Source organism: Alphaproteobacteria bacterium (genome assembly GCA_039980135.1).
Classification (GTDB): domain Bacteria; phylum Pseudomonadota; class Alphaproteobacteria; order UBA6615; family UBA6615; genus UBA8079.
The window spans coordinates 1-43,819 of sequence record JBDXCV010000015.1; the positions used below are offsets into that span (position 1 = coordinate 1).

Annotated in this window: 32 protein-coding genes, 1 tRNA gene and 2 rRNA genes; 24 read left to right on the forward strand and 11 right to left on the reverse strand. The window is 59.8% G+C overall.

Annotation, left to right across the window (positions count from 1 at the left end; genetic code table 11):
* The 3 genes from ABJ363_17855 to ABJ363_17865 all read left to right on the forward strand — a co-directional run.
* Positions 1 to 1,009: ribosomal RNA gene (locus ABJ363_17855) — 23S ribosomal RNA — on the forward strand; the annotation flags it as partial.
* Between the two features lie 191 nt (positions 1,010 to 1,200).
* A 5S ribosomal RNA gene (gene rrf / locus ABJ363_17860) occupies positions 1,201 to 1,315 on the forward strand.
* A 108-nt stretch (positions 1,316 to 1,423) separates the two neighbouring features.
* A tRNA-Met gene (locus ABJ363_17865) sits at positions 1,424 to 1,500 on the forward strand.
* Between the two features lie 142 nt (positions 1,501 to 1,642).
* Here ABJ363_17865 and ABJ363_17870 read toward each other — a convergent pair.
* Complete coding sequence (locus tag ABJ363_17870; protein ID MEP4380854.1) at positions 1,643 to 4,516, reverse strand: CHAT domain-containing protein; 2,874 nt, start codon at positions 4,514 to 4,516, stop codon at positions 1,643 to 1,645.
* Between the two features lie 697 nt (positions 4,517 to 5,213).
* Between ABJ363_17870 and gltB the strand changes: the two genes are divergently transcribed.
* The 6 genes from gltB (at position 5,214) to ABJ363_17900 (ending at position 14,509) form a co-directional block, all read left to right on the forward strand.
* Positions 5,214 to 9,845 (forward strand): glutamate synthase large subunit, encoded by a 4,632-nt coding sequence (gltB, locus tag ABJ363_17875; GenBank protein MEP4380855.1) that lies wholly within the window; start codon positions 5,214 to 5,216, stop codon positions 9,843 to 9,845.
* Positions 9,845 to 11,266, forward strand: coding sequence for a glutamate synthase subunit beta (locus ABJ363_17880; GenBank protein MEP4380856.1), 1,422 nt, complete (start codon positions 9,845 to 9,847; stop codon positions 11,264 to 11,266). The genes gltB and ABJ363_17880 overlap by 1 nt, the downstream gene beginning before the upstream one ends.
* Before the next feature lie 30 nt (positions 11,267 to 11,296).
* The gene (locus ABJ363_17885; GenBank protein ID MEP4380857.1) at positions 11,297 to 11,947 is read left to right on the forward strand and encodes a 2OG-Fe(II) oxygenase family protein; all 651 of its coding nucleotides are present in this window, start codon (positions 11,297 to 11,299) and stop codon (positions 11,945 to 11,947) included.
* 200 nt (positions 11,948 to 12,147) lie between these two features.
* Complete coding sequence (locus ABJ363_17890) at positions 12,148 to 12,444, forward strand: TraR/DksA family transcriptional regulator (GenBank protein ID MEP4380858.1); 297 nt, start codon at positions 12,148 to 12,150, stop codon at positions 12,442 to 12,444.
* A complete protein-coding gene (locus ABJ363_17895) occupies positions 12,441 to 13,145 on the forward strand; it encodes a hypothetical protein (protein ID MEP4380859.1) in 705 nt (234 codons plus the stop codon). Before ABJ363_17890 ends, ABJ363_17895 begins: the two co-directional genes overlap by 4 nt.
* A 65-nt stretch (positions 13,146 to 13,210) precedes the next feature.
* The gene (locus tag ABJ363_17900) at positions 13,211 to 14,509 is read left to right on the forward strand and encodes an APC family permease (protein MEP4380860.1); all 1,299 of its coding nucleotides are present in this window, start codon (positions 13,211 to 13,213) and stop codon (positions 14,507 to 14,509) included.
* Here ABJ363_17900 and ABJ363_17905 read toward each other — a convergent pair.
* On the reverse strand, positions 14,503 to 15,900 hold the full coding sequence (locus ABJ363_17905; protein MEP4380861.1) for a glutamate decarboxylase: 1,398 nt from the start codon (positions 15,898 to 15,900) through the stop codon (positions 14,503 to 14,505). The genes ABJ363_17900 and ABJ363_17905 overlap by 7 nt on opposite strands.
* Positions 15,901 to 15,951: 51 nt before the next feature.
* Positions 15,952 to 17,109 (reverse strand): alpha-hydroxy acid oxidase, encoded by a 1,158-nt coding sequence (locus ABJ363_17910; GenBank protein MEP4380862.1) that lies wholly within the window; start codon positions 17,107 to 17,109, stop codon positions 15,952 to 15,954.
* Positions 17,110 to 17,455: 346 nt separating this feature from the next.
* Here ABJ363_17910 and ABJ363_17915 point away from each other — a divergent pair, with 346 nt between their 5' ends.
* From ABJ363_17915 to ABJ363_17925, 3 genes are all read left to right on the forward strand, one after another.
* Positions 17,456 to 19,141 carry a GMC family oxidoreductase N-terminal domain-containing protein gene (locus ABJ363_17915; protein ID MEP4380863.1) on the forward strand — a complete coding sequence of 562 codons (1,686 nt, stop codon included), beginning with the start codon at positions 17,456 to 17,458 and terminating at the stop codon, positions 19,139 to 19,141.
* A 67-nt stretch (positions 19,142 to 19,208) separates the two neighbouring features.
* Entirely contained in the window at positions 19,209 to 19,754 is a 546-nt protein-coding gene (locus ABJ363_17920; protein ID MEP4380864.1) for a cupin domain-containing protein, read from the forward strand.
* Between the two features lie 20 nt (positions 19,755 to 19,774).
* The gene (locus ABJ363_17925; GenBank protein ID MEP4380865.1) at positions 19,775 to 20,629 is read left to right on the forward strand and encodes an alpha/beta hydrolase; all 855 of its coding nucleotides are present in this window, start codon (positions 19,775 to 19,777) and stop codon (positions 20,627 to 20,629) included.
* 24 nt (positions 20,630 to 20,653) lie between these two features.
* On the opposite strand, the gene ABJ363_17930 is transcribed toward ABJ363_17925, so the two are convergent.
* Together ABJ363_17930 and ABJ363_17935 are read right to left on the reverse strand one after the other, a co-directional pair.
* Complete coding sequence (locus ABJ363_17930; protein MEP4380866.1) at positions 20,654 to 23,386, reverse strand: ATP-binding protein; 2,733 nt, start codon at positions 23,384 to 23,386, stop codon at positions 20,654 to 20,656.
* 49 nt (positions 23,387 to 23,435) lie between these two features.
* The gene (locus tag ABJ363_17935; GenBank protein MEP4380867.1) at positions 23,436 to 23,891 is read right to left on the reverse strand and encodes a response regulator; all 456 of its coding nucleotides are present in this window, start codon (positions 23,889 to 23,891) and stop codon (positions 23,436 to 23,438) included.
* Between the two features lie 439 nt (positions 23,892 to 24,330).
* On the opposite strand from ABJ363_17935, the gene ABJ363_17940 reads away from it, so the two are divergent.
* The 3 genes from ABJ363_17940 (at position 24,331) to ABJ363_17950 (ending at position 28,384) form a co-directional block, all read left to right on the forward strand.
* Entirely contained in the window at positions 24,331 to 25,377 is a 1,047-nt protein-coding gene (locus ABJ363_17940; protein ID MEP4380868.1) for a TAXI family TRAP transporter solute-binding subunit, read from the forward strand.
* 96 nt (positions 25,378 to 25,473) lie between these two features.
* Positions 25,474 to 27,417, forward strand: coding sequence for a TRAP transporter fused permease subunit (locus tag ABJ363_17945; protein MEP4380869.1), 1,944 nt, complete (start codon positions 25,474 to 25,476; stop codon positions 27,415 to 27,417).
* A gap of 43 nt (positions 27,418 to 27,460) precedes the next feature.
* A complete protein-coding gene (locus ABJ363_17950; protein ID MEP4380870.1) occupies positions 27,461 to 28,384 on the forward strand; it encodes a TRAP transporter substrate-binding protein in 924 nt (307 codons plus the stop codon).
* 21 nt (positions 28,385 to 28,405) lie between these two features.
* On the opposite strand, the gene ABJ363_17955 is transcribed toward ABJ363_17950, so the two are convergent.
* Positions 28,406 to 31,138: an ATP-binding protein gene (locus ABJ363_17955; protein MEP4380871.1), complete on the reverse strand. Its 2,733-nt coding sequence runs from the start codon at positions 31,136 to 31,138 to the stop codon at positions 28,406 to 28,408.
* Between the two features lie 35 nt (positions 31,139 to 31,173).
* Positions 31,174 to 31,674 carry a response regulator gene (locus tag ABJ363_17960; protein MEP4380872.1) on the reverse strand — a complete coding sequence of 167 codons (501 nt, stop codon included), beginning with the start codon at positions 31,672 to 31,674 and terminating at the stop codon, positions 31,174 to 31,176.
* Between the two features lie 401 nt (positions 31,675 to 32,075).
* Here ABJ363_17960 and ABJ363_17965 point away from each other — a divergent pair, with 401 nt between their 5' ends.
* Positions 32,076 to 33,041: a fumarylacetoacetate hydrolase family protein gene (locus ABJ363_17965; GenBank protein ID MEP4380873.1), complete on the forward strand. Its 966-nt coding sequence runs from the start codon at positions 32,076 to 32,078 to the stop codon at positions 33,039 to 33,041.
* Between the two features lie 10 nt (positions 33,042 to 33,051).
* The gene (locus ABJ363_17970; protein MEP4380874.1) at positions 33,052 to 33,381 is read left to right on the forward strand and encodes a YciI family protein; all 330 of its coding nucleotides are present in this window, start codon (positions 33,052 to 33,054) and stop codon (positions 33,379 to 33,381) included.
* On the opposite strand, the gene ABJ363_17975 is transcribed toward ABJ363_17970, so the two are convergent.
* The gene (locus ABJ363_17975) at positions 33,368 to 34,219 is read right to left on the reverse strand and encodes a CoA ester lyase (protein MEP4380875.1); all 852 of its coding nucleotides are present in this window, start codon (positions 34,217 to 34,219) and stop codon (positions 33,368 to 33,370) included. The two genes, ABJ363_17970 and ABJ363_17975, sit on opposite strands and share 14 nt — an antisense overlap.
* Before the next feature lie 30 nt (positions 34,220 to 34,249).
* The gene (locus tag ABJ363_17980) at positions 34,250 to 35,455 is read right to left on the reverse strand and encodes a CoA transferase (GenBank protein ID MEP4380876.1); all 1,206 of its coding nucleotides are present in this window, start codon (positions 35,453 to 35,455) and stop codon (positions 34,250 to 34,252) included.
* 134 nt (positions 35,456 to 35,589) lie between these two features.
* On the opposite strand from ABJ363_17980, the gene ABJ363_17985 reads away from it, so the two are divergent.
* The 3 genes from ABJ363_17985 to ppk2 all read left to right on the forward strand — a co-directional run bounded on the left by ABJ363_17985 (position 35,590) and on the right by ppk2 (position 38,032).
* Positions 35,590 to 36,444 (forward strand): bile acid:sodium symporter family protein, encoded by an 855-nt coding sequence (locus ABJ363_17985; protein ID MEP4380877.1) that lies wholly within the window; start codon positions 35,590 to 35,592, stop codon positions 36,442 to 36,444.
* Complete coding sequence (locus tag ABJ363_17990) at positions 36,441 to 36,887, forward strand: thioesterase family protein (protein ID MEP4380878.1); 447 nt, start codon at positions 36,441 to 36,443, stop codon at positions 36,885 to 36,887. Before ABJ363_17985 ends, ABJ363_17990 begins: the two co-directional genes overlap by 4 nt.
* Before the next feature lie 113 nt (positions 36,888 to 37,000).
* Positions 37,001 to 38,032: a polyphosphate kinase 2 gene (ppk2, locus tag ABJ363_17995; GenBank protein ID MEP4380879.1), complete on the forward strand. Its 1,032-nt coding sequence runs from the start codon at positions 37,001 to 37,003 to the stop codon at positions 38,030 to 38,032.
* Between the two features lie 4 nt (positions 38,033 to 38,036).
* On the opposite strand, the gene ABJ363_18000 is transcribed toward ppk2, so the two are convergent.
* Complete coding sequence (locus ABJ363_18000) at positions 38,037 to 38,924, reverse strand: TauD/TfdA family dioxygenase (GenBank protein ID MEP4380880.1); 888 nt, start codon at positions 38,922 to 38,924, stop codon at positions 38,037 to 38,039.
* 387 nt (positions 38,925 to 39,311) lie between these two features.
* On the opposite strand from ABJ363_18000, the gene ABJ363_18005 reads away from it, so the two are divergent.
* Complete coding sequence (locus ABJ363_18005; GenBank protein MEP4380881.1) at positions 39,312 to 40,325, forward strand: MBL fold metallo-hydrolase; 1,014 nt, start codon at positions 39,312 to 39,314, stop codon at positions 40,323 to 40,325.
* A 75-nt stretch (positions 40,326 to 40,400) separates the two neighbouring features.
* Here ABJ363_18005 and ABJ363_18010 read toward each other — a convergent pair whose 3' ends face one another.
* On the reverse strand, positions 40,401 to 41,471 hold the full coding sequence (locus ABJ363_18010; GenBank protein MEP4380882.1) for a mandelate racemase/muconate lactonizing enzyme family protein: 1,071 nt from the start codon (positions 41,469 to 41,471) through the stop codon (positions 40,401 to 40,403).
* 193 nt (positions 41,472 to 41,664) lie between these two features.
* Between ABJ363_18010 and ABJ363_18015 the strand changes: the two genes are divergently transcribed.
* Genes ABJ363_18015 through ABJ363_18025 form a run of 3 tightly spaced genes read left to right on the forward strand, consistent with a single transcriptional unit; the run spans position 41,665 to position 43,556 of the window.
* Positions 41,665 to 42,030, forward strand: coding sequence for a Rieske 2Fe-2S domain-containing protein (locus tag ABJ363_18015; GenBank protein ID MEP4380883.1), 366 nt, complete (start codon positions 41,665 to 41,667; stop codon positions 42,028 to 42,030).
* 52 nt (positions 42,031 to 42,082) lie between these two features.
* Positions 42,083 to 42,343, forward strand: coding sequence for a hypothetical protein (locus ABJ363_18020; GenBank protein MEP4380884.1), 261 nt, complete (start codon positions 42,083 to 42,085; stop codon positions 42,341 to 42,343).
* Positions 42,330 to 43,556 (forward strand): amidohydrolase family protein, encoded by a 1,227-nt coding sequence (locus tag ABJ363_18025; GenBank protein ID MEP4380885.1) that lies wholly within the window; start codon positions 42,330 to 42,332, stop codon positions 43,554 to 43,556. The genes ABJ363_18020 and ABJ363_18025 overlap by 14 nt, the downstream gene beginning before the upstream one ends.
* The last annotated feature ends 263 nt before the right edge of the window (positions 43,557 to 43,819 follow it).

A 43,819-nucleotide genomic window follows, 5' to 3' on the forward strand; every position in this document is an offset into this window, starting at 1 on the left:
TTTGAATCGAAGCCCCAGTAAACGGCGGCCGTAACTATAACGGTCCTAAGGTAGCGAAATTCCTTGTCGGGTAAGTTCCGACCTGCACGAATGGCGTAACGACTTCCCCACTGTCTCCAACATCGACTCAGCGAAATTGAATTCTCCGTGAAGATGCGGAGTAGGCGCGGTCAGACGGAAAGACCCCGTGCACCTTTACTATAGCTTCGCAGTGGTATCCGAGAATGGATGTGTAGGATAGGTGGGAGACTTTGAAGCCGTGGCGCCAGCTGCGGTGGAGTTACCCTTGAAATACCACCCTTCTGTTGTTTGATATCTAACCGAGACCCGTGAAACCGGGTTCGGGACCCTGCGTGGTGGGTAGTTTGACTGGGGCGGTCGCCTCCTAAAGAGTAACGGAGGCGCGCGATGGTGGGCTCAAGCTGGTCGGAAATCAGCTTTTGAGTGCAATGGCATAAGCCTGCCTGACTGCGAGACTGACAAGTCGAGCAGAGACGAAAGTCGGTCATAGTGATCCGGTGATCCCGTGTGGAAGGGTCATCGCTCAACGGATAAAAGGTACGCCGGGGATAACAGGCTGATACTCCCCAAGAGTTCACATCGACGGGAGTGTTTGGCACCTCGATGTCGGCTCATCACATCCTGGGGCTGGAGCAGGTCCCAAGGGTTTGGCTGTTCGCCAATTAAAGTGGTACGTGAGCTGGGTTTAGAACGTCGTGAGACAGTTCGGTCCCTATCTGCCGTGTCAGGACGAGACTTGAGAGGAGCTGCCCCTAGTACGAGAGGACCGGGGTGGACGTACCTCTGGTGTACCGGTTGTTCCGCCAGGAGCATCGCCGGGTAGCTAAGTACGGAAGGGATAACCGCTGAAAGCATCTAAGCGGGAAGCCCACCTTGATACTAGGTCTCGCATGAGAGCCGTGGAAGACCACCACGTTGATAGGCTGGATGTGGAAGCGTGGCAACACGTGAAGCTGACCAGTACTAATTGCTCGATTGGCTTGATTGTAGGCCGTTTGCAGGACCCTTCGGGGTCCTACCCTTCGGGGTAAAACGAACGGCAATAAACCGCCGCGTACAGTGGCAAGGTTCATCGACACAAATTGTTTCGATTACTCAGGTTTTCGGTTTTAACCGCACCCCACGGGTGCGTTCGTCAGGATTATTGCACCAGCCCCGGCACACCATGCGTTTGGACGACCTGGTGGCTATAGCGGGGGGGCCACACCCGATCCCATTCCGAACTCGGCCGTGAAGACCCCTAGCGCCGATGGTACTGTGTCTTAAGGCACGGGAGAGTAGGTCGTTGCCAGGTCTTCCAAACGCATGATCGCCGGCAAGCAATGCAACCTAGTTCACGATGGTTCCTTCACGCATGTTGGGAACGAGTAAGATATTGCGTGGAAACGCGAGGCGTTATCGACGCGGGGTGGAGCAGTCCGGTAGCTCGTCAGGCTCATAACCTGAAGGTCGCAGGTTCAAATCCTGCCCCCGCAACCAACGATCGACCCCGGCTTTGCCGGGGTTTTTTGGTTCTGGTGTTCTTGCCGCTACGACACTTCCCTTCACCCTGACACTTAGTGAACGATTGTATCTACACTCACGCTTTCGCTGCGTCCTGGTGGAAGCGCGTTGTCGTCGTCTATTTCGTGGACGTACCTGGTTCGGTTTCCTTCGGCAGGGCAGGAATGCGCGCCCAGCCTTCGCCGACAACGGAGAATGGCCCCCAGAAAAGCGGGTGGGCGTAATAGTCTTTCTGTGCGTCGGTGATAATGATCTGCTTGGCCCGACGTGCCGCCTCGGCACGCCCCATTTCGGGGGTCCGTGCAAGACTGGCCAGCATTTCGCGCGTGTACAGACTGGCAACGTCTGACACGACACTCCAATGGGAGACCAGGAGTGTGCGTGCACCGGCGTGAAAGAATGCGCGCGCCAGTCCGGACAGGGCGGATGCACCGGGTGTTCCGTCCGGTGCAGCGGTGTTGCAGGCCGACAGAATCACCCAATCGGCGTCGAGCTGAAGCTGGGTAATCTCGCTTGAGGTCAACAGGCCATCGTCGTCATCGCTGGCCGTGTCGGGCGGTGTCAGGACCAATGCCGGCTCGACCGACCCGTCGAGCTCGCCTGCGGTCAAGCCGTGGGTGGCAAAGGCAACGACACGAAACTCGCTGAGATCCCCGCGTTGGCGAACAGCACGCTCGGTGGCGTGCTCGCGCAACATCAGGGCAGTATTGTCGGCGCCGAGGCTCCGGGCAATCGCGGCAAGCTCCTGTGCCGTTTCCGGCAAGGAAGGAAGTTTGCGCAGGGCGTCGACATTGCCGCGCCCGTCCCGGAACAGCGCGAACGGCAGCGCACCGGCGGAACGCTGTACGGAGATGATCCATTCGCCGGCGGCGTCACGGGAAGGCGTCGGCCAAGGCTGGTCATTGCGCTGCGCGGGGTGTTCGCCAAGAATTGGATCGCCGATGCCGAGGAATGGTTGCGGTGCGCCGGACACTCCGGCAGTTTCACGCAAAACCGCGAAAGCCGAAATCGTCGGTGCGACCGAAATGGCATAGTCCAATCCCAGCCAGCGGGCCTTTCGGTATTTCTCGAAGGGCCGATCGTAAGCCACCGCCGGATCGGGAAGCTGCGAGACCAGAATTTCAAAGGGCAAGCCCGTGAGCGGTCCATCCGGCACCACGATGATATGCTTGGTCCTGGTGTCGAACAGCAGTCCCTGAGCGGGCTCGACCAGAAGTTTGTAGAGATCGTGTGCCAATTCCAAATCGTATGGCTTGACGTCGCCAACCCGTGAAATTCCTGTTGGGTCAAGGCTTCGCCGGAGGCGTCGTATCCTGTCCTCTAGCTCTGCGCGCCCGGCAGGGATATAGCGCGCGCCGATGCCACCACCATTGAACGCCCATACCAGCGAGTTTTGCTCGCCGACGACGTAAAACAGAATAACTTCGCTCGGATAGCGGTGAATGGAGGCAGCGATCCGTTCCCAGTCGATAATGGTCGGCGTGACGAGTTCCGAAAATGACGGAAACTCTTTGCCAAGTCGCGTGTCTATCGACGACAGTTCGCGATCAAGAATCTCCAGGCGGGTGGCGAGCGCGGTGCTCCTCTGCGAGGTTGCGGGCGCACCTTGCCGTCCGGCAAGCTGGGTCAGCTGATGTTCGGCTTGTATGCGTTCCTCCAAGGCGTTTTCGCGGCGGCGGATGAGTTGCGCAAGGTCTCCGCTGCCTGCGGCAACCCGCGCAGCCATCTGGCTAACCGCGGCACCGGTTTCTCCGAAACGCGCGAGTTGTGCGAGGTGGAACGCCACAACGTTTGTTGGCCATTGCGGCTGACGCTGATCGGCCTGCACATTCGCCATCAGGTCGATGGCGCGTCGGGTGATGACACGCATTTGCCGCAACCGGACTTCATGCCAGTCCCGGCGTCCCAGGGCCATTCGCGTCGCCTCTTCGCGTATCCGCTCTGCGATGTCCTGGAAAAGGTCCGGAAATCCCTCGAAGGGCGCGCCTCGTTCGACGATCAGTGCCGCTTGGTCGACGTTTACCCGAAGACGGTCGACCCGACTCTCGCCGTTTGAGAGGCGCATGAAGTGGGCGTCGGCTTGCGAGAGCGCATCGTTCGCAGTCTCGAGAGAACCGGCATGGAGTGCGGCAACGCCTCTCGCGTGCCAGAGTTGTGCGATGGACCTCCGGCTGACCTCGGCGCCATTGTCCACCTGGATCAGCGCGGCATCGGTTTCAGCAAGCGCGGCCTGGAAATTTCCCTGTTTGGTCAGGGCGATCGTGCGGTGGTATGCGAGTTGGGCGCGGGTATTGTCAGACACATGGAGGTCAATCGCTGCCGCCAGCTCGAAGTGGTTCTGCGGGTAGTCTGCGGCGAAGTCGAGCTGGCCCAACTCATGAAGTGTCTGCGTCAGAAGGACGGCGAACGTGTTTATGTCCGTGAGATCTCCCTCCAGACGCATTTTCGGAAGCAGATCTATACCTTTTCCCAGGAACAGCATCGCGTCGTGCCATTGCTCGAGATTCACGAACGCGCGCACGGTTACCATCGCATCGGACATCAAGCGATTGAAGTCGTTCGGAGTTGCCGACTGCCGGGTTTCGAATGCATTGATGGCAAGCCTTGCAGCGCGTCGGTACCGACCGAGTTCAAGAAAATTGATTGCGCGTTCCTGGCGTGCCCAGGCAAGGTGATAACCCTGCTCGACGGGATCTGCAAAGACGGTATTCACGGCGGCTTCAGCCCGCGAAAGATGGATATCCGATTCCCGATAACGCCGGGTAGCCCTGGCGAGGACACCGAGCATGATGTCGGTTGTCAGGATTTCTGTCCCGTCCGGTTCCGATTCATTGGCCAGCAAGCTGCGCACCATTGCCAAGACCTTGTACGCCCCGTCGAAGTCGAACGCCGCCACTAGCCGGTCGACGTCCGCATTCAGCGTTTCAACTGTCGGTGTTGGCTGCGCGGCAAGCGGCCCGACGGGATTCACGATCAGCAGGCAGATGAACACGGCTTTCAAGATGCCCGGGCCAAGCCGTGCGAGCGCGGATCGACGCAGTGTTCTTGCGTGCGAGATTGTCGTGACGGATCGCTTTGTCTTGTGCGTCGGCAATGGCTCTAACCACATGTGACAGTTCGTCATCAGCCTACACCCGGCAGGGAAACAAGTAGAAGCGGCTTGCGCGTGCGGCATTGTAGCTTCGGCTTTGGCAGCCAAGCTGCCAGCTTGAAAATATTGTGATTCCGAGATTTGCGACGGGCAGCATGAGTGTGTTTTCCTCGTTCTCAAACTTGTCCATGCCCGGGCCTGAACCGAAAACCAAATAAAGCATACATAAACCAATGTTTTTAATGGGATTTTGCACCTGCTCTCCAAACATCCGGAGAGTGAAAAACAGGCGAATAAAATGGGGATCAGGGGTGAGTTTCGCTTACGATTCCGGTATAAACGGCCGGTTCGAATGCCAGGCATTCGATCATCAAAACTTCGGTACTTGTGCTGCTGGACGGCCGGCGACGGCTTCGCCCCGACTGCATTGTTGACTGAAGGTGTGGAAAGAAGGGACCGGCCCGGGTGCATTGCACCATGATGCGTCGGGCCTCGCAGATCGGAAAGTAACGTGACGATGTCCAACGGAAATTCAGAATTGCGTGACCAGATCGGCCCGAAGGGCTCCGTTGCCGTGAAACCGGTGATTCACGCGGGCATGCGCAAGCGCGAGGGTTTGTATCACCCGGCGCATGAGCATGATGCGTGTGGCATTGGCATGATTTGCTCGATCCGCAACGAGCGCAGCCGAAAGATCGTCGAGGACGGTCTGAATATTCTGTGCAATCTCGAACATCGGGGCGCGGTTGGCGCGGACCCGAAGGCCGGAGACGGCGCCGGTATCCTTATCCAGCTGCCGCATGAGTTCTTCGCGGTGGAGGCCGAGCGTCTCGGTTTCGAACTGCCGCCACCGAACCATTATGGCGTGGCCCAATTGTTCATGCCGCGAGATCCCGCGCGGCAAGCCTTGATCGAGGCGGCGTATCAGATGGCCGCGGATCAAGAGGGGATGTCGGTTCTCGGCTGGCGCGATGTACCTGTTGATTCGTCCATTCTCGGCGAAACGGTCAAACCGACGGAGCCGTTGCACCGTCAGGTGTTCATCGGACGTGGCGCTGACATTGCCGATGACGATACGTTCGAGCGCAAGCTCTATGTCATGCGGAAAACGGCGTCGAGCCACATTCGAAGCAATCATCTCGAATGGGCGAACGAGTATTATCCTGCGTCCTGTTCGTCGCGCACGATCGTCTATAAGGGCCTCGTCCTCGCCGACGGCGTGGTGAAGTATTACAAGGATCTGCAGGACGAGCGCGTGATCTCCGCGCTGGCGCTGGTTCATCAGCGTTTCTCCACCAACACATTTCCGTCCTGGCCGCTGGCGCATCCTTACCGGATGATTTGTCACAACGGTGAAATCAACACCCTGCGCGGCAACAACAACTGGATGGCCGCGCGTCAGGCAACGATGTCTTCCCCGGTATTCGGCGACGACATGCAGAAGCTCTGGCCGATCTCCTATGAAGGACAGTCGGACTCGGCCTGTTTCGACAATGCCCTGGAGCTGCTCTATCAGGGAGGCTACTCCCTTCCGCACGCGATGATGATGATGATCCCTGAAGCGTGGGCCGGGAACCCGTTGATGGATGATTCGCTGCGCGCCTTCTACGAGTACAACGCGGCGCTGATGGAGCCGTGGGATGGCCCCGCGGCGATCGCGTTTACGGACGGCAAGGTGATCGGCGCCACGCTGGACCGAAACGGGTTGCGGCCGGCGCGTTATCTCGAGACGAAGGACGGGTTTGTGTTGCTCGCGTCGGAAATGGGCGTGCTCGACATCCCGGAAGAAAATATTGCGCGCAAGTGGCGCCTCCAGCCCGGCAAGATGCTGTTGATCGATCTCGAGAAGGGCAAGACCATCTCGGACGGGGATTTGAAGGCGGAACTCATCGCGAGCCACCCCTACAAGGAATGGCTGGCGAACACGCAGATCAGGGTTCGTGATCTGCCGGACGTCGGGCGTTCGCCGGCGGTCTCCCCAACACCGTTGCTTAATCGACAACAGGCGTTCGGCTATTCCGAAGAGGATCTCAAATTCCTCATGATGCCGATGGCCCATACCGGGCAGGAGGCTACCGGTGCCATGGGCACGGACACGCCGATATCGGCATTGTCGTCGAGGTCCAAGCCGCTCGCCTCCTATTTCAAGCAGCTCTTCGCCCAGGTCACGAACCCGCCGATCGATCCGATTCGCGAAGAGATTGTGATGTCGCTGGTATCGTTCATCGGACCGCGGCCCAACCTGCTCGATCTGGAAGGCACATCGACCCTGAAGCGGCTGGAAGTGCGCCAACCGATCATCTCGAACAGCGGGTTGGAGAAAATTCGTGCGATCGGGGACATCGCCGACAACCAGTTCATGACCCAGACCCTCGACATCACCTATGGCGTCGGGCGCGGTGCGGCGTATATGGAAGAGGCGATCGATAATATCTGCGCGCGTGCAGAGGAAAGTGTAGGCCAGGGTTACAACATCATTATCCTGTCAGACCGTCTCCTCGGCCCGGACCGCGTCGCGATCCCGTCACTCCTGGCCACGTCGGCGGTACATCACTACCTGATACGCAAGGGTCTGCGCACATCGGTCGGACTGGTCGTTGAGACGGGTGAGGCCCGCGAAGTGCAGCATTTCGCGACGCTGGCTGGCTTCGGCGCAGAAGCGATCAACCCCTGGCTTGCCTTTGAAACCCTCGAGGATCTTCGAGAGAAGTTCGACGAAGAACTCAACATTGAGCAGATCAACAGACGATTCACAAAGGCCATCGACAAGGGCCTGTTGAAGGTCATGTCCAAGATGGGCATTTCGACCTATCAGTCCTATTGCGGCGCACAGATTTTCGATGCGGTCGGCCTGAAGTCATCGTTCGTCGAAAAATACTTCACCGGAACCCACACGGCGGTCGAGGGTGTCGGGCTGGAGGAAATCGCTCGCGAGACGCTGGAGCGCCACGCGCACGCATTTGGGAACGACCCGGTCTACAAGGGAGCGCTCGACGTCGGTGGGGAGTATGCGTTTCGAATCCGGGGCGAGAAACATGCCTGGACGCCGGAGACTGTCGCGGATCTGCAGCACGCCGTGCGTGGCGAATTGCCGGACAAATACAGGTCCTATGCAGCCGCGATCAACGCGCAGGACGAACAGCTGATGACCCTGCGGGGGCTGTTCCGCCTGAGATCGGCCGAGGAATCCGGCCGGGCGCCCGTGCCGCTCGATGATGTCGAGCCGGCGGCCGATATCGTGAAACGTTTTGCAACCGGTGCGATGTCGTTCGGCTCGATCAGCCGCGAGGCACACACGAATCTGGCGATCGCCATGAATCGGATCGGCGGCAAGTCGAACACCGGCGAGGGCGGCGAGGAAGTGGACCGTTTCACGCCCATGGACAACGGTGATTCCATGCGCTCCGCGATCAAGCAGGTCGCGTCTGGCCGGTTCGGGGTAACGACGGAATATCTCGTCAACTCCGACATGATTCAAATCAAGATGGCCCAGGGCGCGAAGCCCGGGGAGGGGGGACAGCTGCCAGGCCACAAGGTCGATGCGGTCATCGCCAAGGTGCGTCACTCCACGGCCGGCGTCGGTCTCATTTCGCCGCCGCCACATCATGACATCTATTCGATCGAGGATTTGGCGCAGCTGATCTTCGATCTGAAGAACACCAACTCCAGCGCTGACATCAGCGTCAAGCTGGTCTCGGAGGTCGGGGTTGGGACGGTCGCTGCGGGCGTTTCGAAGGCGCGAGCGGACCATGTCACGATTTCGGGCTTCGAGGGTGGAACCGGCGCCTCGCCGCTGACGTCGATCAAGCATGCGGGCTCGCCGTGGGAGATCGGCCTGGCCGAGACCCAGCAGACCCTCGTGATGAATGATTTGCGGGGCCGCATTTCCGTGCAGGTCGATGGCGGTCTGCGGACCGGCCGCGACGTTGTCGTGGGTGCGCTTCTCGGGGCGGACGAGTTCGGATTTGCCACCGCGCCGTTGATCGCATCGGGCTGCATCATGATGCGCAAATGCCATCTGAACACCTGCCCGGTCGGGATCGCGACCCAGGACCCCGAACTCCGCAAGAAATTCACCGGGAAACCCGAGCATGTGGTGAATTTCTTCTTCTATGTTGCCGAGGAAGTCCGCGAACTCATGGCCGCGATGGGCTTCCGGACGTTCAACGAGATGATCGGCCAGACGGATATGCTCGATACGGACACCGCGGTCGAACATTGGAAGGCCAAGGGGCTGGATTTCGGTAAGCTTTTCTTCAAGCCGGTCGAGGCGGACCTTGTCGATATCCATCGCACGCGCGACCAGGACCATCCGATCAAGGACATTCTGGACCGCAAGTTCATCGACGTTGCCAGGCCGGCAATCGATGAAGGGACACCCGTCCAGGCGGCGTTCCCGATCCGGAACACGGATCGCACGGCGGGGACGATGTTGTCGGGTGAGATTGCCAGAAAATACGGTCATGCCGGGCTGCCGGAAGACACGATCTGGCTTAAGTTGAAGGGTGTGGCAGGCCAGAGCTTCGGCGCATGGGTTGCACATGGCGTGACTCTCGATCTCGAGGGTGAGGCCAACGACTATGTCGGCAAGGGCCTCTCGGGCGGCAAGCTCATCGTGCGTCCAGCACCGGAAAGCGGCATCGATCCCGATGAGAGCATGATCGTCGGTAACACCGTCCTCTATGGTGCGGTGACCGGTGAGTGCTATTTCCGCGGCATTGCCGGCGAGCGATTTGCGGTGCGCAATTCCGGTGCGATCGCCGTGGTCGAAGGCACCGGCGATCACGGCTGCGAGTATATGACAGGCGGTATCGTGGTCGTGCTGGGTGAGACCGGTCGTAATTTTGCGGCGGGCATGTCGGGTGGAATTGCGTATGTGCTCGACGAAGCCGGCGATTTCGAGGGGCGCTGCAATCTGGCGATGGTCGATCTCGAACCTGTCGAGGGTGAGGCCGAAGAGATGGAGAAACTGCATCTCTCGGACAATGAATCCCATGGACTGGTGGATGTCGGGTCCGATATGACCCGGTTTGACGCAGAGCGATTACGGCAATTGATCCAGAACCATGCGCACTACACGGCGTCCACGCGTGCGCAGCATATTCTCGACAATTGGGACGAGTATTTGCCGAAATTCGTGAAAATTATGCCGGTGGAGTATCGCCGCGCCCTGCAGGAAATGCAGGTCGAGCAGACCGGCGAAATGAACATCGGCATGCGGAGAGGCTAATGGGCAAGGTAACGGGTTTCATCGAGATCGAGCGGCACGACCGCACCTACAAGCCGGCGGCCGACCGTATTCGGAATTACGAGGAGTTCGTGATTCCGCTGGAGGAGCGTGACCTGGAACGCCAGGCGGCGCGCTGCATGGATTGCGGCATACCGTTCTGCCATAGCGGCTGCCCGGTCAATAACCAGATCCCGGACTGGAACGACCTCGTCTACAACGCGGATTGGGAAGAGGCGTCGCGCAACCTGCATTCGACGAACAATTTTCCCGAATTCACAGGCCGTATCTGCCCGGCGCCTTGTGAAGCCGCCTGCACCCTGAATATCGACGACAATCCTGTCACCATCAAAACCATCGAATGCGCGATTGTCGACAAGGCGTGGGAGGAGGGCTGGATCAAGCCCCAGCCCGCGGATGTGAAAACCGGCAAGAAAGTTGCCGTCGTCGGCGCGGGACCGGCTGGCATGGCTGCCGCCCAGCAACTGGCGCGCGCCGGGCACGACGTTCATCTTTTCGAGAAGAACGAGGCGATCGGCGGTTTGCTGCGCTTCGGCATTCCCGATTTCAAGATGGAAAAGCATCTGATCGACCGTCGTGGCGAACAGATGGTCGCCGAGGGCGTGACATTACATTGTGGTGTCCATGTGGGCGTTGACATTGCCGCCGCGGAACTCGACGCGCAGCATGACGCCGTCCTGCTCTGTGGTGGTTCGGAAGCACCGCGCGACCTGCCCGTCGAGGGACGCGACCTGGACGGTGTCCATTTCGCCATGGATTTCCTTCCCCAGCAAAATCGCCGGGTCGCGGGCAGCAACCAGGATGGCGATGTCGAGCCGATCCTGGCCTCCCAGAAGAATGTCGTCGTCATTGGCGGTGGCGATACCGGTTCCGACTGCATCGGCACGTCGCTTCGACAAGGTGCCCTTTCGGTGGTCCAGCTTGAAATCATGCCGGAACCGCCCGAGAAAGAAGACAAAGGTCTGACCTGGCCCCATTGGCCGCTCAAGATGCGCACATCGTCGAGCCAGGCCGAAGGCGCCGAGCGCGATTTTTCCGTCACCACCAATAGTATCGGCGGTGAGAACGGGCATGTGACGCACATCAACTGCCAGCGCGTGGATGAGAAATTCCAGCCCATCCAGGGCACGGAGTTCGAACTCAAGGCCGACCTCGTGCTGTTGGCGATGGGCTTCCTGCACCCCGTCGCCGAAGGCATGCTTCGCGAGCTCGACGTCGAACTCGATGAGCGCGGCAACGTGAAGGCCGACACCAACGCCTACCGGACGTCCCGGGACAAGATTTTTACCGCCGGCGATATGCGGCGCGGCCAGTCTCTTGTCGTATGGGCCATCCGCGAAGGACGCCAGGCCGCGCGAGCAGTGGACGAGTTCCTGATGGGCAGCACGGTGTTGCCGCGTTAGTCGGGATTGCACGAAACAGGAGCCGGCACCATGTTCGAAAGTTCGCAAATGTTGCCGCTTTTCGCGGTTCCCGTCTGGGCGCAGGTCCTCGAGGCCGACGTTGCCGGTCCGCTGAATGCGCATCTGCTTGGGCAACTCGATTCGTTGAAGCCCGAGACGGCCAATGACACGGATGGTTGGCAGACCCGCAACGACCTGCACACGCTGGACCCTTTCGGGCAGATGGTGGAGGTCATCGGAGAGTCGAGCAAACGGGTGCTCGAAATGCTCAAGGTCGCGCCCGCGCCATTTGAGATCACCGGCTGCTGGATGAATATCAAGCCGCGTGGCATTGGCCACCCGCTGCACAGTCACCAGAATAATTATCTGAGCGGTGTTTATTATGTGAAGGCCCCGGAAGGCGCCGACCAGATCAGCTTTCACGACACACGGATGGAGCGACGGGTCATTATCCCGCGGTTCACCGAAGAGACACCCCTGACGGCGCGCACCATGCATATCCCGGTGAAGACCGGCATTCTGATCATGTTCCCGTCATGGCTGCAGCACTCGGTTGTGGCAAACCCGACGGAAGAGATGCGCGTCAGTCTCTCGTTCAACATCATGTTTTCCAACTTCACGACCACCCAGGCGAAACCAAACTGGAACTGGGCCGATGTGGAGATGGGTGGGGCTGTCTAGCCTCGGCGTACCGGATGGCGTCACACGCCAGCCAATCTCTCGTGCGTTGTGTTGACGTGGCCAAAAGAAATATGGGGTCAGGCCTTCTATTTCGCCGTGCCTGATCCCAGATGACATCGTTACACCGGCCTGTGACCGGCCTGTGACCGGCGAGGGAAAACGAATGATTGACGTGAATGACGTGAAAGCGAAATTTGGAATTGCGGCTTTGTGAATTGACGGACCGGTCTGAGGAAATAGATCACGAGTTGAGCGAGACGGCCGATGACGATTGGTCCGAGAATGCCTACGAATCGGAGAATGACGAAGTTCTCGAAGAAGTCGGTGACCTGGCTCTCGACGAGATCCGAAAGATCAAACTCGCATTGTCGAAAATCGGAGCCGGCACATTTGGTGATTGCGTGACCTGTGGTGACTCCATCGCTGAAAAGCGACTTGAAGCCCTGCCATACGCAACCCAATGCATTAACTGTGCCTCGGGCGTTGGCGCGGGATGAACGGCAGCTTCAAGGTTAAAGTTCTCAGTTTCTCGAATATTCTGGAAATCGAAGATGCGCGGGCACCCCGTGATTTTGCGGCGCTTCTCGAGGCCATGGAGTATGGCGATACGTCGGGGTTGAGCGATGATGAACTGCGCGAAATGTGTGTTGCATCACTCCAGGACCTGCCGCCTGTTGATGCCGCTTGCCTCGTGCTCAAGCATGACATGGGTGATGTTCTCAGGGACGGGCAGATACGCAATCTTGCCGGTGAAATGATCGACGAAAAGCTTTGGGAGGAGTATGCGGATTCCGCGCTTCACGAGCGCATGTTCAATGCCGGCAGCCTGCTGTACGCAGCGTTTCCACAAACGTTTCCCGAGCCGGATGCGGTGCGCGTCAAGATTGAAGTCACGGCGAGCAACAGCCCCGCCAGAGCGCTGTTAACCGCTTCGCCTGACGAATCGTTTCTGGTCCGCCTGCTGGCCGATGGAATGGACAGGCATGCGATCCTGCATCGATTGTACGACGATGAGCTTAAGGGACATTCTTTCCCGGAAGCGGAAGAGGTGATCTGGATTGTCCGGACGGAGACGGCAGGCGATGGCGTCCTGCACATAGAGGTAATCAGTTCGGGATACTGGCTGGATGCCCTTGATGAAACGGAAGCATACGAGTCACAGGCGTATGCAGATGAATCTCCTTCCGATCACGGATGACCTATAGTCGGCGGGAGCCGTGACAACCCGACGGCTCTTGGTCTGGTCCAAGCATCGAGGTCCGCGTGAGAAACCCCAAGAACGAAGTATCCTTCTGGTCGGCCGTGGCCATGGGCATTGGCGCCATGGTCGGGGCGGGCATCTTCGCGCTGCTGGGCCAGGCTGGCGCCATTGCGGCGAGTGCGGTCTACATCTCGTTTATGATCGCGGGCGGGATCGCGCTGCTCAGCGGCTATTCCATGGGGCGTCTCGGTGCGCGCTACCCGGCGGCGGGCGGCATTGTTGAGTACCTCGTTCAGGGATTCGGGTCCGGGCGATTCTCGGGTGCCATGAGCCTGATGCTGTATATCGCCGCGCTCGTGTCCATATCGCTCGTCGCGCGGACATTCGGATCCTACGCGTTCGCACTTCTCCCGAGCGGCATGTCGCACTATCTCGTGGAAGTTTTCTCCGGCGCAGTCGTCGTGCTGTTCATGGTGATCAACCTCGCCGGTGCGCGTTCGATGACCCGTATTGAAAACATCATCGTGGTCGCCAAGCTATCGGTGCTGGTCATATTCGCCGTCGTTGGGATGACTTTCATCTCGCCGGAAAGGCTGGCACCGTCTGCATATCCGCCGGTTACGAACATCCTGTCGACCGTCGCCATTACCTTCTTCGCCTATGAGGGCTTCCGCTATATCACCAACGCGGCGGAGGATATGCGCGACCCGGTTCGCACATTGCCGCGTGCGATCATCACCTCGATCATCCTCGTCATGGTCGTGTATGTCGGCATTGCCGTCGTCGTCTTTGGCAATCTCCCGCCGGAAAAAGTCATCGCCGCCAAGGATTTCGCCCTGGCCGAGGCCGCGCGGCCGGTATTTGGACAGATCGGGTTCACCGTGATTTCGATCACCGCCCTGTTCGCCACGGCTTCGGCGATCAATGCGGGTCTCTACGCGATCGCGAATGTATCCTACCAGCTTGCAAAGGAAGGTGAGCTGCCGGCCGTCTTTGCCCGGCGCGTGGCCAACAACCGCGAGGGACTTGTCATCAGCGCCCTGATCATTGCGGCGCTGGCTATTTTTCTCGATTTGTCGGCAATCGCGATCATCGGCGCATTGTCGATGCTGATGATTCACACGACCGTCCATATCGGCCATCTGCGCATTCTTGACGAAACCGGCGCATCGAAAACGCTGGTGCTGCTCGCCATCGCATCAAACGGGCTGGCGATCGCGCTGGGTGCTTATCACCTGGCAACGACGTCGCCCTATCTTTTGCTGGGAGTCGCCGGAATTCTGCTGATTTCCTTCGTCAGCGAAGCCGTCCTGCATCGGGTCTCCGGGCGCAGCGTGAAGGCGACATCAAAGGATCAGTGATGGAATCCCGAGGCTTCTTCGTGGGTCAACGGGGTGTGGACCGGATGGTCCGAAAAATAGTCGAGTGATGCCTGGATATCCTTGAGCAGCAGTGTAGCCAGATCACGGCTCACACCATGACGCACAAGAATTCGCTGAATTGCCTGGTCCTCGCAGTTTGCCGGCAGGGTGTAGGCGGGTACCTGCCAGCCGCGGGTGCTGAGACGGTCGGCGAGGTCGTAAAGGCTGAAACCCGGATCGACGCCGTCTTTCATCTTCCAGCATAGCGCCGGGATGCCCTTGTTCATGTCCCCGTCATATATGATTTCGAACGGCCCGAGTCTGGCGATTTCGCCAGCGAGAAACTGGGCGGTATCGTAGCAGGCGGAATGAATTTTCCGGTATCCCTCGCGGCCCAGGCGCAGGAAATTGTAATACTGGCAGACAACGGATCCGCCGGGACGCGAGAAGTTGATGGCGATATCGCGCATGTTGCCGCCGAGGTAGTTCACCCAGAAGATCATGTCTTCCGGCAAGTCGGCCTCTTCACGCCATGCGACCCAGCCCACACCCAGGGGGGCAAGGCCGAACTTATGCCCCGACGCGTTGATGGATTTGACGCGCGGGAGACGAAAGTCCCAGACAAGGTCCGGTGCGCAAAAGGGCGCGAGGAACGCACCGCTGGCGCCATCGACATGGATCGGGATGTCCAGGCCGGTTTCCTTCTGCAGGCCGTCCAGAGCAGCCGCGACGGCCTCGACGGGTTCATACACGCCGTTGAACGTAACGCCGAGGGTCGGGACGACGCCGATCGTGTTCTCGTCGCAGCGCGCGAGGACCTCTTCGGGGGTCATCAGCAACCGCCCGTCTTCCATCGGAATCTCGCGATGTTCGATATCCCAGTAGCGGGTGAACTTGTGCCAACAGACCTGAACGGGCCCGGTGATCAGATTCGGTTTGTCGATGGGCTTGCCGGCGGCCTTCCGGCTTGCCTCCCACCGCCGTTTCATCGCCATGCCGCCCAGCATTGCGGCTTCGCTCGACCCCACGGTCGAGCAGCCGACAGAATTGGCCCCGGACGGCGAATGCCAGAGATCGCCGAGCATGTGGACACAGCGCGCTTCGATCTCGGCCGTCTGCGGATATTCGTCCTTGTCGACAATGTTCTTGTTGATGCACTCGTCCATCAACTGGTGAAGTTCGGGCTCTTCCCAGGTCTGGCAGAAGGTGGCGAGGTTCTGGCGCGAGTTCCCGTCGAGCATCAACTCGTCATGCACAACGGAATAGGCGTGCCGGGGTTCCTGCTCATTCTCGGGAAACTGATACTTTGGCACGCTCACCGAAAGATCTACGGACGCATAGATCTGATCTTCGATCTTGTGCCGGATCGAGGCCTTGTCATGCAGTGCCATCGTTCGTTCTTCCTCTCCAGAATCATGTGGTCGCCGGTTATGCGTTACCGGCTACCCGTGGCCGGAGACCGGAAGCTGCCCCGGCAGGCAGATATGGTCGCGTGAAACCGACGCGATGTCCGTCACGCCCATCACCGCCATGGTGCGGCGAATCTCCGCGTCGAGGATATCCAGCGCACGGCTTGCACCGGCTTCCCCTGCGGCACCCGCACCGTAGAGCGTGGCCCGGCCGATCGCGATCGCGTCGGCGCCGAGTGCGAGTCCCTTCAAGACGTCGCTACCGCGCCGTATGCCGCTGTCCGCGATGATGGTCGTGCGGCCGCCAACCGCCTCGGCGACGGCCGGAAGGGCATCCCAGGGCGTGATGGCGGTGTCGTTTGTATTGCCGGCGTGGTTCGAGACAAAGATACCGTCGGCGCCGATTTCGACCGCGTCGACGGCATCGTCCGGGTGCAGGACGCCCTTGATCAGGAGCTTGTGGGGCCAGGCATCCCGCAACCGGCGTACATAGTCCCAGCCCATTGTGTCGTTGCGATTCAGGAAGGAGCCGGAACTCGCCGACACATAGCCGGTCGCCTCGGCCTTGTCTTCCTTGGGGATGTGGATGTTGGAGAAGGCGGGCAGACGGCCTTCATTCAGAAAATAGCGGCCCGCCGTGCCGACCAACCAACGGGGGTGACGCAAACTGTCGATCGTGGTTTTCATGGTGATGCGCGGCGGAAACACCAGCCCGTTGCGCACGTCAATCTCACGGTTGTTGTAGACGGGCGAGTCAACGGTCACAACGAGTGCCTCGAAGCCGGCGTCGAGCGCACGCTGGACCGTTACGAAGGCGGCCTCGGGGTTGCGCCAGACATAGAGCTGGAACCATTGGGTGCCGCCGCCGTTCTCGATCACCTGCTCCATGGGCGTGTTGGACGTGCTGGCCAGCGTGAACGGGATGTTATACTTGGCCGCCGCCCGCGCGAGCGCAGTCTCGCCGCGATACCAGACGAAGCCCGCCGGTCCGGTTGGGCCGATCAGGAGCGGCAGGTCCTGCTTCTTGCCCAACAGGGTGATGCCCGGGTCGCGCCCGGACACATCACGCGGCGCACGCGGCATGATCTTGATCCGGTCGAGTGCCGCGCGGTTGTCGCGCATGGCGATCTGGTCTTCGCTGCCTTTATCGCAGAAGTCGAATAGCGCCTTGGTGAGACGGCGTTTCGCCATCTGCCGCAGGTCGTCGATATTAAGTGCTTGTTTGGACAGGTTACCCACTTGAGTTCTCCGAATTGCTGCGCTGCCTTTGGTTCGTGTGCATAAGATGCATGCCACGCGGCCCTGCGCAAGCCGGGAGACGAGCCTAACGGGCGGCAGGTCTTGGCGAGATCACTTTCGGCATTGCAATCTGGACATGCCACGCATGATTTGAACGTCGTCAGCCGGTAGAGGATACTCGCGTCTGGGCTGCTACTATCAGCAACCCGGTCGGTCGTTGGCCGTTGTGCAAGGTACCGCGCGGCGTTCGAACGGAACGTCCGCCAAAGTTCACCCCGTTCGAAATGCGAGCCACGCCATGACCAATGTGTTCGACTACATCATTGTTGGAGCGGGCTCTGCCGGTTGTGTCCTCGCCAACCGCCTGTCGGCGCGTTCCGCGAACAAGGTTTTGCTGCTCGAAGCCGGTCCCGACACGGTGCCGGGTGCCGAACCCGCCGATATCATCGATACGTTTCCTGGCTCCTACTACAACCGCGACTATGCATGGCCCGATCTTCGCGGCTATGAGCGCGACAAATCCAGTGCGCCGGAAGTACCATTTCGTCAGGGTCGAATAATGGGCGGCAGCGGTTCCCTGATGGCGATGGTGGCTCTACGCGGAACCCCGGATGACTATGACGAATGGGAATCGCTCGGGGCCGCGGGCTGGAACTGGCAGGATGTGCTCCCCTTCTTTCGCAAGCTCGAAACCGATGTCGATTTCCAGGATGACCGGCACGGCACGGAGGGGCCGGTGCCGATTCGACGTTGGCCCGAAGAGGAATGGCCGCCGTTGCTGAAGGCGCTTGCCGCGCACAGCCATGATCGGCAGATCGCCGCCGTCGCAGACTTCAACGGCGATTTTCGGGATGGGTTCGGACCGCTGCCCTTGAGCAAATTCGAGGACAAACGGGGATCGAGCGCAATTTGCTATCTCGATCCGACTGTCCGTGCGCGGCCCAATCTGACCATCCTCGCGAACGCGATGGTCCGGGATCTCGTATTCGATGGCAAGCGCGTGACCGGTGTCGATGCCGAGATCGATGGTGACATCCAGCGTATGTCGGGGCGCGAGATCATCGTATCTGCCGGGACGCTGCAATCACCGGTGATCCTGTTGCGCGCCGGTATCGGCCCCGCGGCGGATATCGCGGCGGCCGGCGTTTCGGTTGTCGCGGACCGCCCGGGAGTAGGCCGAAATCTACACAACCACCAGATCTTGATGATGCTGGCCTATCTCAAGAATGAAGCGGTGCCACCGCCCCGGAAGCGTCAGCACACGATCGCGGGACGGCGTTTCTCGTCGGGTGTGGCGGACTGTCCTTCGGGCGATATGTATATGTATTTCGTCGGCCGAACGAGTTGGAACACACTCGGGCGCCGGGTCAGCGCATTAAACCCGGCCCTCTTCAAGCCGTTTTCGCGCGGGAGCGTGTCTCTGAACAAGGCCAACCCGGCCGGTCCGGCGGACATAGAGTTCGATTTCGATTCCGATGTGCGCGACAGTCTGCGCCTGGAACAGGCCGTTCTCACAGTGGCGGAAATGCTGTTGGCGCCCGGGGTTTCCCAACTGTGGCAAGAGGCAGCGGCGGTCGGAAATTCGCGCCAATTACGTGCACTCAATGATGTCAGTTGGCGCAGCAGCCTGAAGTCCCGTGCGATTTCGACCGTGTTTGACCTTGTGCCGGCGGCCGTCCGGCCGGCGGTGCGGAGTTTGTCAAATTCCGGTGTGGGCATCGCCCAGCTGATTCACGATCAGGCAGCGGTACGGGAGTTTGCGCGCACCTGCGTCGGCGGCATGGCGCATCATGTGGGCACCTGCCGGATGGGATCATCGGATGACTCTCTCGCCGTCACCGATCGTGCCGGTCTGGTCCACGATGTTGCCGGATTGCGGGTGGTGGATGCCTCGCTGATGCCCGCGATCCCGCGCGCAAACACCAATATTCCGACCATCATGGTCGCAGAGAAGATATCCGCAGCCATTCTGGAAGGGACCTGACCGGCATTCCTTGCCGGTGCTCCCCGTCTGGGGCAAACTTTGTCTGATGGATATGAGGGAGGGAAGTATGAGCAAAGAATCAGAAGGTATCGTTGTCATGTCGCAGGACGAGATGCGCTCCCGCATCGCGTTATTTGCCGAGCAAACGGGCAACGACCAGTTGATGGTTACGCAGGGAATCCCCGGATTTAAGCGGGACATTTATTCGATCGTCGGTCGCGGGGTATCGGAAGACGCCGGAACCCAGCCGGGAATCGTGGACTCCAAAGGGTTCAATGTCGCCTATGTTGGCGCCGAGCCCGATAACGGATCGGCGATGCACACCCATGAGGAAATCGAAGTCTTCATTCCGATATCAGGTCAGTGGGCGGTCTACTGGAATGAGGGCGATGACATGGAAGAAGTGGTGCTGGGGCCGATGGATTGCATCTCGGTACCGGGCCGTGTCATGCGCAGCTTCAGGAATGTCGGCGACACTTATGGTTACCTGCTTGTGATCATCGAAGGCACCGACAATGTCGCGGTGACCCGGCCGCAGGATGTCATCGACCAGGCCGCAGCGTCGGGATTCACGCTCGATGCGGATGGCAAGATGATCAACGCCGCCGAGTAGGCAGGAACAGGGAACGAACGATGCCGACAATAGCCATTCGTGGTGTCAATCTCCGTTACGAGATCGTCGGTGATGACGGACCGGTCGTGACCCTGATCACCGGCGGCCGGCGCGGTTATGACGAATTCCTGCCGATGGCGCAGAAATTGTCGGTCGAAGGTTTCCGTGTCCTGCTCCACGACCGCCGCAATACCGGGGCATCGGATATACGGATGAGCGCGGATGAGGTGGAGGAGGCCGTTTGGGCAGATGATCTTCACGCGTTGCTGACGGAGCTGGACGAAGTACCGGCCTTCATTGGTGGCTCTTCCTCCGGCGCGCGCACGGCGTTGTTCTTCGCCCTTCGCCATCCCGATGCGGTGCGCGGATTGTTGCTCTTGCGTGTGACTGGTGGCACATTTGCGGCCGGGCGCCTGCCGGAAAACTATTACGACCAGTTCATTCGGGCGGCCCAGGCGGGCGGCATGGCGGCCGTTTGCGCCACCCCGGAATATGGTGAACGGATTGCGGCGAATGCCCAGAACCGTCAACGGCTGATGGACATGTCGGCCGAGGCGTTCATCGATATTCAGACCCGGCTGCGGGACCTGTTCATGGCGGGCGCGGAGCTGCCGGTGTTCGGCGTCAGCGAAGCGGAACTCGGGTCTCTCGGTATGCCCACGGTGATCGTTCCGGGGAATGACCGGGTGCATGATTCAAGCGTCGGTCGCAAAGTCCACGCCATGATCCCGGGCAGCGAGTTGCATATGTTGCCCATTGAGGATTCGGACGAGCCGGTCGTTGCATTCGCCGAGTGGCGCGATCTCGAGCCGGAGATCGTGGGCGTGTTCGCCGATTTCATGCGCCGGCACGGGGCGTCGGGCGCCACCGCCTGACGGACCGGAATACAGGCCCGCGACTTAGGCCTTTGCGGCAGCCGGCGAAGTTTGTTCGACCAAAGAGACGACGTTCCTGGGCTTCCCGAAGCGCGTGGCATTCAACGCCATCGCCAGACGTTCGCCGAAAACCTGCTTGCGGAACGGCTTGCGCAGATAGATTGCGTGGCGGCAGTGCGCGAGCAGTTTTTTGCAATGATCCTCGGGGTATCCCGACATCATGAGAACGCCAATGGCCGGGTTGTGCTGGATTGCGAGCTCCACCACGTTCGGCCCGGTCAGCGGACCGGGAAGGACCACGTCCGAGACGATCCCGTCGAAATCGAACTTTCGATCATGCAGAATCTGGATCGCGTTCTCTCCGGTATCGGCCCGCAGCACGCTGTAGCCAAGCTGGAGAAGGAAGTTCTCGCAGATGTCACCGACGACGGTCTCGTCCTCGATGAGCAGGATGGATTTGCCTGCTCCGTAGACCTGGACATCCGATGTGGCGGTCGTCGCCGGTCGACCAGCAATCGGTTCGGTCGCCAGGGGCAGATATATGTTTGCGGTCGTTCCGACGTCGGGTTCGCTGATGACTTCGATGTCGCCATCCGATTGACGCACGAAGCCATGCACCATGCTCAGCCCCAACCCGCTGCCGTCACGCGTACGCTTGGTCGTGAAGAAGGGTTCGAATACCCGTGCGAGGTCATCGGGTTCGATGCCGGTTCCGTTGTCGCTGACCGACAAGCGCACGTATCGCCCCGGGGAGAGCTCGAGGGCATCGTTCGACCGGGGGCCGCCAATTTCGACGCATTCCGTGCGGACCTCGATCTTGCCGCCGTGCGGCAGGGCGGCGCGTGCGTTGATCACCAGATTGAGGAGCGCATTCTCGAGCTGGTTCTGGTCGATCTTGACGATATTCGGTGCGGTTTCGCCCGTGTATTCGATCTCGACGGTCTCGCCGATGCTGCTGATGAGCAGGGGCCGCATATCCGCCAACAGGAGATCGAGATCGGTGACCTGGGGACGGAGCTCCTGATTGCGTGTGAACGCGACCAAACGTGATGTCAGCTCGGCGCCCTTTTCTGCCGCATCGATGGCATTGCGCGCCAGCGGCCGCAGACGACTGGCGTCCTCGAGTTGTTCCTCAACAAGTTCCAGATGCCCCAGGATGATGGCGAGCAGATTGTTGAAGTCATGGGCGATGCCGCCGGTGAGCTTGCCCATCGCCTGCATCTTCTGGCCCTGCACCAGCTGCTGTTCGGTGGTTTTCTCCTGCGTCACATCAATCGCGCCACCGTCCCAGACAATGCGTTCGCCCTGGCGCCGCACGGTCCCAAACATGCGTGCCCATGCAATCTGACCGCCTGGTGTCTTGACGCGAACGTCCTGATATCGGGATTCCGGCGTTTCGATTTCGCCATCGACGAGGCGCTGCCACAGCTCCCGGTCTTCCGGAACAATGGCGTTGATGAACAAGGTGGGATCAGTCGTGACCAGGTGACGTTCGAAACCGAAAACGCGGGGCGTGCCGACATTGAAAACAGGGAAGGTGACGCGGTCGGGTTCGGCCACCCGGCGGAATATGATGCCCGGCAGATGTTCCGCGATGCGTCCCAGGAGTTCGCGCCGCTCTTCCTCGGCATGGAATCTCTGTGCGGTCTGGCTGGCTTGAATTTCGACCGCCATGTCGTTGAAATTCTGTCCCAGGGCGCGGAGTTCGCGGGGAATAATCATCGTGTCGGTGGGCACACGCCAGTCTAGTTTCCCGTGCGCGATTTGCGATGTGCCCCGGATAACGGCGTTGATGGGCCGCAGCATGAGGCCGGCCAGGAACCAGCCCAGGATCGCCGCGGTCGCGACGCCCAATGCGATGATCGCGTAGGCGGCGTCCACGAAGCGGTCGGCACGGGCCTGAAGCTCGGCGAAGGGCTGCGGGACCATGATGCCCCAGCCGGTTTCAGGTAGAAACGTGAAGCCGGCGATCATGTCGGCTTTGACGGCCGGGGAGTGGAACTGCGTGACACCCGTTTCACCCCGCAACATGCGCGCGACGGGGTCAATTGCGGACAAATTCCGGAGGCTGTCCACCCAGGCCGATTTCGGATGGGCGAGGACTTGGCCCGTTGCGTCGATGATCGCCGCATGCCCGCCGTCGCCGAATGCAACGGATTGCTGAATCTTGCGGATGAAGCTGGTGGAAAGCACCCCGATCGCGATGTCGCCATTTGGCAATGCCCGGGCGAGATAGATTGTCGGGCGTCCGCGGGTATCCAGCTGCACCGGGAAAAATCGCAACGTATCGGCCGGCGCACCGGCGAGCAGTTCGCGGCGTACGTCGCGCGCGATATCAACGCGTTCGTTGCCGCCGACTTTCCATAAAAACTTCGCCTTTCCGTCCGGGGCGTAGATTTCGAAGGAACGGAACTTCAACCGGAGCGCGACTTGCCGCAGGTAGTGGGAGGTCTGATCAAAGCGCACGGCCTGGGCGAACAGATCAAACCCGATTTCGACATCGTCGATATAGCGTTCGATGGATTCCCTGGCGTTGGTTGCCAGAAGTAGATGCTTTTCCTCGACGGCTTCGATTTCATGCTGGAGAGCGGTTCGCTCGACCCATCCGCTCAGGAATGCCGTCGGGACGAGGGCGATCATTGTGAAGGCAAGAGCCAGGACGACCCGCATCGTCAGCATGCGCGAAAGCAACTTTCTCACCCGGCCGGGCTGATTCTCGGAGGTTTCTTCGACGGCCTCGGGAGTAAATATTGTCATCTCGTTTTCGGGCCTTATCGCCTGGTGAAGGGTCTGGTCGTTCGCGCGGTCAGCTGGCGAGCAATTCGCGGAATGGGCCGAGGTTGATCGGCTTGCGGAAGGAATGAACCGTGTGAATTCCGTCAGGATCCGTGAGGGCGCGTGAAAACTGCGAGAAATCCGAACGCAGCCCGCTCATGAAGATGATTTTCTTGGGTGAGTGGCTGCCCGAAAGCCAGCGTGCGATCTCGACGCCGTCGCATTCCGGCATCATGATGTCGATGAGGAGGATGTCGGGGTCGAAATCCCGATACTCGGCGGCGAATTCCGAGGAATGCGTCAATGTCTGGACTTCGAAATTCAGATCCTCGGCGACGAACTGGATGAACTCCAGATACTTTTCCTCGCTGTCGATCGCGAGCAGACGGCGCTTTCGGTGACCCTCGTTCATGCGGCGCAAGACCGCGTTGCGGATATCGCCTCGGCCGGCGAACGGTGTGATCTCTGCGTGAATATCGAGGCTCATCGGTACTCTCCAGATGAATGATTCGGCGTTCGGGTGCGGTATGAACGCGTGTTTGTCGTAGATGAATACGCAAGCCATGTGCCAATCGTGATAGGTCCAATCACGATTCCTAAGTATCTGAAAAAATGGGCGTATTCTCGACACCCGAGTCGTTTGACAGGCTCCATTTTGAGAATGATCGTCGCGGGAGTCGCGAATTGCGCACCGCAGGTCGGGGCCGATCACTCCCAGGCGGCGGCGGGTCTACGGGTGTCCGTTTTCGTCAGGGAAAATCGCCGGAATAACCTTTGGAGTTCCGCCGTTTGCAGGGCGAACGTGATGCAACGGGTTTGTAGTAGGCACGCCGTGCGGTTGGCGCGGGGGAACGACAAAAAAATCATGGGATGAACCCGCATGAAGCGCCCGCACATTCCGGGTGTCGAACAGGGAGAAAACACAAATGCTGAAGCAGCTGTTCAGGAGCCTTGCCGTTGCCGGGGTCGCCATTGTGGTGGCCACGGGCATCGCCGAGGCTCAAGAGAAGACTTTCTACAAGATGGGCACATTCCCGCCCGGCACGTCCGTGAACCTCATTCACACGGCCTGGGCGAATGCCATCAACCGTCACGTGCCCAATGCCGAAGTACAGCTTTCGGCGTCGGGTCCGGCGACCCGGCACATGCTGCAGGTCGCGGCGGGTGATATGGACTTCTCGCTCACGTCCATGATCTCGATCCAGCTCATGGGCGCCCACAAGGGGCCGTTCAAGAATTTGAAAGAGGGTGACGACCCGGCCAAGAAACTGTCGATCGTATTCGCCCATCCGATCGGCGCGCGCCACTATGTAGTCTTCGACGAATCACCGATCCAGACCTTCGCCGACTTCAAGGGCAAGAAGGTGTTCCTCGGACCGCCGGGCGGCACCGCCACCCAGCAGAACCTGATCACGGTGAAGGGCCAGACCGGCTACGAACCGGGCAAGGACTTCGAGCTGGTCAAGCTCAACTGGGGACCGGCGATCCAGGCGTTTCAGGACCGCAAGTACGACGTCATGATGCTGCCGGGCATAACGCCCGATCCGCGCATCCAGCAGATCGCGCTGACATCCAAGATTCGCGTTATCGGGGTCGATGAGGCCCAGATGCTGGCCGACCCCGGGACCAAGCGAATTCTCGACAACCCGATGAATTCGTTGACGGATCTGGCACCAAACGCCTATGGCGCCAACCAGATGAACACCACGTCCGTAAAGCTGGTGGACCCGAAAGTGGCGCTGGCGGTTCGTGCGGATATGGATCCCGACGTGGTTTACGCCATGACCAAGGCTTTCTGGGAGAATATCGAGGAAGCCCACGCGTTGGCCCCCTGGATGAGCGCGGCGGTCTCGCTCGATCAGGCGTTGTTCCCGATCCCGAACGGGATTCACCCGGGCGCGCTGCGTTATTACAAGGAGAAGGGGCTCACGATCCCCGACGCTTTTGTGGATGGTAAGCGGGTGCCGCAATAGAGCGGACCAGACCCAAGTCGGATATGCACGCGGCGGCCGGAACGAGGGGCTATCAGCCCAGCAGCGTTCCGGCCGTCGGCATATCGGGGGCCTTGAATGGACAATCTGACCGCCGTTGAGCGCTCGATTTTGGGTGGCATGGACTTCGTGGCGCGTATTGCGGCATTCGCGCTGTGCTTCTACGCCATGTATGTCGCCGGGATCGCGTTGCTGGAGGAGAATCTCCAGCGCAGCTCGTTTTTCGCAGCTGGTGCCGGGATCGTTCTTCTGACGGAACCGCTCGCGCGCCGCCACGCAGCGGCGCCGGGGGCTGTTCGCGCGCTTCTGTGGTTGACCGACGTCGTGCTCGTCACGGCCTTCGTGCTGGCGATGGCGCGGTTCATGACGGTTGCCGAGGAGATGTCGGATTCGATCATCTTCTTCACCGACCATGATCGCTGGCTGGCAGTTTTTGCGGGGCTCGTGGCGGTCGAATTGACCCGGCGTCGGTTCGGTATCATTTTGCCGACGATCGTTGTGCTGTCCGTCCTGTATATGCTGTTCGGCGCCAATCTGCCGGGCTTCCTGCGCCATTCCGGTTTCCCGCTCGGCGAAACGCTCGAATTGATCTGGTGGCGGCCGGGTGAGGGCATCTTCAACCTGCCGCTCGATGTGGTCAGTCGCATCGTGCTGGTGTTCCTGATCTTCGGCGCGGTACTCGAAGGCACCGGCGGCGGTGCAATCCTGCTGAAGATGGCGACGGCCGCGACGGCCCGGTTGCGCGGCGGCCCGGCCCATGCCGCGATCCTCGGCAGTGCCATGTTCGGCACCATCAACGGCAGCCCGGTGGCCAATGTGGCGTCCACGGGCGTCTTCACGATTCCGCTGATCAAGAAGCAGGGCTTCAAATCGTCCTTTGCCGGCGGGGTCGAGGCGTCGGCGTCTTCCGGCGGCCAGTTCACGCCGCCCATCATGGGCGCGGTCGCGTTCATTCTTGCCGATCTTGCGGGTGTGCCCTACGTGACCGTCGCCATCGCCGCGATCATTCCCGCACTGTTTTATTATTTCAGCCTCTTTGCCGCCGTCTACACCGAGGCGGCGCGCCTGGGAATCGGTGCGCTTCCACCTGCCGAGCGTCCCGTTCTGAGCCGTTGGGACTGGCTTCAGTCATTGCGGTTTTTCGGGCCTCTCATCGTGATAATCGGTATTCTGGTTTCCGGTCGCTCCGCCGCGATGGCCGGGTTCGTCGGTATTCTTGTGGCCATTCCGACCGGTTTGATTCTCGAGCGCGGCCTCTATCGCGACCCGGGTGAAACGCTTCGCCGATACGGCAAGGCTATCGCACGGGCGTTTGTTTCGGGCGGGCGTCAGTCGGCGGCGATCCTTGTGATTGTGGGTGCGATCGGCATTTTCATGAGCGTGGTGAACACCACGGGCGTCGCCTTCAAATTTGCCGGCCTGATCGCAGAACTCGGTGAGGGTTCTCTGTTCCTGGCGCTCGGCCTGGCGATGATCTCTTCGCTCATTCTCGGCATGGGGCTCCCGACACTACCCGCTTATTTTCTGGTGGCGATCTTTCTTGCTCCCGCCGTTGGCCAACTGGGCGTGGAGATATTGCTGGCGCATCTGTTCGTCCTGCTGTTCGCGATCCTGTCGAATGTGACCCCGCCCGTGGCTATCGCCGCCTATACGGCAGCCCCCATCGCCGACGCCGATCCCCTTGCGACGGGTTTCCAGGCTGTGCGTGTGGCGATCGTCGGATTCATCATCCCCTATGTCTGGATCTACTATCCCTCGCTGGTCCTTGTCGTCGATTTCCAGTGGGGCGAGTTCATCTGGATCATGTTCCGGTTACCGATCGCCATCTGGCTTGTGGCGACTGCGTTGTCCGGGCATGAGTTCAAGGGGCTCGGTACACCCGAGCGAGCGCTGCGCGCCGCACTCGCACTCGCAGTGCTGCTGGTCGACCCCATGATCCATGCGCCGGCGGTTGTGCTGGCAGTGGCGCTTCTGGGATGGCGTTTTTCCGCGCGGCCTCGGGTGTCCGACGCCGCCGTTTAGGATAGATTACGCCCGTCATAAGCACTTAGGACGGGGTCGTCAGATGTCGGAACCAATTCAAATTCGCATGGGCGGCTATGGTCCGCCGACCACCACGCACAGCCGTGCCCTCAAATTCATCGGCGACCGCCTCGAAGAACAGTTCGGCGACGGCGTGGACGTTAAATATATCTGGAACATCATGGACTTCGGCTACCGGGCCGACGAAATCCTCTGGCTGACCGAATGCGGTATCCTCACGATGTCCTACCAGTCGACGAGCTATCTGACGGACCGGGTACCCGAACTTGAATTCGTCGACCTGCCGTTTCTCTTTGCGGATATCGACGAAGCGCGCGCGGCGTTCGACGGCCCGCTCGGGCGCTATCTCGATGAACGCATCGAGGCCGGGTTCAACTACCGGATGCTCGGCTATTTCGAGAACGGCTTCCGGCATATCTCAAACAAGTTGCGGCCGATACACCTGCCGGCGGACCTCAAGGATATGAAGATCCGCATGCTGCCGAGCGACATGCATGTCCGGACGTTCGATTTGCTGGGGGCCGAACCGCTGCGTATGGATCTGACCGAGGCCATCGAGCAGGTCGTCAATGGCACCCTGGACGCGCAGGAAAACCCGCTCGCCAACACGGTCACCTACGGCGTTCACAACTATCATCCGCACCACACACTTAGCGCCCATTTCTACCTGTCACGCGGTGTCTACGGGCATCGCGAGAGTGTCGATGGCTGGCCGGAGGAATTCCGCAACGCCATGAAGGAAGCGGTGCAGGCGGCGACCGCCTATCAGCGTGATCTTGCGGTGGCGGAAGAGGATATTTCTCAACAGGCGCTGGACGATGCGGGCTGCCAGACAGTTGAATTGACGGATGACGAGCGCGCCACGTTCCGCGAGGCTGTCGCGCCGCTATACGAGGAAGCGCGTGCACGGTTCGGCGACACGATGTTCGATCTGCTGCGAAAGTGAGTTGGCAGCGACGGCTTGCGGTTAAATCTTGACCAGCGTCAGATGGGATTTGCGTTCGGCGTCCAGCACATCCGGTGGCAGTACACCGTGGGCCTCCATCGCGATGCTTATTTGATCAGCGAAGATTTTCTTGCGGAACGGTTTTCTTAGATAAACAGCGCGCGGACATTCTGACAGTAATGTTTTGCAATGGTCTTCCGGGTATCCGGACATCATGAGCACACCAAGATCTGGATTTTCTTTAAGTGCGTACTCGACGACCTGTGGGCCAGATATCTTGCCTGGTAGAACCACGTCGGAAACAATCCCGCGAAACATGAAATTATGATCGCGCAGTTTGCGTAGTGCAGCTTCACCCGTTTCGGCCCGCACCACGTTGTATCCGAGTTGTTCGAGGAAGTGGTTGCAGATATCGCCGACCACGACTTCGTCCTCGATGAGCAGAATCGATCCCGCAGCTTGCCGCTCGGTTGTATCTTCCTGTTCGTAAGTGTCTGGGTGATCCTCCAGATGAGCGTCGCATATCGGCAGATAGATATTCACCGTCGTGCCGAAGTTCGGAACGCTTTCGATGGTCACATCTCCGCCGGACTGACGAACAAACCCATGGATCATGCTCAAACCGAGGCCGTGGCCTTCGTTGTCCTTTCTGGTCGTAAAGAAAGGTTCGAAAACACGGCACAAATCGTCGGGTTCAATTCCTTCGCCGTTGTCGCTGACGGTGAGACAGACATAATTGCCCGATGGCAGTTCGAGATTCTGTTGAATACGCTCGTTCTCGACAGATACTTGGCTTGTTTGCAGTTTGATCATTCCGCCGCCCGGCATTGCGGAACGGGCGTTGACGACGAGATTGAGGACGGCATTCTCCATCTGGCCCGGGTCGATCTTAATGAAGCAGGGCCCTGAACCCTGCTCGTATGTAACTTCAATGTTTTCGCCAATACTGCGCACAACCATGTCCTGCATGTTCTCAAGTAAGTCGCAAAGGTTGACTACCCGTGGCTGTAGCTCCTGATTTCGCGTGTACGCTAGCAATCGCGATGTCAGTTCAGCACCTTTCTCGGCTGCATTGATTGCGATCCGGGTCAAGGGTCGAATGCTATCCGAATCATTCAGCTTCTCATCGACGAGTTCAAGGTGACCGATGATAATTGCCAGCAGGTTGTTGAAATCATGCGCAACGCCTCCGGTTAGCTTGCCCAGTGCCTGCATTTTCTGGTTTTGAACCAGCCTTTGTTCGTTCGATTTCTCCTGTGTGACATCGATGGCGCCGCCATCCCAGACGATTGTGCCTTCCTGGTGCCGAACGGTACCGAAAAGTCGGGCAAAGAAGACATGTCCATCCTGATGTTTGATGCGAATGTCCCGATAGTTGGTGTCCGACGAAGTCATAGTTCCCTCGACCATGGCCGACCAAATATCCCGATCTTCGGGCACAATGGCATCAACAAAGATCGCAGGATCCGAACCTATCGATTTGCGGTCCAGCCCGAACGCCTTTTGTGTTCCCATATTGAGCACAGGATACTCGACGCATCCGTCGGTGTTTACGACGCGACGGAAAATCACGCCCGGCAGGTTCTCGGCGATACGGCCCAGGAGTTGTCGGCGCTCCTCTTCTGCCTTCGCCGTCTGCGCTGCATGATGTGCCTCTATCTCTTCCGCCATGTCATTGAAGTTCTCGCTAAGCGAACGAAGTTCGCGCGGAACGATTCTCGAATGGGTCGGAACCCGAAATGCCAGGCTCCCGCCCGCTATCTTGGTCGTCCCGTTGATCACGGCATAGACAGGCCGTACCAACAGCCCTGCAAGAAACCAGGCGAAAACGGCAGCGATTGCGACGCCGAGCGAAATAGAGATGTATGCTGCCTGGGTTATCCGGTCGGCGCGCGCCTGCAGCTCGGCAAAGGGTTGCGGAACCATCACGCCCCAGCCCACACCGGGAACTGACGTGTATCCGGCGATCATGTTGGCTTTGACCGCCGGCGAATAGAACTGCATCACGCCTGACTCGCCACGCATCATGCGGGCAACAGGCTCGATCTTCGCAATATTCTTTATCGTTTGGGTCCATTCGGGTTTCGGATGGGCGAGAAGTTGTCCCTCTGAATCCACGATGGCCGCGTGTCCGCGCTGGTCAAACGTAATGGAATGTTGAATTTTCTTGATGAATTCGTTGGACAGCGTGCCGATCGCGACGTCACCGTTTGCCAGCTTGCAGGCTATGTAGATGGTCGGCCGTCCAAGGCTGTCGAGTTGCGCTGGCAGGAACTTGGTTCCTGTCGATGGCGCACTGGAAACGATTTCTCTTAGCGTCTCATCGTCGATGGTGGCGTGACCAACAGCGCTGACATTCCATGAACGTACCGGCTCGGCATTCGGATTGTATATGGCCAGCGATCGGAACTTTAGCCGCTTTGCGACCTGTTTGAGATGATGCGATGTTTCGTCGTGCTGCACGGCGTCAATGAACAGATCGAATCCCGTCTCGACGTCATCGGCATAACGCTGGAGCGCGAGTTGAGCGTTCTTGGCAAGAAGAAGATGCTTTTCCTTCACCGCATCAATTTCGTGGGTAAGAACGGTTCGCTCAACCCAGCCGCTTAGAAACAAAGAGGGTACGAACGCGATCAAGGTAAAGGCGACCGTCAGAACAAGACGCATGCTCAGCATGCGCGCGGCACGCTCGGACAGCATTTGGTAAATTTGCTTGTATCCGGTAGTGGCTGCGCTTTGAGTTCTACTGGTCATGCAAATGTCTCTCCCGAGTTTCGGATCAACTGAACTTATAGATTGTAAGATTCCGCGAGTTCAGATTCCTCACGCAGGCGGATCAAAAGCTCCCGGAACGGGCCCAGATGAATGGGTTTACTGAATGAATGAACCGAATGAATGCCATCGGGATTCGCCAGAACCTTCGCGAACTTGGTGAAGTCGGTTTGAAATCCGCTCATGAATATTATGTTTTTAGGACCGGAGGATTTGGCGAGTGATCTTGCTATTTCGATACCGTCCAGGTCCGGCATCATGATATCGACCATGAGAATGTCGGGCTTGAAACCCGAGAAGGCCGATTCGAACTCGGCAGAATGCGCAAGCGTGAAAACCTCAAAGCCCAAGTCTTCGGCAACTACCTGGATAAACGACAGATAGTCGCTCTCGTCGTCGATCGCCAGCAATCTGATCGTGCCCTTTTTCTTCTCAGCGAAGCTGGGAACGGAACGCGACACCGTGTTTCCGGTCGAATCTGGGGCGTTGCATATCGAGGCGTTCGAACTAATCCGCATAACTGCCTCTTCATCTGGTTTGGATTTCCGTCTTGAGCACGGAACCACTTGGTTACCAAATAGTGAAGCAATATAGGTGCCAACAATAAGTTAACGTTCCATGCCTTATGGCGTTGTTTTGAAATAGTAATTAGTTTTTCCGCGCGCTCGCAGTTTGCGATTCGGTCGTTCAGGCATTTATCAATTTCGGAATCGAGCGTGTTGATCATCTTGTGAGACGAGAGCTTGATGTCGGCGATCCTGCCGTGAGGTCCATTTGGGGCACGGACATGGTGCGCCTCCCCGTTTTCATTTGGCAGATCCACGTCGTGTGGAAATTCTCCCGAATGAACCGTAGATTGGCTTGAGGATGCCGTGAATTGAATTGTCGGCACACAAATACGGAGCCGGGGAAAGCCGCCATGAAGCTGGCCACAATCGAAAACAGGGCTGATCACGCTCACGTTGCCGCCGTCACGGCTGACAATGAATTGCTCGACCTGGTCGTTTTGCGCCACACGCTGCCCGCGGCGAAGGAGGTTCCGGCCGAGATGCGCGATCTGCTCGCGGGCGGTGATGCGGCACTCAAGGCAGTTCAGGACTGTCTCGACGCCGTGGCGGCGATGTCGGCTGTCGAACAAACGGCCCTGCGAAATTCCGGCGTTCTTCAGGCCTGGGATGAGGCCTCTTTCCTGCCGCCGGTGCCCGACCCCTCGATCATCCTGTCGATCGGCTTGAACTACAGCGCCCATCTCGAAGAGATGGAGGGCACGCCGACGCCACCGCGACCTACGGGGTTCACAAAGACCCAGACCGCGTTGACCGGCCACTGCGGAGACATCATCGCGCCGCCGCAATGCCCGGACATGATCGATTATGAGGGTGAACTGACATTCGTTTTTGGTAAATCCTGTCATAACGTCACGCAAGACGAGGCGATGGATTATGTCGCCGGCTACACGATTGCCAACGACGTCTCGGCGCGTGATTGGGTCGGTCCGGTTTTCACCGCCACCGAGCCGTTCGAGGCGATTGCCGCCTGGGACCACAACATATTGGGAAAGCAGCTGCCGACATTCTGCCCGTGCGGGCCGGTTATCGTGACAAAGGACGAAATACCCGACCCGCATGATCTTCAGCTGACGGTAACGCTGAATGGAGAGGTGATGCAGTCGTCCAGCACCGACGACCTGATTTTCAACCTGCCCCAGATTATCAGTTACTACTCCACGTTCTACCGCTTCAGCCCGGGAGACATCGTGACCACAGGCTCGCCGCCGGGTGTCGGCGTGGGTCGCAAGCCGCCCGTGTTCATGAAACCGGGCGATCTGATCGAGGTCGAGATCGAGGGCATCGGCAAACTCAGCAACACCATCGCAGCGGCGTAGGCAGGCCGGGATGCTTTTCGCCATCGCGCGCCGCGACAAGCCCGGCATGGCGGCGCGGCGGGTCGAATTGCTCGCCGCCCATGCGGAATATCAGAAGGCGTTCATGCCTCAGATCACGTTCGGCGGCGGGCTCGTCGTCGACGGCACCGATGTCGAAAGCTTCGTCTATGGCGAGGCGGGCATCCGCCAAGTAAACGGTAACATTCTCATTCTTGATGTTCCGGATCGCGCGGCGGCGGAAGCCTTCCACGCGAACGATCCCTATACGCGGGGGGGCATATTCGAAACCGTGATCATCGAGCCGTTTCTGCAGCGGGTGCCGCCACTCAAGTCTGAATGAACGCCTTCGCCATCTTGTACATGGCGTAGTCGATCAGCTTTCCTTCGACCTTGATGGCCGCAATGCCTTTCGCCTCGGCTTCTTCAAAGGCCTCCACGACCCTGGTGTAGTAGGCGACCTCCTTGTCGGTCGGTGCGTAGGCCCTGCGCGCGGTCTCGATCTGATTGGGGTGAATCAGCGTGCGCCCGTCATAACCGAGGCTTTTCGACAATCGGCAGTCGGCGAACAGATCGTCGTCGTTACCGATATCGCTGAACGCGCCGTCGAGCACATAGGACAGGCCGGCGGCGCGAGAATCGAGCAGAACCTTCGAACGGGCGTAGAGCATCTCGGTGCCCTCGACCGACCATGCGCATTTCAGGTCCCGCTGCAGATCGGCGTCCTCGGCGCTGCCGAACGCCATGCTCTCGATGCGGGTGGCGGCGCTCGCGCAATCGAAGCAGCGCACCACGCCGAGCGCGGTCTCGATCAGCAGAATCAGCTTGATCGAGTCCGGTTCCAGGCTCCGTTCGCGCTCCAGCCGTGTGATGATGTTGTCCACCCTTTCGACTGTCGGGACGTCCTCGGCCATGGGATAGACCACTGCGCGCAGGTCGGCCGAGACGATGGCCTCCAGGTCGGCCTCGATATTCTCCGGCTCGCTGTTCACCCGGACCAGAATTTCCGATTCCAGGGTCGGGATCAGTTCGCCGACCTCGGCACGAACCTCGGCCTTCAGCTGGACGGGGACCGTGTCTTCGAGATCGATGATGATTGCATCCGGCGCATACTTCGCGGCCTTGCGCATGAGATCCGGCTTGGTGCCTGGCGTGTAGAGGGTAATCAGAGGGTTGGTCATGGGATTGTCCATTGTGATCGCTTGCGATCCCTAGATGATGTCGTCGTCTTCCAGCGTGGCGATCTCGTCTGCCGAGAGGCCGAGCGCGGCGAAGATTTCGGTATTATCGCTGCCGATGTCTTTACCGGCGTGACGGACGGCGCCGGGGGTGCGGCTCATCTTCGGGAAAATACCTTCCATCTCCAGCGGTCGGCTGCCGCCGTCCGGCGCGGCGACGATCATCTCGCGGGCGATCGCGTGGGGGTCACCCTTCAGATCGGCGATGTTGTTGATGGGGCCGGCGGGCACCTCGTTGGCGTACAGAAGCGCGCTGACGTCATCCAGGGCCTGCTCCGCGATCCAGGCGCCCACGAGCGGGTCGAGCTCGTCGGCATTGGCCACGCGCTGCGTATTGTCCGAAAAGCGCGGGTCATCGATCAGTTCCGGCTGGCCCATCGTCGCAAAGAGTCTCTGGGCGGTGGACTGGGTGGAGGCGGCGATGGCGATCCAGCGGTCGTCCCTGGTGCGGTAGACGTTGCGGGGTGCAGACGTGGTGTTGCGATTGCCGGTGCGGGCCGGCACCTCGCCGGTCATCTGGTGGACCAGCGCGTTGGGGCCGAGCATAGAAAAGACACTTTCGAGAATGCTGACATCGACCACCTGTCCCAAGCCCGTGCCGATGACGTCGCGGTTGTAAACGGCGAACATCGCGGCGGTGGCGGCATAGAAACCAGCGAAGCTGTCGGCCAGCGCGAAGGTCGGCAATACCGGTGGGCCGTCGGGAAAGCCGGTCATGTCGGCGAAGCCGCTCATGGCTTCCATCAGGGTGCCGAAGCCGGGCTGGCTGGAATAGGGGCCGGTCTGGCCGAAACCGCTGACCCGCACCATGATCAGGCGCGGGTTCACCTTCGCCAGATCCTCATAGTGAATGCCCCATTCCTCGAGCCGGCCGGGGCGGAAATTCTCGATGAAGATGTCGGCGTCCGCCAGCATCCGGATCAGCACATCGCGGCCCGCGGGTTTTGAGATGTTGAGGGTCACGAAGCGCTTGTTGCGCGCATAGTGCTTCCACCAGGGATTGATCCCGTCCTTGGTGAATCCGAATTTTCGCAGCGGGTCGCCCTTGCGGGGCGGTTCGACATGGATCACATCGGCCCCGAAATCCGCCAACAACCGACCGCACAGGGGCGCGGCGATGACGGTGGCGCATTCGACGACCTTCAGGCCCTTCAAGGCGGCGGTGTTCGGCGTGTTCATGGGAACTCCAGGGACAAGTCCGGTCAATATTATGGCACGAATGGGTATAGGTTCCGCATGGACCGGTTTGCTTGCCAAATCACCGGGCCTGGCGGTAACTGGACCGCAGACATTGTCGAAGGATGGGGGGAATCATGGGCGTTGTAACGGATGTCATTCTGCCGCTTGCACTGGCGTTCATCATGTTCGCGCTGGGCCTGGGACTGACCCTCGACGACTTTGCGCGTGTCGCCAGACAACCGCGGGATTTCATTGTCGGCGCTCTTTCGCAGATAATCCTGTTGCCGCTGATCGCATTCGTGCTGGTCAGCGTCTGGTCATTGCCGCCCGAACTGGCGCTCGGCGTCATGATCATCGCGGCCGCGCCCGGCGGCGTGACCTCGAATATCCTGACGGCCTTCGCACGGGGTGATGTGGCGCTCTCCATCTCGCTAACCGCTGTGATCAGCCTGCTCAGCGTCGTAACAATCCCGCTCGTTGTCGTGTTCGCCTATGGACAGCTGATCGGCGGTGATGCGGGCGACGTGTCCGTCACCAGAACGGCCATCAGCGTCTTCGTCATCGTCACGGTACCCGTGATTCTGGGTGTCGCCGTGCGACGGTATGCGGAAGGCTTTTCCATCAGGTTCGAGCCAATCGCACGTCAGGTCTCGGCGGTGCTGTTCGTGCTGGTACTGGCCGGCGCGATATTCCAGGAGCGGGCCAATATCGTGACGTATTTTGCGCAGGCGGGCCTGATTACGCTGGTGCTGAATGTGGTGATGATGGTGCTGGCCTATATCATCGCGCGCATGTTCGCCTCGGGTGTGAAGCAGCGGATCGCGATTTCCATCGAATGCGGCCTCCAGAACGGCACGTTGGCCATCGCCGTCGCCACGTTGCTGTTTGGTGGTGGACTGGCCGTTGTGCCTGCAGCCACATACAGCCTGATCATGTTCGCCACTGCCCTGATCTACATCGCCTTGCTCCGGCGGGGTGCGAACGCATGACGGATGAACCCGATCTGACCGACCGAGACGTCTACGCGGTCTGGACAAAGGATACCGTTCGCTATGGGGACCTCGACCCGAATCTGCACGTCAACAATGGCGCGATAAACCAGTTTTTCGAAGATGGGCGGGTGAATTTCCGCCAGCAACGCCTGACGAGCGCGGACGGCGACAAGCTGACCGGTTTCGCGGTGGTCAAGTTCTCTGTGAGTTACCGCGCGCCGGCGCACTATCCCGGTGAAGTGGAGATCGGAACCGTCGTGACGCGGGTCGGTGGCTCATCCTACGGGCTCGGGCAGGGGGTGTTCCAGAACGGCAAATGCGTGGCGAGCGCCGAGGTTGTGACGGTGCATTTCGACCCCGAGACAGCGACCTCCAAGCCGTTACCCGACGATATCCGCGCCGCACTCGAAGGTGCCATGATCGGGCCATCGCACGAATAGGCGCGCCTTCGCCCGATCCCTGACAACGCCGGCGATTGATCTGGGTCACTCGATTGTTTGACCGAGTTGCTAGATTAAACAATCTAATGACAACCAGACGTCGGGAGAAACGGGTGGACCATCAGGATATTGAGAAGCCTCGGGAATCCGAAACGGATGCCGACACGGCTGCGGGGGTAATATCAGGACATCCGGGCGGCCAGGTACCGGTCGCCGAACCAGTGGCAGCGGATGCGCCCGAACAGGAACCACACCCGGCGTCGACTGTCCGCAGCCTGACGGCGCGAAACCTCGACCGTGACGAGGTGCGCCGCCTGTTCGAGACGGGAGAGTACCCCTATCGGAAGAAGATGGGGCGTCGCGCGTATGAGAAGCAGAAGGCCTTGTTGCAGGTTGAACTTCTGAAGGTTCAGGACTGGGTCAGGGAGAGCGGTCAGAAAATCGTGGTCTTGTTCGAAGGGCGGGACGCCGCCGGCAAGGGCGGCACGATCAAGCGGTTCATGGAGCATCTCAACCCGCGTGCCGCGCGGGTGGTGGCGTTGAACAAGCCGACCGATCGAGAGCGCTCGCAATGGTTTTTCCAGCGCTACATCGAGCACCTGCCGAGCGCGGGAGAGATCGTGTTGTTCGACCGCTCCTGGTACAACCGCGCGGGCGTCGATCGCGTCATGGGGTTCTGCACGCCGAATGAGTATCTGGAGTTCATGCGCCAGACCCCCGACCTCGAACGCATGCTCACACGCAGTGGAATCCTGCTCTACAAGTACTGGTTTTCGGTCACCCAGGCGGAGCAGCTGCGCCGGTTCAAGTCGCGCGAGACGGACCCCCTGAAGAGCTGGAAGTTATCGCCGATCGACCGGCAATCGCTCGACAAATGGCAGGATTACACCGAGGCGAAAGAGGCGATGTTCTTCTACGCCGACACCGCGGATGCGCCTTGGACGATCATAAAATCGGACGACAAGAAACGCGCGCGCCTCGATTGCATGCGCCATTTCCTGTCATCGCTGAACTATCCGGACAAGGACCATGATGTCGTCGGGCAGCCGGATCCCCTCATTGTCGGATCGAGCCTGCATGTGATCGGACAAGGCGAACACATCCTCGGCAAGAGCCTGCATCCGGACAAGCGTCGCAAGTCCTGACGAACTAGGCGGCGGCTTCCTCGGGTGTATCGCCCTTGAGTTGGGTGCGGTGCATGATGCGCCGGGCCTGGGCATCGAATGGGTCGCGCCGGTGCATCACGCAGCGGTTGTCCCACATCAAAAGGTCGCCGGGGCGCCATTGATGGCGATAGGTGAACGCCGCCTGGTCGCAATGTTCCCAGACCCGGTCGAGCAGCGTCTCGCTGGCCTCGACGGTCTCGCCGACGACCCAGGCATGCAGGCGCCGTCCCAGAAATAGCGCCGGGCGGCCGGTTTCGGGGTGGGTGCGAACGATCGGGTGACGGGCATCCGGTGCGCCACTGACATCTTCGAAAGCCCTATGGTTCGCGCGCAGATTGCCGGCACTGTCATGGCTGGAGTCATGATTAAGCGATTTGCCTGCGATCGCCGCGTGCAGGTCGGCCGGGAGCGTTTCAATTGCGGCATACATGCTCATGAAACAGGTGTCCCCGCCGCTGTCAGGGACTTCGAGGCTGTAGAGGAGGCTACCCGGGGGTGGCCGGTTGATATAGGACATGTCCGTATGCCACGAGGCCTCACCGTCCCCCAGGACGCCGATAGTGGTGCCGTCCTCACGGACGTTCGAGATGATCAGGACTTCCGGGTGCCCCGGCGGGGAAAACGGTTCCCAGCCGGGTACGGTGTCCAGATCGCCGAACTGGCGGCTGAACGCCGTCAGCCGGGCATCGTCAAGCTGCTGGTTGCGGAAGACCAGAACCTGATGGTCGAGCCAAGCCTGCCGGAGTGCCACGATGGTTTCCTCTGGCAACGGCTGTGACAGGTCGAGCCCGTGAATTTCTGCACCCAAGGCAGGGGCGAGGCTCACCACCGGGAATGGATTATCGGGCGATATGCTTTTGTTTTCCGTCATCTGGCCGCAGCGTGGCTTTGTGGTTCGCCTCGAGTCAACGCGTCAGCGCAATATTGCACATGCGTACGTGCTCTTCGCACCTGCATGGCTACCCCCTTGCCTACGCCTGATATTCGGCTCAAGCTTTCTTCGACCGCACCTCTGGCGAGGTGCGGTCGGCGAGACCCACAACAGGGAGGTGCATATCTGTATGGATCCACCCAATAGTTTACGGATGGTCCCGTCAATGTGCGGGGCCACGGCGTAGATGCCGCCTATGACAACGGCCCGGGTATTTACGTCGATATGAAATGACATCGCTAGAGTATGAACAAACGCGGGTGCGTCGGAATTGGCCGTTCCGGTGGCCCATACAGAGCCCGACATTCTTGTTGGGCCGCGACGAAAATGTCGACCGAACCCCGCCTGCTCCGCATGGCGGGGTTCTTCATGGAGGCTCCGTGTGACGAGGCGGTGGTTTCGGAACCGGCGGAGACGGTGGTATACAGCCTGTTCTTGACTTCGGAGGAGGATCCAAAAGTGGTTGCCAACAAGCCCAAAATGACGCGCCCGACCGTCTATCAGTTCAAGCTCGGTGAGTTCACGATTACGAATATCCTGGAGGGATTTCTCCACCGGGACGACATGCACCCCGTCACGGCGACGAACGGAACGGCGGCGGAAGTCGAGGCCATCGCGAAGGCACACAAGCTGCCATTCCCGCAGATGGAGCATCAGTTCATTCCGACCCTCGTGGACACGGGCGACAAGCTGATCGCGTTTGACCCGGGTTTTGGCGACAAGAACCCTTCACAGGGCCACTATAACGGTCGCCTCGCCGATGCCGGCTACGATCTGAACGACGTGGATTATGTGGTGGTTACCCACTGCCACCCGGATCACATTGGCAATCTGACCGCCGGCGGCAATCCGACATTCCCCAACGCCGAGATCGTGTTCGGCGAAGCGGAGTTCGCTTTCTGGAAGAAGGGCGAGAACATTCCCGCCCATCGTCCGCCGACCCTCGAGATGTTCAACAATGTCTGTCTGCCGTTCGAGGACCAGGCGCGTTATGTGAACCCGGGCGACGATATCGTCAGCGGTGTCACCGCGGTCGATGCCTTCGGCCATTCGGCAGGACACATGGCCTATCATATCGAGAGCAACGGCCAGCAACTGATGATCATGTCCGACACCGTGGCGCATTTCGCGATCTCTCCGGCAAATCCGGAATGGCATTTCGGCATGGATGATGACCCGGTAAAGGCGGTCGAATCGCGCAAGCGCGTTCTCGCGACGGTCGCCGACGACGAGATGCTGGCGATCGGTTTCCACATGCCGTTCCCGTCGGTCGGCTACATGGAGCGCCATGGCGACGGTTATGTCTGGGTCCCGCACAGCTACCAGATGAATCTCGCCTAAGCCGGTTCCTGCCGCCCGCCGGTCATCAACCGATCGAGCGGGCGGTAACCCCGTCTATCGACGTGCCGGGCTGGGTCAGACGCGCGCCTTGCGCGCTGCCGCAGTCAGCGCGAGCCCATGACCGGCGATGTTGCGCGCCGACATCACGCCGTCGGCGGTCATCTCCGGCCAACCCTCGAACGCCTCCTTGAGCAGCGGAAAATCCTCGATCCAGAGACCGGACGTTGCGATGCCCGCGAAATGAACGAAAAGGCCCGGCAGGAAGTGCGGCGCCACGACCGTCCCGAATGCCACGGCGCTGCGCGCCACGGCGAGACAGGGGGTCAGGCCGCCGGCCATGGCGAGATCTGGCTGAATGGTCGCGACGCTGCGATCGGCCATCAACATGTTGAAGCGATCGAGACCCTGAAGATGCTCGCCCGCGGCGATGGCAACCGGCGTGGTGTCGGCGAGGGTCCGATAGCCGAGCAGGTCGCGGGCCGGAAGAGGCTCTTCGACGAACAGCATGCCGCTGTCCGCTGCAGCGGCGAGCAGGCGTGTGGCCCGCATGAGGTCACCTTTCTCGTTGGCGTCGACCATCACCGAAATGTCGTCGCCGACGGCGGCGCGAACGGCGTGCATGACAGCCGCATCCGCTGGCTGCGCGTTGACCCTTGGTTTCACGCCCTGAAAACCGGTTTCTCGGTGTGCCATGGCTATTTCCGCCGCTTCTTGCGGGTCCATGGCCGGGGAAAAGCCGCCGCTGCCGTAGACGGGCACCGGTCCGCCGTTGCCGCCCATTGCCGCCGACAATGCGACGTCGGCCCGTTTTGCGTGCAGATCCCAGAGACCGACATCGAGTGCGGCGAGCGCGATCAGGTTGGGGCCGCCGCCCGTCCGGTTGAAACTCGCTTCAATGGTTCGCCAGTGGGCCTCCGGGTGTTCAAGCGACGAACCGGTGAGGAAACGTTCGGCCAGTTGACCGGCAATCGTGGCCGGAATCGCGCCGCCGCCGCCGATGACATAACTGAAGCCAAGCCCCGTCGCGCCGTCCGCATCGCGGATATCGGCGACGATAATATCTACCTGACGCACACCCGAGCCGCCGCGCGGCGCGTCAAACTTGATCTCGAGGAGCGAGATATCGATGTCGGAAATTCTGGTCATGGGTGGCACGCGCGATAGTTTGAGTTGCTCAACGATAGCTAGCGGGCGGCCGACAGGCCACCATTGACCCGCTGATGGACCATCGGTTGCGTCGCCGATGGAAATTTTCCTTTGGTGGATATTGCCGGGTACGGCGGCACAGATGTAGCGTCGGGTCGTATTCGTCTTGTCCGTTGTTGATTGGGGAGATCACGTGTCGGAACTGTTGGTAGCGAAAGTCGATGATCTGGCCGATCGCGAGCGGCGGATCGTCGTGGAGGGGCCGCTGGAGATCGGTGTTTTTCGATTGGGCGATGAGTTTTTTGCGTGGGAGAGCAATTGCCCCCACGCCGGCGGGCCGGTCTGTCAGGGACGCATCATGAACCGGGTCAACGAGGTGCTCGACGACGAAAAACGGGCACATGGCTATGAATTCGTCGATGCGGATGTCCATATCATCTGTCCGTGGCATGGCTACGAGTTCAATATCCGCACCGGTGCCCATCCGGGAGATCGCGACACGCGCCTGCGCGGGTTCCCGGTTACGGTTCGCGATGGAGCGGTCTATGTCACCATCTGAAGCCGATTTTTCGTCTCTGGCGGCGGTGGCCACACGCGAGGGAGACCGCCGATTGGTTGCCGGCAAGACTGCGGATATCCCGGATGAAAGCGTGCAGCAGCTTCTGACCGTCGCCACGCGACTCTATGCCCGTAAAACGGATGAGGAGGCGCGCAGTTTTTCGCCGCTCGCGGACGGCAGTGTTTTGACGGCCACGGATGTGGCCGTGACGGTGACGGCGCTGATGCGCGCCGCCGATCTGAATCTTTTTGACCTGGCAATGTGGGCCGGGCGGGCGAAGCCTGCCGGGGAGGGCAATGATGACAACGGATGACGGTTTCAAGCGGACCTATCCGCAGGTCGATGACTGGACGGACAGCCGGGAGCTTCTCGCCAACGCGCGCAAGCAGGCTGAGGAACGCCAGCTGGACGATGTATTCATCGTCGATATCGATTCCCATATCAGCGACGGCGGCAACTGGCCCGAGATCATGGATTATGTCGAGGATCCGGTGATCCGCGAGGCTGCCTCGGCTTTCGGGGACGGCAGCAAGCGCGGCGCATTCCTCAACGGTACCGATGGCCTCCAATGGCAGAATGTTTGGGGCCGTATTCCCCATGGCCAGGGTCTGAAGGAAGCCGTCGAGGAGAGCGATCTTTCTCGCGAGACCATCTTGTCACGACGTTGCATGGACCAGATGGGGCTCGACTATCAGGTGATGTTCCCGAACGCGATGCTGTTTCTCGGTATGCATCCCGTGCCGGAAATGGAAGTTCATCTCGCCACCGCCTACAACCGCTGGCTGGTTGAGCGGGTGTTGCCGGAAGACACGCGGATCAAGGCGATGATGTACCTGCCTTTCAATAATCCGATGGAAGCCGAAAAAACGGTCAAACGCTTTCTCGGCAAACCCGGCGTCGCTGGGTTCCTCGTGACTTCGTCACGGCACAAGCCGGTGCATGCGAACGAGTATATGCGGCTCTACGGGATGCTCGAGGAGGCCGGTCAGGTCCTGGGGTTCCATACCCATCTCAACTGGCAGGACGAGTACACCTCCCAGCTCAACCGCTTCATCTCGATGCACGCAATCTCGTTCGTGCTGTGCAACCTGGTGCATCTGACGAACTGGGTGATCAACGGGCTGCCGGAGCGTTTCCCGAAATTGAAGGTGATGTGGATCGAAAGTGGCGTCGCGTGGCTGCCGTTCATCATGCAGCGACTCGATCATGAATACATGATGCGCACATCCGAGGCGCCGTTGCTCACGAAGCTGCCGAGCGAATATATGCGCGAGATGTTCTACACGACCCAGCCGCTGGAGCGGACGAACGAAACGCTTCTGGCCGCCACGATGGAGGCCATGAGCGCGGAAACCCAGATGCTGTTCGCGTCCGACTGGCCTCACTGGGACTTCGATCTGCCGGCGACGATATGGGACCTGCCGTTCCTTGACGAAGCGGCCAAGCGCAACATCCTCGGCTACAACGCGGCGCGGATTTTCGATCTCGAGATTCCCGAAAAATACCGCGCGCTGGCGGCCGAGTAACGTTTTTGCGGTTGGGTTATTTTCCGTTTGCGGGCGACGCGGAATCCAATGTTAGGGTTTTACTGTCGTTCAACAATTGAAAGGAGGTGATCCGATGTCGAGTGAGATGATTGGCATGAAGTTCAACCCAACGTGTCGGGTTCGGACTGCGGAGCAACCTCTCCAGGCCGAATAGAGACACCGGTCTTCACAGACCATGGGCTGGCAACATGCCCGCTCACGGAGCCGCCCCTAACGGGGCAGCTCTTTCCGTTGGGGTGCGG

Bases quoted from the DNA above. Each gene is read 5' to 3' on its own strand.
- gltB (MEP4380855.1), top strand. From the start codon at position 5,214: ATGCGCAAGCGCGAGGGTTTGTATCACCCGGCGCATGAGCATGATGCG.
- ABJ363_17880 (MEP4380856.1), top strand. From the start codon at position 9,845: ATGGGCAAGGTAACGGGTTTCATCGAGATCGAGCGGCACGACCGCACC.
- ABJ363_17885 (MEP4380857.1), top strand. From the start codon at position 11,297: ATGTTCGAAAGTTCGCAAATGTTGCCGCTTTTCGCGGTTCCCGTCTGG.
- ABJ363_17895 (MEP4380859.1), top strand. From the start codon at position 12,441: ATGAACGGCAGCTTCAAGGTTAAAGTTCTCAGTTTCTCGAATATTCTG.
- ABJ363_17905 (MEP4380861.1), bottom strand. From the start codon at position 15,900: ATGGCACTGCATGACAAGGCCTCGATCCGGCACAAGATCGAAGATCAG.
- ABJ363_17910 (MEP4380862.1), bottom strand. From the start codon at position 17,109: ATGGCGAAACGCCGTCTCACCAAGGCGCTATTCGACTTCTGCGATAAA.
- ABJ363_17915 (MEP4380863.1), top strand. From the start codon at position 17,456: ATGACCAATGTGTTCGACTACATCATTGTTGGAGCGGGCTCTGCCGGT.
- ABJ363_17920 (MEP4380864.1), top strand. From the start codon at position 19,209: ATGAGCAAAGAATCAGAAGGTATCGTTGTCATGTCGCAGGACGAGATG.
- ABJ363_17925 (MEP4380865.1), top strand. From the start codon at position 19,775: ATGCCGACAATAGCCATTCGTGGTGTCAATCTCCGTTACGAGATCGTC.
- ABJ363_17930 (MEP4380866.1), bottom strand. From the start codon at position 23,386: ATGACAATATTTACTCCCGAGGCCGTCGAAGAAACCTCCGAGAATCAG.
- ABJ363_17935 (MEP4380867.1), bottom strand. From the start codon at position 23,891: ATGAGCCTCGATATTCACGCAGAGATCACACCGTTCGCCGGCCGAGGC.
- ABJ363_17940 (MEP4380868.1), top strand. From the start codon at position 24,331: ATGCTGAAGCAGCTGTTCAGGAGCCTTGCCGTTGCCGGGGTCGCCATT.
- ABJ363_17945 (MEP4380869.1), top strand. From the start codon at position 25,474: ATGGACAATCTGACCGCCGTTGAGCGCTCGATTTTGGGTGGCATGGAC.
- ABJ363_17950 (MEP4380870.1), top strand. From the start codon at position 27,461: ATGTCGGAACCAATTCAAATTCGCATGGGCGGCTATGGTCCGCCGACC.
- ABJ363_17955 (MEP4380871.1), bottom strand. From the start codon at position 31,138: ATGACCAGTAGAACTCAAAGCGCAGCCACTACCGGATACAAGCAAATT.
- ABJ363_17960 (MEP4380872.1), bottom strand. From the start codon at position 31,674: ATGCGGATTAGTTCGAACGCCTCGATATGCAACGCCCCAGATTCGACC.
- ABJ363_17965 (MEP4380873.1), top strand. From the start codon at position 32,076: ATGAAGCTGGCCACAATCGAAAACAGGGCTGATCACGCTCACGTTGCC.
- ABJ363_17970 (MEP4380874.1), top strand. From the start codon at position 33,052: ATGCTTTTCGCCATCGCGCGCCGCGACAAGCCCGGCATGGCGGCGCGG.
- ABJ363_17975 (MEP4380875.1), bottom strand. From the start codon at position 34,219: ATGACCAACCCTCTGATTACCCTCTACACGCCAGGCACCAAGCCGGAT.
- ABJ363_17980 (MEP4380876.1), bottom strand. From the start codon at position 35,455: ATGAACACGCCGAACACCGCCGCCTTGAAGGGCCTGAAGGTCGTCGAA.
- ABJ363_17985 (MEP4380877.1), top strand. From the start codon at position 35,590: ATGGGCGTTGTAACGGATGTCATTCTGCCGCTTGCACTGGCGTTCATC.
- ABJ363_17990 (MEP4380878.1), top strand. From the start codon at position 36,441: ATGACGGATGAACCCGATCTGACCGACCGAGACGTCTACGCGGTCTGG.
- ABJ363_18000 (MEP4380880.1), bottom strand. From the start codon at position 38,924: ATGACGGAAAACAAAAGCATATCGCCCGATAATCCATTCCCGGTGGTG.
- ABJ363_18005 (MEP4380881.1), top strand. From the start codon at position 39,312: ATGTCGACCGAACCCCGCCTGCTCCGCATGGCGGGGTTCTTCATGGAG.
- ABJ363_18010 (MEP4380882.1), bottom strand. From the start codon at position 41,471: ATGACCAGAATTTCCGACATCGATATCTCGCTCCTCGAGATCAAGTTT.
- ABJ363_18025 (MEP4380885.1), top strand. From the start codon at position 42,330: ATGACAACGGATGACGGTTTCAAGCGGACCTATCCGCAGGTCGATGAC.